We start from the raw sequence: 57,671 nt of genomic DNA, 5'->3' as shown, positions 1-57,671 counted from the left end.
GTCCCTTAAACCTAAAAGAGCCTGCAAAATGAAAACCCGACTGCCTCTCATCGTGCTGCTGAATGCTGCTGGCCTGGCGCTATTTTTCTCATGGTACCTGCCAGTAAATCATGGTTTCTGGTTCCCGCTGGATTCAGCGATTTTCCACTTCTTCAACCATGGCCTGGCGGAGAATCGCGCCTATTTATGGTTTGTAGCCCTGACCAATAACCGCGCCTTTGACGCCTGTTCGCTGCTGGCGATGGGCTGTCTGATGCTCTCTTTCTGGCTGCCGGCAGACCCGGCCGGGCGTCGGCGTGTGGTGATGATTGGCCTGACCATGCTGCTGCTGGCACTGGTGATCAATCAGCTTGCGCAGCATATTATGCCGGTGAAGCGCGCCAGTCCGTCGATCTCCTTTACCGACACCTATCGGGTCAGCGATCTGCTCAACTTCCCGACGAAAGATGCCTCCAAAGATAGCTTCCCGGGCGACCACGGTATGATGCTGATGATTTTTGCCTCGGTGATGCTGCGTTATTTCGGTAAAAAAGCGTTTGCCATCGGGATGGTTATATTTGTCATCTTTGCTTTCCCCCGCGTAATGATTGGCGCGCACTGGTTTACCGATATTGCCGTCGGTTCACTCTCTGCGGTGTTGATTGGCCTGCCCTGGTGCCTGATGACGCCGCTGAGCGATAAGATCGTGGCGTTATTTGATCGTCACCTGCCTGGAAAAAACAAAATTTAAACACTCAAATAACATTTATCGCCGCCGGGAAGAGACGATGATTAGCGTCCTTAATGTAAATTCCCGGCGGTTGCCTGAGTGTGTCATTTTTTAGCCAACTCAATCGCCTTTAAAAAGAGCATTTTGCCCGCTATTTCTCTTTATTTGTCCATTTATTGACCAAACGCATAAATTCACTTTCTGTATCACAATTTCTTATAAAAAAGTGATGAAAAGCACTCGCCTTGCATTAGATGTTCAGGTAACCTCGGTTCGTCTTGTTGCAAAGAGTGCTCTTTTACTCTCTGCACGGTAATTTGTGCGTCCAGCCACAAATTCTGGCTCGAGTATTTGTCTTGAAACATTCAGATAATTAATCTCGCTGCGTTTGGCATTTTTCATAACGATATTATCGTTAAGGACTTCAAGGGAAAATAAGCAACATGGTCAAGTCTCAGCCGATCTTGAGATATATCGTGCGGGCGATACCCGCGATCGCAGTAGCGGTTCTGCTTTCAGCTTGTTCAACAAATACCGCCAAGAATATGCATCCTGAGACGCATGCTGTGCCAGAAGATAGCTCTTCACTGCAAGCCTCTCAGGATGAATTTGAAAACCTGGTACGTAATCTGGATGTTAAAAACCGGCTTATGGATCAGTATGCAAGTTGGAAAGGCGTTCGCTACCGTCTCGGCGGCGACACCAAGAAAGGTATCGACTGTTCTGGCTTTGTGCAGCGCACCTTCCGCGAACAGTTTGGTTTAGAGCTGCCGCGTTCCACATGGGAACAGCAGGAGAGCGGTAAATCTATTTCGCGCACCAGTTTGCGCACCGGCGATCTGGTTCTCTTCCGCGCAGGCTCTACCGGACGTCATGTCGGCATCTACATTGGTAATAACCAGTTTGTTCATGCCTCCACCAGCAGTGGTGTGATGATTTCTAACCTTGATGAGCCATACTGGAAGAAGCGCTATAACGAAGCGCGACGTATCCTGACACGCAGCTAATCACTTCATGCCAGTTACCCTTGGCTGGCGTAAAGTTATAAAAAACACTGCTTCGGCGGTGTTTTTTTGTGCCTGTAATATGCTATACGAACTTTTCCGGGTTTTATTTCGCCTGGCTGCACCGCGCTATGCGAAATATGATGAACCGCTAACATAGGCTCAGCATCATGCTTACCCGTAACGTCACCGTTAATCGACGCGTTGTGCTCATCAGCCTGCTGACCGGCGTGCTCGTCGCCCTGCTGGTCGGCGGCATTCAGTTCTGGCTGGAGCAGCAAAAGCGTGAAGCTCGCTACGATACGCTACTGAGCAGTATTCAGGCTTCGTATGCCAGCTACTTCAGCACCATTCGCGCCGCGGCAGAAGCGCTGCACCCGCTTACGCTTAACAGCTGCGAAGAGGCGGCCAGTGAGCTCACTTCCAAAGCCGCCTTCAGCCAGAATGTGCGCGCCTTTCTGTTAATAAAAGATCAGCACGCCTACTGTTCGTCAGCCACCGGCGACATGGATGAGCCGATGAAACAGTTGTTTCCGGAAATTGATATTAATAAAACCACCGATATGGTGATTCTACCCGGCACGCCAATGATGCCGACACAGCCGGTAATAGCGCTCTGGTTCCGCAGCCCGCTGCTGGATAACCGTGGCGTGCTCGCTACGCTCAATATCAACCTCGCACCCTACATGCTTTATACCGCGCAGATCCCCGATCTTAACGGCATTGCGCTCGGCATCGGCGATCGCGCGCTCACCACCTTCTCAAGCCGCCCGCTACCGTTAAGTAACCTGCATCAAAAGCCCTACCTGAGCGCGGAGGTGGAAGGTTCGCCGGTAAGACTCTTTCTCTACGCGGATAAATGGCGGGCGCAAGATCTGCAGTTCGCGCTGCTGCTGGGTGGGATGATCGGCATGCTTGCCGGTCTGCTGACGGCGGCACTCTTAGTTGTCCATTTGCGCCCTGGGCGCGAGATCCTCACCGCGATCAAACGCGACCAGTTCTATGTTGTCTATCAGCCGGTGGTCAGCGGCGCGGAATTGAAAGTCACCGGCCTTGAAGTATTAATGCGCTGGAAGCATCCGACCGCGGGCGAAATCCCGCCCGATGCTTTTATTCATTTTGCTGAAGCACAGCAGTTAATTGTGCCGCTGACCCTGCATCTCTTTAAGCTTGTCGCACGCGATGCGCCGGTTTTAAAAACGCTGCTGCCCGCAGGGGCGAAGATGGGCATCAATATTGCCCCCGGTCATCTTCATGCGCCGAGCTTTAAACAGGATATGCAGCAGTTTGCCCACGCCCTGCCCCCCCACCACTTCAGCGTGGTGCTGGAGATCACCGAGCGCGATATGCTCAAGCATGAAGAGGTTAATGAGATCTTTCAGTGGCTGCGCGATGAGGGGTTTGAGATCGCCATTGATGATTTCGGCACCGGCCATAGCGCGCTGATCTACCTTGAGCGCTTCACCCTCGACTTCCTGAAGATCGATCGCGGTTTTATTAACGCCATCGGCACGGAAACCGTCACTTCACCGGTGCTTGACGCCGTGCTGACGCTGGCGAAGCGGCTCAATATGCTCATCGTGGCGGAAGGGGTGGAGACGCCGGAGCAGGTGCGCTGGCTACGTGAACGCGGCGTGCACTATTTGCAAGGCTACTTTTTTAGCCGCCCGATGACGCTACAGCAGTTTATCGACTGGCGACCGCCGACATTTACTGCCCGGCTGTAGGCGGAAAAAGTTCACAACCGCCGAGCCCTCCCCTATTATTCAAGCAGAAAAAATTCACGCCTCCGTCGCATTGCGGTAAAAGGGATCCAGCAAATGAAGTGTGTGCGCATTGTTGCTCTGTTACTGGCGTTTATCGCCCTCGGCTGCCAGGCGCAGACCATTAAAGAGAGTGACAGCTTTGCGATTATCGGCGAACCGAAATACGCTGTTAATTTTTCCCATTTTGATTATGTAAACCCCGCCGCGCCGAAAGGCGGTAACGTGACGCTCGCCAATATCGGCACCTTTGATAACTTCAACCGTTTCGCCCTGCGCGGCAACCCGGCGGTGCGCACCGATACGCTGTACGACGCCATGTTTACCACCTCCGATGATGAGCCTGGCAGCTACTATCCGCTGATTGCTGAAACCACCCGCTATGCCGATGACTTCTCCTGGATGGAGATCTCGCTCAATCCCCGCGCCCGCTTCCATGACGGCTCGCCGATCCGCGCCAGCGACGTCGCCTTCACCTTTCAGAAGTTTATGACCCAGGGAGTGCCGCAGTTTCGCATTGTCTACAAAGGCACAACGGTAAAAGCCATTTCGCCTTTAACCGTGCGCATTGAGCTGGCGAAGCCGGGCAAAGAGGACATGCTCAGCCTGCTGACGCTGCCGGTCATGCCGGAGAAGTTCTGGAAAGATCATAACCTCAGCGAGCCGCTTGCCCGCCCGTCATTGAGCAGCGGGCCTTATCGCATCAGCAGCTGGCGCATGGGGCAGTATATTGCCTATACCCGCGTACGCGATTACTGGGCCGCCGATCTGCCGGTTAACCGCGGCCGCTGGAACTTTAACAATATTCGCTATGACTACTATCTCGACGACAATGTCGCCTTTGAGGCGTTTAAAGCTGGCTCCTATGATCTGCGCAGCGAAGATAGCCCGAAAAACTGGGCCACGCGCTATATCGGCACCAATTTCGCGCGCGGCTATATCGTTAAAGATGAACAGCCCAACCATTCGGCGCAGGATGCGCGCTGGCTGGCGTTTAATACCCAGCGCCCGGTCTTCGCCGACCGGCGGGTACGTGAAGCAGTGTCGCTGGCCTTCGACTTCGAGTGGATGAACAAAGCCCTCTTCTATGGTGCCTACTCCCGGGCGGACAGCTACTTTATCAACACCGAATATGCCGCGCGCAGCTACCCTGATGCCGATGAGTTAACCCTTCTGGCACCGTTGAAAGATCAGATCCCGCCTGAAGTGTTTACGCAGATCTACTCCCCACCCACCTCCAGCGGTGACGGCTACGATCGCCAGAATCTGCTCAAAGCCGATAAGCTGCTGAACAGCGCCGGCTGGGTGCTGAAGAATCAGCAGCGGGTGAATGCCAAAACCGGCAAGCCGTTTGTGTTTGAACTGCTGCTTCCCTCCGGCGGGAATGTGCAGTGGGTGCTGCCCTTCCAGCACAACCTTGCCCGGCTCGGCATCACCATGGAGCTACGCCAGGTGGATAACTCGCAGGCGACCAACCGCATGCGCAGCCGCGATTACGACATGATGCCGCGTCTGTGGCGCGCGCAGCCGTGGCCGAGCGGCGACCTGCAAATCTCCTGGGGCTCTGCCTATATCGACTCCTCCTACAATGCGCCGGGGGTAAAAAACCCGGCTATCGACACCCTGCTCGCACAGATTGCCCGCTGGCAGGGAAATAAAGAGAAGCTGTTGCCGCTCGGGCGCGCGCTGGATCGCGTGCTGACGTGGAACTATTACATGCTGCCGATGTGGTATATGGCGGCCGATCGCCTTGCTTACTGGGACAAGTTCTCCATGCCCGGCATTCGCCCCGTCTACTCAATTGGGTTTGATACCTGGTGGTATGACGTAAACAAGGCGGCGAAACTCCCCGCCGCCAGACGTTAAGGAGTCGGGATGGGTGCCTATCTCATTCGCCGCTTATTGCTGCTGATCCCCACCCTGTGGGCGATTATTACCATCAACTTTTTTATTGTGCAGGTTGCGCCCGGCGGTCCTGTCGATCAGGCGATTGCCGCCATTGAGTTTGGCGATCAGGGGCGGTTGCCCGGCACCGGCGGAGGGGGAACGGGCGCAGGCCATGCGCGCACCGGCGTCGGCGATGTGCTGACCAACGACAGCCACTATCGCGGCGGGCGCGGCCTCGACCCGCAGGTGATTGAAGAGATAAAGAAGCGCTATGGCTTCGATAAACCGCTCTCCGAGCGCTACTTCAAAATGCTGTGGGATTATGCCCGCTTCGATTTCGGCGACAGCCTGTTTCGTAGCGCCTCGGTGCTGCAACTGATCAAAGAGAGCCTGCCGGTCTCCATCACCCTTGGTCTGTGGGGCACGCTGATTATCTATCTGGTGTCGATCCCGCTAGGGATCCGTAAAGCGGTCTACAGCGGCAGCCGGTTTGATATCTGGAGCAGCGCGCTGATTATTGTCGGCTACGCCATCCCGCCTTTTTTGTTTGCCATTTTGCTGATCATCTTCTTTGCGGGCGGCAGCTACTATGACTTCTTCCCGCTGCGCGGGCTGGTGTCGACAGATTTCGCCACGCTCCCCTGGTATAAACAGGCCGCCGACTATCTCTGGCACATTACCTTGCCGGTGCTGGCGACGGTGATTGGCGGCTTTGCCGCGCTGACGATGCTCACCAAAAACTCCTTTCTGGATGAGATCCGCAAGCAGTATGTGGTGACGGCGCGCGCTAAAGGGGTGAGCGAGCGCAATATCATGCGTAAGCACGTCTTTCGCAACGCCATGCTGCTGGTGATTGCCGGCTTCCCCGCGACTTTTGTCAGCATGTTTTTTACCGGTTCGCTGATGATTGAGGTGATCTTCTCCCTCAACGGTCTCGGCCTGCTGGGCTATGAAGCGACCGTCTCGCGCGATTACCCGGTGATGTTCGGCACGCTCTATATCTTCTCCCTTATCGGCCTGCTGCTGAATATTGTCAGCGATATCACCTATACGCTGGTCGATCCGCGTATCGATTTTGAGGGGCGCTGATGTTTACTCTCAGTTATGTTAACCAGGCGCGCTGGGCGCGTTTTCGCCAGAACCGCCGTGGATACTGGTCGTTATGGATCTTTGTGCTGATTTTTGTCCTGAGCCTCTGCTCGGAGCTGATCGCCAATGATAAGCCGCTGCTGGTGCGCTATCAGGACGAGTGGTTTGTGCCGCTGGTGAAAGAGTACAGCGAAAGCGACTTTGGCGGCCCGCTGGCGACAAGAGCGGATTACCAGGATCCGTGGCTGCAAAAGCAGCTTAACGAGCACGGCTGGGCGCTGTGGGCACCGGTGCGTTTCGGCGCGCGCAGCATTAACTACGCCACGACGCAGCCCTTCCCCTCTCCACCGTCGGCGCAAAACTGGCTCGGTACCGACGCCAACGGCGGCGATGTGCTGGCACGCATTCTCTATGGCACGCGCATCTCGCTGCTGTTTGGCCTGCTGCTGACGCTCAGCTCCAGCGTGATCGGCATCGTGGTCGGTGCCGTGCAGGGTTATTACGGCGGTAAGATCGATCTCTTCGGCCAGCGTTTTATTGAGGTGTGGTCCGGGTTGCCGACGCTGTTCCTGATTATTTTGCTCTCAAGCGTCATCCAGCCCGGCTTCTGGTGGCTGCTCGGTATTACCGTGCTATTCGGCTGGATGACGCTGGTGAGCGTGGTGCGCGCCGAGTTTCTGCGTACGCGCAATTTCGACTATATCCGCGCCGCGCAGGCGATGGGCGTAAGCGATGGCGCGATTATGCTGCGCCATATGCTGCCTAATGCGATGGTGGCGACGCTGACCTTCTTCCCCTTTATTCTGAGCGGCTCGGTCAGCACCCTCACCTCGCTCGATTTTCTCGGTTTCGGGCTGCCGCTCGGCTCCCCTTCGCTTGGCGAACTGCTATTGCAGGGTAAAAATAATTTGCAGGCACCCTGGCTCGGCATTGCGGCATTTATCTCAACGGCGCTGCTGCTGTCGGTGCTGATCTTTATCGGCGAAGCGGTGCGCGACGCGTTTGATCCCAATAAGGCGGTGTAAGATGGCCTCCCCTTTACTGACTATTGACGCCTTAACCATCGCCTTTCGCCAGCAGGCGACCACCCGCACGGTAGTGGAGGATCTCTCGCTGCGTATTGACGCGGGCGAAACGCTGGCGCTGGTGGGCGAGTCCGGCTCCGGCAAGAGCGTCAGCGCATTATCGATCCTGCGCCTGCTCCCCTCGCCGCCGGTGGTCTACCCCTCTGGCGATATTCTGTTTCATGGCAACTCGCTGCTGCATGCCAGTGAGCGCACCCTGCGCGGCGTGCGCGGCAACAAGATCGCCATGATTTTTCAGGAGCCGATGGTCTCGCTCAACCCCCTGCATACGCTGGAAAAGCAGCTCTATGAAGTGCTCTCCCTGCACCGGGGAATGCGCCGGGAAGCGGCGCGGGCAGAGATGCTTGACTGCCTCGACCGTGTCGGCATTCGCAATGCGCGCAGCCGCCTCGGCGATTTCCCCCATCAGCTCTCCGGCGGCGAGCGCCAGCGCGTGATGATCGCTATGGCGCTGTTGACGCGCCCCGAACTGCTGATTGCCGATGAGCCGACCACCGCGCTGGACGTTTCCGTGCAGGCGCAGATCCTCACCCTGCTGCGGGAGCTGCGCGACGAGCTCAACATGGGGCTGCTGTTTATCACCCATAACCTGAATATTGTGCGCAAGCTGGCAGATAACGTGGCGGTAATGCAAAACGGCCGCTGCGTGGAGCAGAACCGTGCGCAAACGCTGTTCAGCGCACCGAATCACCCCTATACGCAAAAGTTGATCAACAGCGAGCCGCACGGTGAACCGGTGCCGCTTCCGCCCACCGTTCGGCCACTGTTGCAGGTGGAAAAACTCGGCGTTAGCTTCCCGGTGCGTAAAGGTATTTTCCGCCGTGTTGTCGCGCAAAATGCGGTGGTGAAAGGGATCTCCTTTAGCCTGCGCGCGGGTGAAACGCTGGGTCTGGTGGGCGAATCCGGCTCCGGGAAAAGCACCACCGGCCTTGCACTGCTGCGGCTGGTCAAGGCCGAGGGCACGATTCTGTTCGACGGAAAGTCGCTCCATGAATGGAGCCGCAAGCAGATGCTGCCGGTGCGCCACCGTATTCAGGTAGTGTTTCAGGATCCCAATTCGGCGCTGAATCCGCGCCTGAATGTGCAGCAGATTATCGAAGAGGGTTTACGTGTGCATCAGCCTGAGCTGTCGCGCGAAGCCCGCGAACAGCGGGTGATCGCAGTGATGCAGGAGGTGGGGCTGGATGCGCAGACGCGCCAGCGCTATCCGGCGGAGTTTTCCGGCGGCCAGCGCCAGCGTATCGCCATTGCCCGGGCGCTTATTATGAAACCGGAGCTGATTATTCTTGATGAACCAACCTCATCGCTGGACCGCACCGTGCAGGCACAGATCCTTGCGCTCCTGAAGTCGCTTCAGCAGACGCACCAGCTGGCTTATATCTTTATCAGTCACGATCTGCATCTGGTGCGCACCCTTTGCCACCAGGTGATGGTGCTCAAACAGGGCGAAGTGGTGGAACAGGGCGAGTGTCGGCAGGTGTTTGACGAACCTCAGCAGGCGTATACACGCCAGCTGCTGTCGCTGAGCTGAGGTTCAGAACGGGTTGTAGTTGGAGAAGGGTTCCGCGATGGCAACGCCGAAGTTTTTCAGGCGGCAGGTCGCGGCAAACTCATCCTGGCTGTGGACAAACAGGCACGGCTCACCTTCGCATTCAACCACCGAGCAGTCTACTTCGATATCGCTGAGCGCCTGGCTGAGTTTATGCATCACCGGCCAGGCGTTATCGCCGTCCGGGCTGAGCAATTTTAGCGCCACCAGCGCGTCATCCGCCGCGTGACCGTTTTGCGGAATCGGTTCAACTTTGGCACCTGCAAAACCCTCTCGCCAGCGATAGCACTGGGGCAAACGGTGGATAATTGAGAGCTGTAATGTATTCACTTTCATTCCCCAGAAGCACTTTCACTTCACAAATATTTCACATCTAGATTAACACACTATTCACATTTCATCCTGCCAGCGGCAGAGAAAAGGTTGCACCCCGCGTAGTGTGTGGGTTTGCCGCGCTTTTATCAGCATGTTTAGACGCGTCGGCAAGCCAACTTTTCGGCTATATGTACCCGTTTATGAGATCTAACTCAACCTTTTTCACTACAAAGATGTGACTTTTTACACGACAGGTTTTTACATAAAAGAAACAAAAAACCCAAAAAGAGAGCGGCTTTTGCCTGAGCTGTCGCCATGCAGGGAGCGGGTTACGCTCCCTGTTGAGGGGGGTTATGCCGCTTTTTTTGTCCGGCTGGCATAGAGATAGAAGAGAACCGAACAGGTGGCGCAAAAGGTCATGGACCAGATCATCGGCCAGGCGGTGTTAAAGGTCGCCAGCGACAGTAACGCGCCGACAATCGCCCCGATGCCGAAACGAAAGGTGCCCGCCAGCGACGAGGCGGTGCCGGCCATATGCGGAAATTCGTCGAGGATCACCGCCATCGCGTTTGATGCCACCAGCGTTACGCAGCCGACGAACGCCGCCACGCCCACTACCAGCGCCCAGAAACCGACATCCAGCAGCGCGGTCACCACCATCCATAACGCCATTACGAACTGGATCCACAGCCCGCTGCGGAACATATTCAGCGCGCCAACCCGGCGCACAAAGCGGCCATTGATGATGGTCAGGATAAACAGGAAGACGATATTAAGCGCAAAGTAGTAGCCAAAATCCTGCGGCGAGACGTGATTGATTTCGATATAAACAAACGGCCCGGCGCTGAGGAAGGAGAACATCCCGGCAAAGCTGAAGCCGCTGGCGAGCATATAGCTGAGCACGCGTTTGTGGCGAAACAGCGAGGCAAAGTTGCCAAGGGTGGTGCGGAAATGGAACTTATGCCGCTTCTCCACCGGTAAGGTTTCACGGATGAAAAAGGCGATCATGCCGGAGGCCAGCAGCGCCGCCAGCGCGAGGATCCAGAAGATGGCGTGCCAGTTGAACCACATCAGCACCGCGCCGCCAATCATCGGCGCCAGCAGCGGCGCGATGGTGGTTACCAGCATGACAAACGACATCATGCGCGAGAACTCTTCGCGCGGGTAGATATCGCGCATCAGGGCGTTGATCACCACGCTGGCTGCCGCGGCGGCGAGGCCGTGCAAAAAGCGCATAAAGATAAGCTGCTCGATACTCTGCGCCAGCGCGCAGGCCACCGCCGCAACGGCGAACACCAGCGTGCCGCCGAGGATCACCGGCTTACGCCCGATGCTGTCTGCCATCGGACCATAAAAGAGCTGGCCGATGGCAAAGCCGAGAATGTAGCTGCTGAGGGTCATCTGCGCGCTACCCGCCGGTACGCCAAACTGCCCGGCAATCACCGGCAAGGCAGGCAGATACATATCAATCGACAGCGGCATAAGCATGGCCAACAGGCCAAGGATAAAGACAATACTCAGTGATGAGTGTGGCCTGCTGGTCACGGCAGCAATCTCCTGAAGTTAGCGGACGGGCATGCCAACGCTGGCAATTTCATCCTCGGTAAGCGCGCGGTACTCCCCCGGCGCGAGGTCGTCATCCAGCCGGATGCCGCCAATACGTTCGCGATGCAGCCCAACAACGTGGTTACCCACGGCAGCAAACATGCGCTTCACCTGGTGATAGCGCCCTTCGCTGATGGTCAGGCGCACCTGCGTCGGCGTAATCACCTCCAGCACGGCGGGCTTGGTGAGATCTTTTTCATTATGCAGCTGGACGCCGTGGGCGAACTGCGCGGCGGTATCCTCTGCAACTGGCGACTCCAGCGTCACCAGGTAGGTCTTTTCGCAGTGGTGGCGCGGGGAGGTAATGCGGTGCGACCACTGACCATCATCGGTCATCAGCACCAGACCGGTAGTGTCGATATCGAGACGCCCCGCGGCGTGAAGCTTGTGCGCGACCGGCTCGTCGAGGAAGTAGAGCACCGTCGGGTGATCGGGATCTTCCGTGGAACAGACATACCCTTCCGGTTTATGCAGCATAAAATAGCGCGGGCCGGTCTGCTGAACGAGGGTATTACCGTTGTACTCAACCTCGTGTTCCGGTTGCAGTTTAAAGGCGGCATCGCGAACGATATCGCCGTCGACCGTAACGCGGCTACCGCGGATTTCGCGCCCGGCAATGGCGCGGCTTACGCCAAGCTGCTGAGCGATAAACTTATCAAGTCGCATGAAATTTTCTGGCCTGTATGGTGCTGAATGGGGGCAATGCGCCCACAAAAGAGATGAACAGCCTGAAGTATAACGAGCATCATAAACCGCTTAAAGCAAAGTTTCGTGGCATACTGTCTGCCGTCAATCTGTAACGCCGTTGAGACAATGACTTTTACGCTACGCCCCTACCAACGTGAAGCGGTGGATGCCACCCTCGCCCATTTTCGTCAACACGCTGAACCTGCGGTGATTGTGCTGCCGACCGGTGCCGGCAAAAGCCTGGTGATTGCCGAACTGGCACGCCTCGCGCGCGGCCGCGTGCTGGTGCTGGCCCATGTGAAAGAGCTGGTTGCGCAGAACCATGCCAAATATATCGCCCTGGGACTGGAAGCCGATATTTTCGCCGCCGGCCTGAAGCGCAAGCAGAGCCACGGCAAAGTGGTGTTCGGCAGCGTGCAATCGGTGGCGCGCAACCTGGATCAGTTCCAGGGGGAGTTCTCCTTGTTGGTGGTAGATGAGTGCCACCGCATCAGCGATGACGACGATAGCCAGTATCAGCAAATTCTTTCCCATCTAAAGGAGGTGAACCCGCGCATTCGCCTGCTCGGCCTGACGGCAACCCCGTTTCGCCTCGGTAAAGGCTGGATTTATCGCTTTCATTATCACGGCATGGTGCGCGGGGATGAAAAGGCGCTGTTCCGCGACTGTATTTATGAACTGCCGCTGCGCTATATGATCAAGCACGGTTATCTGACCCCGCCGGAACGGCTGGATATGCCGGTGGTGCAGTACGACTTCAGCCGCTTACAGACGCAGAGCAACGGCCTGTTCAGTGAAGCAGAGCTGAACCGCGAACTGAAGAAGCAGAAGCGCATTACGCCACACATTGTCAGCCAGATTGTTGAGTTTGCGCAGACGCGCAAAGGGGCGATGATTTTTGCCGCCACGGTGGAGCACGCCCGCGAGATTACCGGCCTGCTGCCTGCGGACGACGCGGCGCTGATCACCGGTGAAACGCCCGGCCCGCAGCGCGATGAATTAATTGAAGCTTTTAAACAGCAGCGGTTCCGTTTTCTGGTCAACGTCGCGGTGCTGACCACCGGCTTTGATGCACCGCATGTCGATCTGATTGCCATTTTGCGCCCGACGGAATCCGTCAGCCTCTATCAGCAAATTGTGGGTCGAGGCCTGCGCCTGGCGCCGGGGAAAACCGACTGTCTGATCCTTGATTACGCGGGTAACCCGCACGACCTCTACGCCCCGGAGATTGGCGCACCAAAAGGTAAAAGCGATAACGTGCCGGTGCAGGTCTTCTGCCCGGGCTGCGGCTTTGCCAACACTTTCTGGGGCAAAACCACCGCTGACGGCACGCTGATTGAGCACTTTGGCCGCCGCTGCCAGGGCTGGTTTGAAGATGATGACGGGCATCGCGAACAGTGCGATTACCGCTTCCGCTTTAAAAACTGCCCGCACTGCAACGCAGAGAATGATATCGCCGCCCGCCGCTGCCGCAGCTGCGATGCCATCCTTGTCGACCCGGACGATATGCTGAAAGCAGCGCTGAAGCTGAAAGATGCGTTGGTGCTGCGCTGCAGCGGTATGACGCTCCAGCACGGCGCGGATGAGAAAGGTGAATGGCTGAAAATCACCTACTACGATGAAGATGGCGCGGATGTCAGCGAGCGCTTTCGTTTACAGACCCCGGCGCAGCGCACCGCCTTTGAGCAGCTCTTTATGCGCCCGCATACGCGCACGCCCGGCGTGCCGTTACGCTGGATTGTGGCGGCGGATATTGTCGCCCGCCAGGCGCTGCTGCGCCACCCCGATTTTGTCGTTGCGCGGCTCAAGGGCCAGTACTGGCAGGTGCGGGAAAAAGTGTTTGATTACGAAGGTCGTTTCCGCCGGGCGCATGAATTACGCGGCTAAGTGCACTTTTGATTGATGTATCAATCATTAGGGGATAGAATACCGCCCGCTTTTGCATCCGCAAAGCCGATCATCTGCCTGTTGCTGGGTCGCCTGTAACAGGATTTATTTAAGAGAGATTTAAATGTTTACTATCAACGCAGAAGTACGTAAAGAGCAGGGTAAGGGTGCGAGCCGCCGCCTGCGCACCGCGAACAAGTTCCCGGCTATCGTCTACGGTGGAACTGAAGCGCCGATCGCTATCGAACTGGATCACGACAAAGTGTGGAACATGCAGGCTAAGCCTGACTTCTACAGCGAAGTTCTGACCCTGGCTATCGATGGCAAAGAAGTTAAAGTCAAAATTCAGGCTGTTCAGCGTCACGCGTTCAAGCCTAAACTGACTCACATCGACTTCGTTCGCGCGTAATCGCTGACAAGTTGAAGAAAAAACCCCGCTCCGGCGGGGTTTTTTTATGGCCTATTTTCCGCCGCTCAGCCGACGCTGCAGCTGATCGCGCAGGTTCGGCGGCGTGCCTTTAATGGTCAGCGTATCGGTAGCCGGATCCCAGAAGATGCGCTCGCCAAGCAGCAGCGCATCAAAATTGATGGTCAGCCCGCCTCCGCTGCCGGCATATTTGGTTAGCTGCCGCAACGTGCTGCGATCCGCCGGGAAGCTCTCTTCCAGCTCGTAGCCCTGGCCTGCGGTAAACTCTTCAAAGCTCACTTCGCTTACGCCCGCCAGCTCTTTTGAGAGCGACGCCAGCTCAATCTCCTCGCCCGCCTGCAGCTGCTCGTTACAGTAGGTATAGACCTGCTGACGCACGGTTTGACGCTCGGATTTATCAAGCTCTGCCTGGGCGGTAAAATCGTCGACCGCCTGCAGCAGCCCACGGTTCTGCGCTTTTGCATTCAGCCCTTCGCTGGCGCCGAGGAAATCCATAAAGAAATCCGCAACCTTGCGTCCTACCCGCCCTTTCAGGAAGGTAAGGTAACGCGTTGACTCCGGGTTGGTCTCCCACTCGGTTAAGTCGACGCGCGCAACGATATCGGCGTGATTGATATCGAGATAGTGGGTCGAGCTGATATCGAGGTTTTCATTGACGCGCATGCTGCTTAAGTTGTTCAGCACCGCAACCAACAGATACTCCACCGCCAGATAACGGTAGTGGCAAAACAGCACAATACCGCCGTCGGCAAAGGGGTATTTCGCCAGTTCATCACGTAAGCGCCCGGTCGCTGCGCGGCTGAAGGCCAGAAATGCCTCTTCGCCCTGACGTTGCAGACGCAGCGCCTGTGCCAGCTCGCTCTCTTCATTAAACAGGCCATAGGCTTTACTTTTTGCGCTATAGACCCGGTGCAGTTCTGCCACCATCTCTTCGACGGGCGGGGTGGGTTCGAGCAAAGAATCGCGCAGCACCAGTTCAAGGGTTTGCTCATCGCGCTTGATAAGCTGGTGCAGGGCAATCTGGTTGATGTCCAGACTCATGATAAACTCTCCTTTTTGACCGGCGGTATTCAACCACCACCAACGCCGCGGTGCAACTGCTGATAAAAAAGCAGAAAAAAAGCTCTTGCTACGGTAAGATGTTGCCCTTTCATGAAGAGACTGATTTCGATTTATGCCACAAATCTCCCGCTACAGTGATGAACACGTTGAACAGCTGCTCAGTGAGCTGGCCAACGTACTGGAAAAACACAAAGCACCGGCCGACCTCTCGTTAATGGTGCTGGGCAATATGGTGACCAACCTGATTAACAGCAGCGTCGCCCCCGCGCAGCGTCAGGCCATCGCGACATCGTTCGCCAGGGCACTGCAATCGTCCATTGGCGACGACAAAGCGCACTAAGGGAAATCACAACAGTTTATGGTGACTAATCGTCAACGCTACCGTGAAAAAGTCTCCCAGATGGTAAGCTGGGGGCACTGGTTCGCGCTGTTCAACATTTTGTTGTCCATCGTGCTCGGTAGCCGTTACCTGTTTGTTGCCGACTGGCCGACCACGCTCTCCGGGCGTGTTTACTCCTGGCTGAGCCTGGTGGGCCACTTCAGCTTCGTGGTGTTCGCCACCTATCTGCTGATCCTCTTCCCGCTGACCTTTATTGTGATGTCGCAGCGGCTGATGCGCGTGCTCTCGGCGATCCTCGCCACCGCAGGCATGACGCTGCTGCTTATCGACAGCGAAGTCTTTACCCGTTTTCACCTGCACCTTAATCCGGTGGTCTGGGAGCTGGTCATTAACCCCGATCAGAACGAGATGGCCCGCGACTGGCAGCTGATGTTTATCAGCGTGCCGATCATTTTGTTGATTGAGATGCTGTTTGCCACCTGGAGCTGGCAGAAGCTGCGCAGCCTCACGCGCCGTCGCCACTTTGCCAAACCGGTGGCCGCCCTCTTTTTCGTCTCCTTTATTGCCACCCATGTGATGTATATCTGGGCAGATGCCAACTTCTATCGCCCGATCACCATGCAGCGCGCCAATCTGCCGCTCTCTTATCCGATGACTGCGCGCCGCTTCCTCGAAAAACATGGTCTGCTGGATGCGCAGGATTACCAGCGTCGGCTGGTGGAGCAAGGTAACCCGGAAGCGGTATCGGTACAGTATCCGTTAAGCGATCTGCGCTATCTCGATATGGGCTCCGGGCAGAATGTGCTGCTGATTACCGTTGATGGCCTGAACTACGCCCGTTACGAAAAACAGATGCCACAGCTGGCGAGCTTTGCCGGGCAGAATGTTAACTTTACCCAGCATATGAGCGCCGGGAATAGTGCCGATAACGGCTACTTCGGCCTCTTCTACGGCATTTCGCCGAGCTATATGGATGGCGTGATGTCGGCGCGCATTCCGGCTGCGCTGATCACCGCCCTGAATCAGCAGGGCTACCAGCTGGGCCTCTTCTCCTCCGATGGCTTCAGCAGCCCGCTCTATCGCCAGGCGCTGCTCTCTGATTTCTCGCTGCCGGCGGCGAAAAGCCAGAGTGATGCGCAGACCGCCGATCAGTGGATCAACTGGCTGTCCCATGACGCGCAGGAAGATACCCGCTGGTTCTCATGGGTCTCCCTCAACGGCACCGCCGCGCTTGAGACCGACACCCCAGGCTTTGCGCGTAAGTACAGCCGGGCTGCCGCCGATGTGGATGCGCAGATTGCCCGCGTGCTGGATGCGCTGCGCGCGTCCGGGAAAATGGACAACACGGTGGTGGTGATCACCGCCGGTCGCGGCATTCCGGCCGATCAGCAGGACTCGACCTTTGACTGGTCGCGCAGCCGCCTGCATGTTCCGCTGGTTGTGCACTGGCCTGGTACGCCTGCGCAGCGTATTACCCGACTGACGGATCATCAGGATGTGATGACCACCCTGATGCAGCGTCTGCTGCATGTCAGCACCCCGGCCAATGAGTATTCGCAGGGGCAGGATCTCTTTACCGCTACGCGCCGCCATAACTGGGTGACCGCCGCGAACAACAATACGCTGGCGATTACCACGCCGCAGATGACGCTGGTGCTCGATCAGAATGGTAACTACAAGTCCTGGGATGCGCAGGGTGAGAAGATCCACGATCAGAAACCGCAGCTCAGTTTACTGCTGCAGGTGCTGACCGATGAAAAACGGTTTATCGCTAACTGATTGATTATTTATGAATCACTCAGCCTGTCCCGCTCTTGCAATCGGGCAAGAAACGGGTAGTATTAGCGCCACATGTCGGCACGTAGCGCAGCCTGGTAGCGCACTGTCATGGGGTGTCAGGGGTCGGAGGTTCAAATCCTCTCGTGCCGACCAAAATTCCCCGCCGTGTTGCCTGCTTCACTCGGGCAAGACGAGAAAAAACAGCAAGTTATTTTAACTTGCTGTTTTTTTTGCCCGTGAAAAAGTCTTTCGATCGGCAAACGGGTAAGCAATTCGTAATCAGGATGTTAACATAGAGACAAATTCATGCCTGTTATGATGAGTGAAACCTATGTCCGACTTAAACCGTCCACAACTCCAGCTGCCCAACGGGGCCGATAAACTGCTGCTCCACTCCTGCTGCGCACCCTGCTCGGGTGAAGTGATGGAAGCGATCCAGGCTTCCGGTATCGACTACACCATCTTCTTCTATAACCCGAACATCCATCCGCAAAAAGAGTATGAACTGCGCAAAGAGGAGAATATCCGCTTTGCTGAGAAGCACGGCGTGCCCTTTGTCGACGCGGATTATGACACCGACAACTGGTTCGAGCGGGCGAAAGGGATGGAGTGGGAGCCTGAGCGCGGCGTGCGCTGCACAATGTGTTTTGATATGCGCTTTGAGCGTACGGCGCTCTATGCCCATGAGCACGGCTTCAAAGCTATCAGCAGTTCGCTGGGCATTTCTCGCTGGAAAAATATGCAGCAAATCAATGACTGCGGCCAGCGCGCGGCGGCGCACTATCCGGAAATGGTCTACTGGGACTACAACTGGCGCAAGCAGGGCGGCTCGGCAAGGATGATTGAGATCAGCAAACGGGAGCGCTTCTATCAGCAGGAGTACTGCGGCTGCGTCTACTCTTTGCGTGACAGCAATCTGCACCGTAAATCTCAGGGCCGACCACTGATTAAAATTGGCAAGCTCTATTACGGGGACGATCAGGAATAGAGATGAAAAATCCCGGCCATCTGGCCGGGATTTTCTGCGTTACAGCGCGATATCCGCAACCTGCTCATCATCGTGATGCGGCTGCGCCACCGGCTTCTGCACCGGCGGCGTAATGTCCGCAACCATCGATTCGTCACACTTCAGACCCAGGATTTCACTGGTGTAGCGCAGCTCGGCGTCGGCGGCTTCGATATTGCCATTCAGCTCGGTACCGAACGAGGGAATAATCTCCCGGAGCTTAGTTTGCCAGGCTTCTGAAGCGAAACGCTCAGTAAACACCTTCTCCATCAGTTCGAGCATGATCGGCGCTGCGGTTGACGCACCCGGTGATGCGCCAAGTAGTGCGGCAATGGTCCCCTCTTTGTCACTGACCACTTCTGTGCCCAGGCGTAGCACGCCGCCTTTACCGGCTTCACGCTTGATAATCTGCACCCGCTGCCCTGCCTGCCACAAACGCCAGTCCTCTTTTTGCGCCAGCGGATAGTATTCACGCAGGGCATCAAAACGGTCATCCTCATTCTGCAGCACCTGGTTCACCAGGTATTTCACCAGGCTGAAGTTGGTCATCCCGACCGTCAGCATCGGCAAAATATTGGATGAATTGGTTGAACGCAGCAGATCCCACAGCGATCCGTTTTTCAAAAAACGCGTGGAGAAGGTGGCGAATGGCCCGAAGAGCAGCACCCGTTTGCCATCAATAATGCGCGTATCGATATGCGGCACCGACATCGGCGGCGCACCAACGGTCGCCTGACCATACACTTTCGCCAGATGGTGATTCACCACCGCCGGATCTTCCGCCACCAGGAACTGTCCACCCACCGGGAAACCGGCATAATCGGCGGCTTCCGGAATACCGGATTGCTGTAACAGCTTCAGCGCCGCCCCGCCGGCACCGATAAAGATAAATTTTGCTTTGATTACCTGCTCAGCACCGCTGTTCAGGTTATGCAGGGTCACGCTCCAGCTCTGGTCAGCATTGCGCTTCAAACCGCGCACTTCGGTAGCGAGTTGCAGGGCAAAGTTTGCTTTCTTCTGCAGCGAGCCGATCATCTGGCGCGTCAGTTCACCAAAGTTAACATCGGTGCCAATCTCCGTGCGCGTGGCAGCAATTTTTTGCGTGGCATCGCGCCCTTCCATCACCAATGGTGCCCACTGTTTGATCTGCTCAGGATCTTCGGAGTAGCGCATGCCGCGAAACAGGGAGCACTGCTGCAGCGCTTTATAGCGCGCGCGCAGGAAGTTGACGTTATCGTCGCCCCAGACGAGGCTCATATGCGGCACAGTATTGATAAAGGAGCGCGGGTCGCGCAGCACACCGCTCTTCACCTGGTGCGCCCAGAACTGGCGAGAGATGCGAAACGCTTCGTTGATCTCAATCGCTTTTTTGATGCTGACAGAGCCGTCCGCGCTGCGGGGGGTGTAGTTGAGTTCCATCAGGGCGGCATGCCCTGTACCGGCGTTGTTCCAGCCGTTTGAACTCTCTTGCGCCAGGGCGTCGAGACGCTCCACCATCGTAATTGACCAGTCCGGTTCAAGATCCGAAAGCCAGGTTCCCAACGTGGCACTCATGATCCCACCACCGATTAAAAGCACATCTGTTTCCTGCTCTTTCGATGCGGACGCATCTGCTGCTTTTGAGACAGCATTAAGCCCGACAGCCATCGAAAACAGCCTGGCAGTCATTCTTTTCATGATGAAATTGCCTTACTTTTAGTGCTGCTTTATTCGCATTTATAGAGGGTTAAATCGTTAGCTCGTCTAACGTAGCACTTAAAAGTCGAGATTTAAATAATGTTTAAACATTAAATAATAATTATATAAATGTTACTAATAAGTTGCTTTTATGCATTAGTTTTAACACTAATTGTTGCCCGCGTACCGTCTGAATCTGCTATTATTCTGCGCTTTGCCAAACGCATGGATGCCGTTTGCCTCTACTTTTATGGCACTCTCCACTCGCGGAACGTTATGACCGACAAAACTCTCCCCTCCTCTTCTCAGGTAAGCGCCGTACTGCGCTCGCCGAAGCTGTTTACACGTGAAATTTTAGCCGGTGTCATTACTGCGCTGGCGCTGATCCCGGAAGTGATCTCCTTCTCGGTGATTGCCGGCGTTGACCCGAAAGTGAGCCTGATCGCCTCGGTTGTGCTCTGCTTCGCGATGTCCATTCTGGGCGGTCGTCCGGCGATGGTGACAGCAGCCGCCGGGTCAGTCGCACTGGTTATCGGTCCGATGGTTAATCAAAATGGGGTGGAATACATTTTGCCTGCGGTATTACTGGCGGGTGTGATCCAGATTATCTTCGGCGTGACCGGCATGGCACGGCTGATGCGATTTATCCCTCATGCGGTGATGACCGGGTTTGTTAACGCCCTCGGTATTCTGATCTTCTTTGCCCAGGTACCCCACTTCTGGAGTAAAAATCCGCTTATTCTGGCGCTCTTCGCCCTGACGCTGCTGATTGTGCTGTGGCTACCGCGCTGGCTGAAAAGTGTGCCTGCGCCGCTGGTCGCCATTGTCGTGCTCACCGCCTATACCATCTTTAGCGGCCAGCTGTTACCGACCGTGGGCGATGAAGGCCCGATGCAGGGCGGCCTGCCGGGGCTGACCGCCTGGCTGGTGCCGTTTAACTTGCATACGCTGAGCATTATCTGGCCCTGCGCGCTGAGCATTGCCTTTGTCGGGCTGATGGAGTCGCTGCTGACCGCCAAACTGGTCGACGATTTAACGCATACGCCATCGAATAAGGGGCGTGAAAGTGCCGGGCTTGGCATCGCCAATATTCTTGCCGGTTTCTATGGCGGCATCGCGGGTTGCGCAATGATTGGACAAACCATCGTTAACGTGGAGATGGGCAAAGGCCGCACGCGCCTCTCAACCGTTGCCGCCGCGCTGGTATTGCTGCTGCTGGTGACGGCGCTAAGTGAAGTGATGGCGAAAATCCCGATGGTGGTGCTGGCCGGGATTATGGTGATTGTCGCCTTCAAGACCTTTAACTGGGGAAGCCTCAAGCCAGACAACCTGAAGCAGGCGCCTTTCGTCGAGAGCGTGGTGATGGTGATAACGGTGATAGCGACCGTCAGCACCGGCAACCTGGCGATTGGCGTGGTTGCCGGGGTGATAGCGCTGGCGATTACACCGGCGAAGTGGCGGGAAAAGTCGCTGTTTACAGCAAGAAAAGCGTCGCCAGACCCAGAAAAATAAAGAAGCCACCGGTGTCGGTAATGGCGGTGATCATCACGCTGGAGCCGACCGCCGGGTCGCGCCCCAGCCGGATCATGAGCATCGGGATCAGCACCCCCATTAATGCCGCCATCAGCAGGTTTAGCACCATCGCCAGCATCATCACGCCACCCAGCGCCGGGTCGCCATACAGCCACCAGGTGATGCAGCCCATCAGGCCGCCCCACACCACGCCGTTGATTAACGCGACGCCCATTTCGCGCAGAATAAGAAACGAGAAGTTGCCCGGCTGAATGTTTTGCAACGCCAGGGCACGCACAATCATGGTGATGGTTTGATTGCCGGTGTTACCGCCAATACCGGCAACAATCGGCATCAACGAGGCCAGCGCCACCAGTTGCGAGATGGTGTGTTCAAAACCATCAATCACACGTGAGGCAATAAACGCGGTACAGAGGTTAAGCGCCAGCCATGCCCAGCGTGACTTAACCGCTTTGGTGACGGGCGCAAACACATCCTCTTCGGCACTCAGGCCACCCATCTGACGCATATCGTTATCGGTCTCTTCATAGACCACGTCGAGGATCTCATCGACGGTCAGGCGCCCCATCAGAGTGCCGTTCTCATCAACCACCGCTGCGCTAAGCAGGTTGTCACGCTCAAAGGTGCGCGCGACACGCTCCGCCTCCTCTTCCGGCAGGAAGGTGATGGGATCGCTCTCCATCACTTCGCCTACTTCACGATCGGTGGCGTTAATGAGCAGGGCTTGCAGCGTCAGCTCACCAGTAAGGCGGTTGTCGCGATCGACAACAAACAGCTTGTCGGTGTTCTCCGGCATCTTTCCCAGGCGGCGTAAGTAGCGCTGAACGGCTGCCAGCGTAACCTCCGCGCGGATGGTGATCACCTCAAACTCCATGATCGCGCCGACGCAGTTTTTGCCGTAACGCATCACCTGGCGCACCCGCGCGCGCTCTTTCGGCGGCAGCGTTGCCATCATGCGCCCGGTCAGGTTGCGCGGAAGATGCTGCACCAGGTAGATCTGCTCATCAATATTGAGGGTCTCCAGCGCATCCAGCAATGCGCGGTCACTCATCTCATCAATCAGATCGTCCCAGACATTTTCCGAGGCTTCGAGCAGCACCTTGCCGCGCTTGTCATCTTCAATCACCCGCCACAGCGCATGGCGTTCCATCACTGGCAGCGCTTCGAGGGTATCGGCCAGGTCCGGCGGCGGCAGATGGGAGGCGAGCGCGCGAACTTCAAGCAGATGCTGATCGAGCACCTCACTGTTCACCTGCTCCACCAGCGTGATTTCGCCCAACAGCGTGGCGGTCAGGGCTTTATGGGTAGTGAGCAACCAGATAAGACGCGCGCGCTCTTCTTCGCGCAGTTTGACACTGTTCTTTTTAATAACCGGCATGACAATCCTGAATCGAAAGCGCCCTCTTATCCGGGCGGAATAGCCTTAAGCATAGCGCCAGGCGCGAAAAAAAGGCTCAACGGTGGGGTTGTTTGGATAAAAAAACGGCATCGCTCCCCGGTTCAGCAGGGAGCGTGGTGATTACGCCGTGCGTGAAACAGCGTCACGGGAGGCGAGCTGACGCTCTTCACCCAGCAGCTCGCTTAAGTGGCCGCTGCGCATCTCCAGCAGGCGATCGGCGTGAATAAAGTAGTGATCGTCATGGCTGATGGCGAAGATGGTTTTGCCCATCTGCTGCATCAGCGGCAACAGCACCTGGTAGAAGTCACGCCGGAAGTGCGGGTCCTGATCCGCCGCCCACTCATCCAGCAGCAGGATATCGCGTTCTTCCGCCAGCGCCAGCAGCAACGCAACGCGCTTCTTCTGCCCTTTTGAGAGCTTCAGGTTGAGGATTTTGCCGTTTTCAAGCTCCAGCTTGTGCGACATTTTTAACTGCTCAAGCCACTTTGCCACCAGCGCCGGATCGGCCTGCTGCCCTTGTGGACCAAGCAATTCGTCAAACAGCCAGACATCGGTAAACACCGCGGAGAAGAGCTTGCGGTAATCTTCCGGTTTATCCTGCGCCATCGGTTTGCCATCCAGCAGGATCTCACCGGAAAGTGGCTGATAGAGGCCGGTCAGCAGCATCGCCAGGGTTGATTTTCCGCTGCCGTTACCGCCAATCAGAAACACCAGTTCGCCGCGCTTGAGGGTCATATTAATGGGCCCGATAGCAAAGTCGTTATCCTGGTATTTAAAGGTGACATCGCGCAGCTCAAGGGTTTGCCAGCCGGGGAAAGCCTGCGGGCGCGGGAACCCTGGCCGGTAAGGCGCCAGCGCAAACTGCTTGAGTTTGCGAAACGCCACCTGGGCGGTGAGCAGCGTCGGCAGCGCGCCGACGGCGGAGAGCAGCGGCGTGCGCAGAAAGAGCAGCGTTAAGGAGTAGGTAGCCGCGACATTGGTATTCGCCCAGCCCAGTCCGTTCGCCATCCAGAACACCAGGCCAATTGCGCCCAGCATCATGATATTCGACCAGTTTACCGCGCTCAGATGGAAGGTATCGGCGCGGATAATATGGTGGCGATATTCGCGCGCATCCGGCAGGTACATCTTTTCAAACACGTGCTCGGCGCGCTCGCGGTTGAGCGTGAGCTCTTTGCGCCCTTCAAGCACCGTCTGGAAATCGGCATAGAGTTTATCTTCCGTCTCGCGCAGGGTCGCCATATGTTTGTAAACGCGTGACACCAGCAAAAAACCGCCCCAGATGGTCAGCACCATCCAAATCGCGGTGATCAGTAACATCTTGCCGGAGAGCATGGCGAGATAGAGGCAGGAGCCGACGGTGAGGATAATCCCCTGCACCAGCTCCGGCAGGCGCACAAAAGCGATGGTGATGTTGCGCACATCGCTGGTCAGCCCGGCCAGCAGCGAGGCGCTGCCCAACTGCTCGATGCGCTCAATCGGCGTATCGAGGAGACGCTTGATAAACTCGCTGCGCAGGCGGTAGACAAAGTGGTGGCCAAGAGTGGTCAGCGCCAGCTGCGAGCCGAGGGTGACAGCCATCAACAGCAGCAGCAGGCCGAGGAACTCCGGCAGCACGGCAAGGGAGAGATCAACGGATTCAATCAGGCGCTGGTTAATAAAAGCAATCAGCCCGATGCCCATTGCCGCGCTGGCAAGCGTCAGCGCCAGTACCGCCACAAACGGCCAGCGATACTGCCGCCAGACAAGAAGGAGAAGTTCCATAAGCGTATCCGGTCAATAAAAACAGCCAGCAGTTTAAACGGCTGCCTGTTTTCATCAAGAATAATTCTTATTTTTGTTCGCTGTTGCCTGCCTGGCGGAAAGTGAGGTTATAGCGACACTCGCCGGTCAGCGGATGGTATCCCGGCTTCAGCGGCGCAATGCCGTGATAAAAGAGGCGCGATTCCCCGCCCCACACCACCACATCGCCATGCTCCAGCAGCAGACGCTGTAGCGGATCGCTGCGTTTCAACCCGCCGAACTGGAAGACCGCCGGCAGGCCGAGCGAAACGGAGACAATCGGCGCACGCAGATCCGGCTCATCCTTATCCTGATGCAGCGAGAGTTTCGCCCCCGGCGCATAGCGGTTGATAAGGCAAGCATCCGGGCGGAAATCGGGGTAGCCGGCAGCGGCACTTGCCGCATTGCAGAGCGTGATAAACGCCTGTGGCATCGCAGGCCACGGGCGCTGCGTCTGCGGATCGGCGGCATCATAGAGATAACCGCGCTTGTCCGTCGTCCAGCCAAGCTGCCCACAGTTAGTCATGGCAACGGACATGGTATACCCCCCGGGGGTGACCATATGGCGCAGTGGCGCAACGCTGACCACATCGGCGATACCGCGCATCAGCGCCTCGCTGTGCGCAAGGGCAAAACGGCGTAAAACCACGGCACCCGGTGCCAGCGGCTCCTGCCACGGTTGTTCATCGGCAAACAGATCGAGCATCAGGTCTCCTGTTGATTAGCTTCGCGCGCCAGCAGCTGCGCTTTGCGTTCGGCGCCCCAGCGGTAGCCGGAGAGCGCCCCGCTCTGGCGTACCACGCGGTGGCAGGGAACAATAACCGCCAGCTTATTCGCCGCACAGGCGCTGGCGACGGCTCTCACCGCGCCGGGCTTGCCGATAGTGCGCGCCAGTACCTGGTAACTGACCCTCTCCCCTGCCGGGATCTGGCGCAGGGCTTGCCAGACCTGCAGCTGAAACGCGGTGCCGCGTAAATCGAGCGGCAGATTAAAGGGCGAATCCGGCCTTTCGACATGCGCAATGACCTGCTCAACGCGCGCGGTAAATTCCGGGTCGTCCGCTACCTGGCGGGCATGGGGGAAAAGGTCATTGAGCTGCGCCAGTAACGCCTCATCACTCCCCGCCAGCAACACGGCGCAGATGCCACGTTCACTCTCCGCCACCAGGCAGCGCCCCAGCGTACACTCTGTCAGCGTAAACCAGACCGGGGAGCCTGAGCCGCCGCGGCGAAAGGCGCGGGCGGTCATGCCAAGCGCGGCGTCCGCCTTTCGATAGTAGCTGCTGCTGTCCGGGAACCCTGCGGCCAGCACCGCATCGGTAATGGTTCCGCGCTTCGCAAGCGTTGCGCGTAAACGCCGGGCGCGAAACGCTTGCTGCCAGGCTTTCGGCGTCACGCCGGTCACCGCTTTAAACAGACGGTGGAAATGGTAGGGGCTCATGGCAACCGCTGCGGCAAGCTCTGCCAGCGTCACCGGTAGATCCTGCTCCAGCAAACGACACGCGGCGGCAATCTTCTCCAGCCGCTGCTGCTGCGGATGGGTTTTATCCGGCTGGCAGCGTTTGCAGGGACGAAAGCCCGCTTCCAGCGCGCTGGGGACATCCCTATAGAAGCGGACATTCTGGCGCAGGGCGCGCCGCGCCGTGCAGGAGGGGCGGCAAAAAATCGCCGTGGTCAGCACGGCAAAAACAAACTGACCATCGGCCTGCGCGTCGCGCGCCAGCACAGCCTGCCAGCATTGATCATCGGTTAACGTCGCATCGTTCATCTCAGGCTCCTTATCTAAGCTTAGCCCTACTGTGGCGGTTAGCACGCGCGCAAACACCCGCAATCTTGCGCTTTAATTTTTATCCTTTACCAGGAAAGCGGAGAACTGCGGCGACATCCAGGTCGTGAAGCCGTCCCCCTCCTTCATGATCATCATCACCGCCAGCCCTTCCCGCTTCACCACCTCTTTTGCCCGCTCGGTGCCGAGCACCATCAGGCCGGTGTCCCACGCATCCGCCTCCAGCGCGGTTGGCGAAATCACCGTCACCGACACCAGCTTATGGTTGATTGGCCGACCGCTGCGCGGATCGATAACGTGGGAGATGCGTTTACCGTCCAGCTCATAGTAGTTGCGATAACTGCCGGAGGTGCTGATGCCGTGACCATTAATATCAACCACCGCCTCGACGGCATTTTCGCGATCCGTTGGCTTCTGCACCGCCACGCGCCACGGCAGCCCTTTACCATTCATTCCACGGCTAACCAGCGCCCCGCCAACGGAGACCAGGTAGCGGGTTATCCCCTCTCGCTCCATTAACTGAGAGAAATGATCGGCGGCGTAACCTTCGCCGACCGTGGAGAGATCGACATAGAGATCGGGCAGATCTTTTTGCAGGAACTGCTCACCGGCGCGATTGATTACCGTGAGATGTTGCAGCCCGGTACGCGCTTTTGCCGCATCGATTTGCGCCTGCGTCGGCGTCTTGACCGGCTGCTGGTCCGGGCCAAAGCCCCATAAGTTCACCAGCGGCCCAACGGTGATATCCATCACGCCATCGGTTTTTTTCCCGACGCGCAGCGAGGTGGTGACAATATCCGCCATCGCTTCGCTGACCGACCAGGGCGCGGTGCTGGTGCTGCGGTTAAAGCGCATCAGCGCCGAATCTTTTTTCCAGGTCGACATCAGCCAGTCGTCGCCATCAAGCTGCGCCTGGATTTTCTGTTGCAGTGCTGTCGCCTGCTGCGGGGTGATATCCACCACGCTGACGCGCCAGGAGGTGCCCATGGTTTTACCTTCGAGCACCGTCGGTGTGGCCTGGCTTGCCGTGTCGCAGCCGGCTAACAGAAAAAGTGCCGCCATCAGCGCGGCACGAAAAGAAGCGATCGCCATAGTTGTTATCTCCTTGCTGGCGCAAGCGTACACGAAAAAGGGATTTGCCCGAAACAGGCAATAAAAAAGGGGCCTTGCGGCCCCCCTTCAATACGCGTTGTTGCAGACTTAGAACTGGTAAACCAGACCCAGGCCAACAATGTCGTCGGTCGCAATACCGGCCGCGCGGGTAAAGGTGTTGTCATCCAGCAGGTTGATTTTGTAATCAACATAGGTAGACATGTTTTTGTTGAAGTAGTAAGTCGCGCCAACATCAACATATTTCACCAGATCCTGGTCGCCGAAGTTAGCAGTACCGGTGTTGTTGGTGATGTCCTTACCTTTGGACTGCAGGTAAGCGATGGACGGACGCAGACCGAAGTCGAACTGATATTGTGCAACCACTTCGAAGTTCTGCGCTTTGTTAGCAAAACCGAAGGCTGCGCTCGGCGAAGAGCCGTTAGAGGTACCGAAACGGGTTGCGTTATAGGTCTGGGAGTACTGCGCTGCCAGGTAAAGGTTGTTGGCATCGTATTTCAGGCCGCCGCTGTAGACTTCAGCGCGGTCGCCGTCACCGTACAGGTTCGCATTGATGCTGTTCTGATCGGCAGTACGTTTAGAGGAGGACATCGCGCCGCCGATGCTGAAGCCTTCGCCCAGATCGTAGGTCAGAGAGGCGCCGTAGCCGTCACCGTTCTGGTTCAGCAGGCTGCGGCCATTGCTGTTTTCACCGCTGACGCTGCCGTTTTTACCCTGGTACTGCAGGGCAAAGTTCAGACCATCAACCAGACCGAAGAAGTCGGTGTTACGGTAGGTTGCTACGCCGTTGGCGCGCTGCTGCATGAAGTTATCTGCACCGTAGGTGTCGCCGCCGAACTCCGGCAGAACGTCGGTCCAGGAGGTCACGTCATAAATGATGCCGTAGTTACGACCGTAGTCGAAAGAACCGGTGTCAGCTACGCGGATACCTGCGAAGGCCAGACGGGTCCATGCCTGGTCGCTCGCACCCTCTTCTTTGTTCGCCTGGATGTTGTATTCCCACTGACCATAGCCGGTTACCTGATCGTTAACCTGAGTTTCGCCCTTGAAGCCAAAACGCACATAGGTCTTATCCCCATCAGAACCGTTGTCGTCAGAAAAATAGTGCAGGCCGTCTACTTTGCCGTAGAGATCTAATTTATTGCCGTTTTTATTATAAACTTCAGCCGCATTTGCTGCGCCCGCTACCAGCAGAGCTGGTACCAGGAGGGACAGAACTTTAACTTTCATTTTATTAACCCTCTGTTATATGCATTTTTATTGCCACTGCATGCTGATTAACCCTCAAATCAGCTGGCGATTCATTGTGCGCAAAAATCAAAAATAATCCAACAGGAATATGATACGAAAACTTTGAAGATGTTTCATATCTAAGGCTAAATGTTTCTAATTGTAATTTTACGGGAACTTTTTGAAGGCACTAAAAGCTAATAAATAAGAAAAATGGCCGCTTCAATACAATTAATTACCCATTAAAACAGTAATTTACGTAAATTTAAAATGAGAGCACTGAATGCCAAACCGAAAGCAAAATTGGTGTCTAAAATAATCGACGCTATCATCATTAACTTTATTTATTACCGTCATTCGAATCTGAATGTCTGTTTACCCCTTTTCAAACCGGATGCTTCGCATTCGGTTTTTTTTTACCTTTCTTTACATCAGTTGATACTTAAGATTTATATAGTCACGATTTGTAATGACTATTAATTAATCAAATATCGTACCAGAGTGAATCCTTAAGACTTATTAAAAAGTTAATATCTTGTTATTTCGTGCGATATTTTTTTAGCCAAACGGTAAATAGGCGTGTTGCCATGCTCACCTGAGCATTTTTTCTCCGCTATGGGCAAAGTATGCATATTCATGCACGCCCCAGGCATTTCCTGAAAAGAGAGTCTGGAAATTCACCCATTTACCGATATACTGCCTGCTGAACATTACTCTGCAGCACACTACCTTTACGCCCGCGGCCCACCAAACGCGACGCTAACGGCATGGCAGCAACATTGTCTCAGCGCAGGCTGAAATTTAATCAGCCGTGTTGTCATAACGGGTTACACACACGAATGAGTCAATCGGACACAATGATTCCTGGCAAATTTTCCCTCATACCGGGCAACATTACCCGTTACTTCCTTTTATTGATTATTGTCCTGCTGGTCACCATGGGCGTGATGATCCAGAGCGCGGTTAACGCGTGGCTGAAGGATAAAAGTTATCAAATTGTTGATACTACCCACGCCATTCATAAGCGCATTGATATCTGGCGCTATGCGACCTGGCAGATTTACGACAACATCGCCGCTGCCCCCGCCTCCTCCGGCGAAGGCCTGCAGGAGACGCGTTTAAAGCAGGACGTCTACTACCTTGAGAAACCGCGCCGTAAGACGGAAGCGCTGATTTTTGGCTCCCATGACAGTTCGACGCTGGAGATGACCCAGCGCATTTCGACCTATCTCGATACGCTGTGGGGCGCGGAAACCGTGCCGTGGTCGATGTACTACCTTAACGGCCAGGACAACAGCATGATCCTCGTCTCGACGCTGCCGCTTAAGGATCTCACCTCCGGTTTTAAAGATTCGATGATCAGCAATATCGTCGATACCCGCCGTGCGGAGATGCTCCAGCAGGCGAACGCCCTTGATGAACGCGAAAGCTTCTCCTCGCTGCGCCATCTTGCCTGGCAGAATGGTCACTACTTTACGCTGCGCACCACCTTTAACCAGCCGGGCCATCTGGCAACGGTGGTCGCTTTCGATCTGCCGATCAACGATCTGATTCCACCCGGTATGACGCTGGATAGCTTCCGTCTTGATCCCGACACGACGCCGGGCAGCGCGCGTGCGCAGGACAAAGAGACCACTGACAGCGTCTCGGTAAATTTCAACAGCTCGCGTATTGAGATCTCTTCCGCGCTAAACGGCACCGGTTTACGCCTGGTGTGGCAGGTGCCATTCGGCACCCTGCTGCTTGATACCTTGCAAAACGTTCTGCTGCCGCTGCTGCTCAATATTGGTCTGCTGGCGCTGGCGCTGTTTGGTTACACCACCTTTCGCCAGCAGCCGGGGCGCAAGAGCGATACGCTTGCCACGCCAGGCGCGAATAATGAGCTGCGCGTGCTGCGTGCCTTTAATGAAGAGATTGTCTCTCTGCTGCCCCTCGGTCTGCTGGTTCATGACCAGGAGGCCAACCGTACGGTGCTAAGTAATAAGATTGCCGACCATCTGCTGCCGCACCTTAATTTGCAGAACATCACGGCGATGGCGGATCAGCACCAGGGCGTGATCCAGGCCACCATCAATAACGAGTTATATGAGATCCGCCAGTTCCGCAGCCAGGTGGCTTCGCGTACGCAGATCTTTATTATTCGCGACCAGGATCGCGAAGTGCTGGTCAACAAAAAGCTTAAGCAGGCGCAGCGGCTCTATGAGAAGAACCAGCAGGGCCGCGCGGCGTTTATGAATAATCTCGCCGAGGCGCTCAAACAGCCGGTGAAAGCGCTGGCCAGCGACGCTGCGGCAGTTGAAAGCCAAGAGGCTAACCGCCTTGCCGATCACGCTGACCGCCTGGTTCAGTTAGTGGATGAACTTCAGCTCGCGAATATGCTGGAGAACGATACCTGGAAAGGCACCTCCTCCCTCTTCTCTATTCAGGATCTGATTGATGAAGTGGTGCCGGAAGTATTGCCGGTCATCAAGCGTAAAGGGCTGCAACTGCTGATCAATAACCATCTTCCGGCTAATGAAGAGCGGCATGGCGATCGCGATGCGCTGCGACGGATCATGCTGCTGCTCATTCAGTATGCGGTGACCACTACCCAGATGGGCAAAATCACCCTCGAAGTGAGCATGGACGAATCGGCAGACGATCGGCTTACCTTCCGCATTCTTGATACCGGCGTCGGCGTCAACGCCAGCGAAATTGATAATCTGCATTTCCCGTTCCTTAATGAAACGCAGGGCGATCAGTTTGGCAAAGCAAATGCCCTCACCTTCTGGCTTTGCGATCAGTTGGCCCGTAAACTGGGCGGACATCTCAATATTAAGTCGCGCGAGGATCTCGGTACCCGCTATTCCCTGCATGTGAAAATGGCAGTCCGCGCGCAGCAGGGCGAGAGCGAAGAGAAATTGCTCGATGATGTGGTGGCGATGATTGATATTACGTCGAACGAGATTCGTAATATTGTTGTGCGTCAGCTGGAGAATTGGGGGGCGAGTTGCATTTCGCCCGACGAGCGATTATCAAATCAAGAATATGACCTCTTTTTAACAGATAATCCGTCAAATCTTACAGCTTCAGGATTGCTTTTAAGCGATGATGAGGTCGGCGTGCGGAAAATTGGTCCAGGCCAGTTGCGCGTCAATTTTAATATGAGCAACGCAATGCAAGGAGCAATATTGCAGCTCATCGAGGAGCAGCTGGCGCAGGAGGAAGTCACGGAGTCGCCTTTAGGCGGCGATGAGAATGCCGAACTCCATGCCAGTGGCTATTACGCGCTGTTTGTCGACACAGTTCCCGATGATGTTAAGAGGTTGTATACTGAATCGGCTTCGCGCGATTTCGCTGCGCTGGCACAGACGGCCCACCGCCTTAAAGGGGTGTTTGCCATGCTTAATCTGGTACCTGGTAAGCAGTTGTGTGAAACGCTGGAGCAATTAATTCGCGAGAGTGATGCTCCAGGCATAGAAAATTACATCAGCGACATTGACGCTTACGTCAAAAGCTTGCTGTAGCAAGGTAGCCTAATACATGAACAATATGAACGTAATTATTGCCGATGACCATCCGATTGTACTGTTCGGTATTCGCAAGTCACTTGAACAGATCGAATGGGTAAATGTAGTCGGTGAATTTGAAGACTCTACAGCGCTTATCAACAACCTGCCGAAACTTGAGGCCAATGTATTGATCACCGATCTGTCAATGCCGGGCGACAAATACGGCGATGGCATTACGCTGATCAAATACATCAAACGCCACTTCCCGGCGCTGTCGATTATCGTGCTTACCATGAATAATAACCCGGCAATTCTGAGCGCCGTTCTGGATCTCGATATCGAAGGTATCGTACTGAAACAGGGCGCGCCGACCGATCTGCCGAAAGCGTTGGCGGCACTGCAAAAGGGTAAGAAGTTCACCCCGGAGAGTGTCTCCCGCCTGCTGGAGAAGATCAGCGCCGGTGGCTATGGCGATAAACGCCTGTCACCGAAAGAGAGTGAAGTGCTGCGCCTGTTCGCAGAAGGTTTCCTGGTGACAGAGATTGCCAAGAAGCTGAACCGCAGCATTAAGACCATCAGCAGCCAGAAGAAATCAGCCATGATGAAACTGGGAGTCGATAACGATATCGCCCTGCTGAACTACCTCTCTTCCGTGACACTCACCCAGACGGAAAAAGAGTAATCCCCGTAACCCCGGCAACCGCCGGGGTTCGTTTTTCTGGCTCGTTACTTCCTGCTTTTTCTTACCCGCGCGGCATACGCAGCCAGCGTCTGCTTCAGCACATCCAGCGTTACCGGCTTCGACAGACAGCTATCCATTCCCGACTCCAGGCAGCGCTGCTTCTCTTCCGCCAGGGCGTTGGCCGTCACGCCGATCACCGGCAACGTCAGCCCAAGCTGACGAATGCGCTGCGTCAGGCGGTAACCATCCATATTCGGCATGTTCACGTCGCTGAGCACAATATCGATCGGGTTCTTACTCAACACATTGAGCGCATCGACGCCGTCATTGGCGGTTTTACACTGATAACCAAGCGATCCCAGCTGATCGGCCAGCAGACGGCGGTTGATGGGATGATCGTCCACCACGAGGATCATCATATCCTCATTATTCTCCATCTCGCCGGAATCAGATGTTAAGGCATTTGCCGCCTGCGGCTCGATCACCTGAACGCGATAGATGCGGCCCAGCAGCGCCAGCAGATCGTGCGGCGAGGCAACGCTGTGCAGCCACTCGCCCGGCGCGCGCTCAAGCGGAATGCCAATATGACGGCGGGAGAAGATGATTGCCGCCCGCCCGGTCCAGGGCTGCGGCAGCTCATCATCGGTGATCAGCGTATCCTGGTTCCCCAGTTCATGGCCGTCATACTGTTTCACCTGTATACCGTTCCACTTCAGCAGGCTATGCAGGTACTCCGACAGCCAGGCATTGCGCACCGCCAGCCAGCAGCAGGTTTCCGCCAGCCCATCCACATCGGCCTGAACCGTTGGCACCGCGCTGTAGAGCGGAATGCGAATGGTGAACTGGCTACCCATGCCCGGTTCGGTATCGACAGCGATATCACCATCCATCATATTGACCAGCTTTTCACAGATCGCCAGCCCCAGCCCGGTGCCCTGGAAGTTGCGCTGTACGCCGGTGCCGACCTGGAAGAAGGGATCGAATAAGCGCACCACCTCTTTGCCGGGAATACCCACCCCGGTATCACGCACGCGAATGCTGAGATACTCCATGTCACACTGCACATGCAGCACAATGCATCCCATATCAGTGAACTTAATCGCGTTGCTTAACAGGTTGGAAATCACCTGTTGCAGGCGCATCGGATCGCCATTAATCGCCAGCGGCACATCCGGCTCGATAAAGCAGTAGAGCCCGAGCTGCTTACGCACCACCAGCGGCAGATAGTTGGCGGTGATATGGCTCATCACTTCGCGCGGCGAGAACTCGCGCGGCTCGATTTTCAGCTGTTCGGACTCAATTTTCGAGAAGTCGAGAATGTCGCTGATGATCTTAAGCAGCAGGCTCGAGGAGTTGTTCATCGCGGTAACCAGCCGGTCAACGCCTTTCGGCAACTCTTTGGTCTGCAACAGATCGAGGTTACCGATAATGCCGTACAGCGGCGTGCGCAATTCATGGCTGACAGTCGCGAGGAACATCGACTTGGACTGGCTCGCCTGCTCCGCCGCCTGCGCCATCTCCTGCAGCGACTCCTCCATTTTGACGCGGGCGGAGACATCCACCAGCACGCAGATCGCCACGTTTTCATTGCGATAGCGCGAATGCACAAAGCTGATTTGCAGGTTGGTGTTGTTGCTGGTTAACACATCAACGAAGTTAACCTGCTGCCCGCAGATAATTTGCGTCAGCCGCTGTCGGTCTTCATGCGTCAGCATATTGAGATAGTTATGCGCCAGCTCGTTACTCAGTATATTGGTGCCATCCTGGGTACGCAGAATACAGATCCCTACCGGCGCGGAGGCGACAATCTTGCGGTTGAACTGCTCATGCTCTTCGAGCCGCTGCGCATCGTTCTCTGCCGGGATAAAGATACGCCGCTCATACATGCGCGCGAGGGTAAATAGCGCCACCCCAACCAGCACATTAAGCAGCACGGCATTGAGGATCAGCATGCGGATGCGCTCCAGCACCACATCCACCGGCACCGAGTAGACCACGCTCAGGGAGGATGGCGGCAGCGTTTTCTTAAGGATCAGCTCGCGGAAACCGGAGGTGTAACCAAACCAGGAACGCTCCTGCAGCCAGCGTGGATCGGCAGTAATACTGTTCTCCTGACCGGTCAGCGAGAGCAACGTATGACCATTCTCATCAAGAATCGTGACGCCCATCGGCAGCGTACCCGGCGTGAAGAAGTTCTCCATCCGGATCGACTGTTCGGTACCGAGCAGCGCCTGCAGGCGATTGCCGAGATAGACCGGCGTCAGCGCATAGAAATAGCCGATGCCCGGGCGCGGCCCCTGGCTCATCCAGTAGACGTTGTTGCTGCGCTCATCCTGCGGCGCATTACGGTATTTGATGATCCGCTCGTGCAGGCTCTTTAGTGTGTCATCACGCTCTACCGGCATATCGCGCAGGCCGAAGTCGGCCATGCAGAGGTTATCGCTGCCAATCAAAAAGACGCGGTTCAGATCGTATGCCGCGGAGAAATTATCGCGCCAGTAGCGCATAAACCACGCCAGCGACTCCAGCGAGCCGCGCCAGGCGCTGCCCATTGCCGAGCAGTCAGAATCGGGAAAGAGCGGCAGGAATGCCGGCACGTCGGTTTTATCGCCGCGGGTACGCGACGTCAGGATGCCGTTGTCCGCCGTCAGGCGATTTTCAGCAATATACTTCAGCTCCTTCATCACATCAGAGGTGCGCTGGATATAGCGCTGCGCCTGGTCGGAACTGAGGTTAAACTCCTGGCGGATCTCCGACTCTTTATCATGCAGCGCATTAACGATGTAAAAGACGGAAAAAAAGGCAATCAGCAGCCAGAGCAATAGTGCCAGCGCCCTGAACAGATAGCGGGAAACTTTCAGGGTACTGCGAAAAGAGACGAGGTATTTCAACCTGGGGAAACTCCGCCACAAGGAAGTTAAAAAAGAGTGTGCTTAAAGTAGCGATAAATCGCAGATGCCGCAAGGCAATGAAAAAGGGCCGGAAACCCGGCCCTTTGTAACGCGTTACTCGGCGTCTTCGTCGTCCGCCGCGTCGTCGTCACTGTCGACTTCCGGCGCGATGTCCTCATCGCCTTCCGCAACGCTGCCGTCGATGGAGTCAAGCTCTTCATCATCCACCGGCTCAGCGACACGCTGCAGACCCACCACGTTTTCATCCTCTGCGGTGCGGATCAGGATCACGCCCTGGGTGTTACGACCCACAACGCTGATCTCCGACACGCGCGTACGCACCAGCGTACCCGCATCGGTGATCATCATGATCTGATCGCAATCATCCACCTGCACTGCGCCCACCACTGAACCGTTACGTTCGGTCACCTTGATAGAGATAACGCCCTGCGTACCACGGGATTTGGTCGGGTACTCGGTCTCCGCGGTACGTTTACCGTAACCGTTCTGCGTCACCGTCAGGATTGCGCCTTCACCGCGCGGCACGATCAGCGATACCACGCTGTCGTTTTCCGCCAGGCGAATACCGCGCACACCAGTCGCGGTACGGCCCATCGCACGCACGGCGCTCTCTTTAAAGCGCACCACTTTCCCGGCGGCGGAGAAGAGCATCACGTCGTCGCTACCGTCGGTGAGGTTAACGCCAATCAGCTCATCGCCTTCGTTCAGGTTGACGGCAATAATACCGGCAGAGCGCGGACGGCTGAACTCGGTGAGCGCGGTTTTCTTCACGGTACCGCTGGCGGTCGCCATAAAGACGTTCACGCCCTCTTCATATTCACGTACCGGCAGAATGGCGGTAATGCGCTCATTCGGCTCAAGCGGCAGCAGGTTAACGATCGGACGACCGCGCGCGCCACGGCTCGCTTCCGGCAGCTGGTAAACCTTCATCCAGTAGAGACGGCCACGGCTGGAGAAGCAGAGGATCGTGTCGTGGGTGTTGGCCACCAGCAGACGGTCAATAAAGTCCTCTTCTTTAATACGCGCGGCAGATTTCCCTTTCCCGCCGCGACGCTGCGCTTCGTAATCGGTCAGCGGCTGATACTTCACATAGCCCTGATGCGACAGCGTCACCACAACATCTTCCTGGTTGATCAGGTCTTCGATGTTGATATCTGCGCTGTTAGCGGTAATTTCGGTGCGGCGTTCGTCGCCAAACTGCTCGCGAACCAGCTCAAGCTCTTCGCGAATCACTTCCATCAGGCGCTCAGCGCTGCCGAGGATGTGCAGCAATTCGGCGATCTGCTCCAGCAGCTCTTTATACTCTTCGAGCAGTTTTTCATGCTCAAGGCCGGTCAGTTTCTGCAGACGCAGATCCAGGATCGCCTGTGCCTGCTGTTCGGTCAGGTAATATTTACCGTCACGAATGCCGAACTCCGGCTCCAGCCACTCAGGACGCGCGGCGTCATCGCCGGCACGCTCCAGCATCGCAGAAACGTTGCCCAGATCCCACGGCTGCGCGACGAGGCCCGCTTTCGCTTCGGCCGGCGTCGGCGCGCGGCGGATCAGTTCAATGATCGGGTCGATGTTCGCCAGCGCAACGGCCAGCGCTTCAAGGATATGCGCACGGTCACGGGCTTTACGCAGTTCAAAAATCGTACGGCGCGTCACCACTTCACGGCGGTGGCGCACAAACGCGGCCAGAATATCTTTCAGCGGCATGATCTTCGGCTGGCCATGGTGCAGCGCAACCATGTTGATACCGAAGGAGACCTGCAGCTGCGTCTGGGAGTAGAGGTTGTTCAGCACCACTTCGCCGACGGCATCGCGCTTCACTTCAATCACGATGCGCATACCGTCTTTATCAGACTCGTCGCGCAGCGCGCTAATACCTTCAACGCGTTTCTCTTTCACCAGCTCGGCAATCTTCTCGATCAGACGCGCTTTGTTCACCTGATACGGAATTTCATGCACGATGATGGTTTCGCGGCCGTTTTTAGCGTCGGTTTCCACTTCCGCGCGGGCGCGAATATAGATTTTGCCGCGACCAGTGCGGTAGGCTTCTTCGATCCCACGACGACCATTGATGATCGCGGCGGTCGGGAAGTCCGGCCCCGGAATATGGGTCATCAGCTCTTCAACGCTGATCTCTTCATTATCGATATAGGCCAGGCAGCCGTTGATCACTTCCGTCAGGTTGTGCGGCGGAATGTTGGTCGCCATACCGACGGCGATCCCGGAAGCGCCGTTAACCAGCAGGTTCGGGATCTTGGTTGGCATCACATCTGGGATTCGCTCAGTGCCGTCGTAGTTATCAACGTAATCGACGGTCTCTTTTTCCAGATCGGCCATCAGCTCATGGGCGATTTTCGCCAGGCGGATTTCCGTATAACGCATTGCCGCGGCGGAGTCGCCATCGATGGAACCGAAGTTCCCCTGGCCGTCGACCAGCATATAACGCAGCGAAAACGGCTGTGCCATACGAACAATGGTGTCATACACCGCGGAATCACCATGGGGATGGTACTTACCGATTACGTCACCAACGACACGGGCAGATTTTTTGTAGGCTTTATTCCAGTCATTGCCCAATACGTTCATGGCGTAAAGTACGCGACGGTGAACCGGTTTCAGGCCATCTCGGACATCCGGAAGCGCACGGCCAACAATGACCGACATCGCATAGTCCAGATAGGAGCTCTTCAGCTCTTCCTCAATGTTAACCGGTGTAATTTCTCTCGCAAGGTCGCTCATCTAACCGCTATCCCTCTACTGTATCCCGGATTCAAAGGTCGCAAATTATAACACAACCGGTTTGATACAGGTAAACCTATAACACCCCGGCAAAGGTTTATTCATGCCGTCGGCCTGATATACTCACAGGTCTTATTGAGAGAGGAGTAAATGCGCCCATGAATGCCGAAAAATCGTCGGTGACTCAGAACGTTGATCATGCAGAAATCGCCAAGTTTGAAGCCGTCGCTTCACGCTGGTGGGACACAGAAGGCGAATTTAAACCTTTACACCGTATTAACCCACTGCGCCTGGGCTATATCGCCGAACACGCCGGCGGCCTGTTTGGCAAACGCGTGCTGGATGTTGGCTGCGGCGGCGGCATTCTCGCCGAGAGCATGGCAAAAGAGGGGGCGCAGGTTACCGGGCTGGATATGGGCGCGGAGCCGCTGCAGGTTGCGCGTCTGCACGCGCTGGAGTCGGGCGTGCAGGTGGACTACGTCCAGGAGACGGTTGAAGAGCATGCCGGGAAGCATGCGCAGGGTTATGACGTTGTGACCTGTATGGAGATGCTGGAGCACGTGCCGGACCCGCAATCGGTGGTCAACGCCTGCGCTAAGCTTGTGAAACCCGGCGGCCACGTCTTTTTCTCGACCATTAACCGCAACGGTAAAGCGTGGCTGATGGCGGTGATTGGCGCAGAGTATGTGCTGCGCATGGTGCCGAAAGGCACGCATGATGCGAAGAAGTTTATCAAGCCTGCCGAGCTGTTAACCTGGATCGACGACACGGTGTTACAGGAGCGTCACATTACCGGGTTACACTTTAATCCGCTGCTCAATAAGTTCACCCTTGGGCCAGGGGTTGATGTTAACTACATGTTGCATACAACGGCAAAAAATCGCTAACGTCATGCTTTAATGTTATGAAGATTGCGCAGTCGCAAACCGCGCAATCTTCCCCGCCGATGAAGAAATCAGCACTCGATCAAAATTTGATTTTTTTTTTCAGATTATTGACAACCTCTGCAAGCCTTATGCGGCGAGGACTTAGCGTTTATTACGCTTTCGCAACCTCAACTTAACCTCAAAATCAACTCTTGTACTCAAAAGAATCCTTACTAGAATACTCACCATATAGCGTTTCTCTTATCGCAAACCCCCTATATATAGTATTTATCCACAGAGTTAGTCACAGCGCTGATTTGTGGATAATACGGGGGATACTTTTATTTCACGGACAGGTAAGCAAATGAATCAGAGTCTGCTGGTGACAAAGCGTGATGGTGGCACTGAGCGCATCAATCTCGACAAAATTCATCGAGTACTGGATTGGGCCGCAGAAGGGTTGAGCAACGTTTCCATCTCTCAGGTGGAGCTGCGTTCACATATTCAGTTTTACGACGGTATCAAAACCTCAGATATCCACGAGACCATTATCAAAGCCGCAGCGGATCTCATCTCCCGCGATGCGCCGGACTATCAATATCTTGCCGCACGCCTGGCGATTTTCCACCTGCGTAAGAAAGCCTATGGCCAGTTCGAACCGCCTGCGCTGTTCGATCATGTGAAGAAGATGGTTGCGCTGGGTAAATACGATCATCATCTGCTGGAAGACTACAGCGAAGAAGAGTTCCAGCAGATGGACGGCTTTATTGATCACTGGCGTGATATGAACTTCTCCTACGCGGCCGTTAAGCAGCTGGAAGGGAAGTACCTTGTACAGAACCGCGTGACCGGCGAGATCTACGAGAGTGCACAGTTCCTCTATATTCTGGTTGCCGCGTGCCTCTTCTCTAACTACCCGCGCGAAACCCGTCTGGACTACGTGAAGCGTTTCTATGACGCGGTCTCAACCTTCAAAATTTCGCTGCCGACGCCGATCATGTCCGGCGTGCGTACCCCGACGCGTCAGTTCAGCTCCTGCGTACTGATCGAGTGCGGCGACAGCCTGGACTCGATTAACGCCACCTCCAGCGCGATTGTGAAGTACGTTTCCCAGCGTGCTGGTATTGGCATCAACGCCGGTCGCATCCGTGCGCTGGGCAGCCCGATCCGCGGCGGCGAAGCATTCCACACCGGCTGTGTACCGTTCTACAAACACTTCCAGACGGCGGTGAAATCCTGCTCGCAGGGCGGCGTTCGCGGCGGCGCGGCGACCCTCTTCTACCCGATGTGGCATCTGGAAGTCGAAAGCCTGCTGGTACTGAAAAACAACCGCGGCGTAGAAGGCAACCGCGTCCGTCATATGGACTACGGCGTACAGATCAACAAACTGATGTATACCCGTCTGCTGAAGGGCGAAGATATCACCCTGTTCAGCCCGTCCGACGTGCCGGGCCTGTATGACGCCTTCTTCGCCGATCAGGATGAGTTCGAGCGTCTGTACACGCAGTACGAGAGAGATGACTCTATCCGCAAACAGCGTATTAAAGCGGTCGACCTCTTCTCACTGATGATGCAGGAACGCGCCTCTACCGGCCGTATCTACATTCAGAACGTCGACCACTGCAACACCCACAGCCCGTTTGACCCGGCTGTTGCGCCAGTCCGTCAATCCAACCTGTGCCTTGAGATCGCTCTGCCGACCAAGCCGCTGGAAGACGTTAACGATGAAAACGGCGAGATCGCGCTCTGCACGCTCTCCGCGTTTAACCTCGGCGCCATTAAGAACCTCGACGAGCTGGAAGAGCTGGCAACGCTCGCCGTGCGCGCACTCGACGCCCTGCTTGATTACCAGGACTACCCGATCCCGGCCGCGAAACGTGGCGCGATGGGCCGTCGTACCCTCGGTATTGGCGTGATCAACTTCGCGTACTGGCTGGCGAAAAATGGCAAGCGCTACTCTGACGGCAGCGCCAACAACCTGACGCATCAGACCTTCGAAGCGATTCAGTACTGGCTGCTGAAAGCATCTAACGAGCTGGCGAAAGAGCAAGGTGCCTGCCCGTGGTTCAACGAAACCACCTACGCTAAAGGCATTCTGCCGATCGACACCTATAAAAAGGATCTCGATGGCATTACCAGCGAGCCGCTGCACTACAACTGGGAAGCGCTGCGTGACGATATCACCACGCACGGCCTGCGTAACTCGACGCTCTCTGCCCTGATGCCGTCTGAAACCTCGTCGCAGATCTCTAACGCCACCAACGGCATTGAGCCGCCGCGCGGCCACGTGAGCATCAAAGCATCGAAAGATGGCATCCTGCGCCAGGTCGTGCCGGATTATGAAGAGCTGAAAGATGCCTACGAGCTGCTGTGGGAGATGCCGAACAACGATGGCTACCTGCAACTGGTCGGCATTATGCAGAAGTTCATCGACCAGTCGATTTCAGCAAACACCAACTACGATCCGACTCGCTTCCCGTCGGGCAAGGTGCCGATGCAGCAGCTGCTGAAAGACCTGCTGACCGCCTACAAGTTTGGTGTGAAGACGCTCTACTATCAAAACACCCGCGACGGCGCGGAAGATGCGCAGGATGACCTGGTCCCTTCTATCCAGGACGATGGCTGCGAAAGCGGCGCATGTAAGATCTAACTAAGGGGCGGGGAAACCCGCCCTTTTTTTCGCAAGACAGGACTCACATTCATGGCATACACCACCTTTTCTCAGAAGAAAAACGATCAGCTGCTCGAGCCGATGTTCTTTGGCCAGCCGGTGAACGTGGCGCGCTACGACCAGCAAAAATATGACATCTTCGAAAAGCTGATCGAAAAGCAACTCTCCTTCTTCTGGCGTCCGGAAGAAGTTGATGTTTCCCGCGATCGCATCGACTTCCAGGCTCTGCCGGAACATGAAAAGCATATCTTTATCAGCAACCTGAAGTACCAGACGCTGCTGGACTCGATTCAGGGTCGTAGCCCGAACGTCGCGTTGCTGCCGCTGATCTCCATTCCGGAGCTGGAGACGTGGATAGAAACCTGGGCGTTTTCAGAAACTATTCACTCGCGCTCTTACACCCATATCATCCGCAATATCGTTAACGATCCGGCGGTGGTGTTTGACGATATCGTCACCAATGAGCAGATTCTCAAGCGCGCGGAGGGGATCTCCTCCTTCTATGACGAGCTGATTGAGATGACCAACTACTGGCATCTGCTGGGTGAAGGCACCCATAGCGTGAACGGTAAAACCATCACCATCAGCCTGCGCGAGCTGAAGAAGAAGCTCTATCTCTGCCTGATGAGCGTGAACGCGCTGGAAGCGATTCGCTTCTATGTCAGCTTCGCCTGCTCCTTCGCCTTCGCCGAGCGCGAACTGATGGAAGGCAATGCCAAAATCATCCGTCTGATCGCTCGCGATGAAGCCCTACACCTGACCGGCACCCAGCATATGCTGAACCTGCTGCGTTCCGGCGCTGACGATCCGGAGATGGCAGAGATTGCCGAAGAGTGCAAAAAAGAGTGCTACGACCTCTTTGTCCAGGCCGCGCAGCAGGAGAAAGAGTGGGCCGAGTATCTCTTCTCCGGCGGCTCGATGATTGGCCTGAACAAAGATATCCTCTGCCAGTATGTTGAGTACATCACTAACATCCGTATGCAGGCAGTGGGCCTCGATCTGCCGTTCCAGACCCGCTCCAACCCGATCCCGTGGATCAACACCTGGCTGGTCTCCGATAACGTGCAGGTGGCGCCACAGGAGGTGGAAGTGAGCTCCTATCTCGTCGGTCAGATCGACTCACAGGTCGATACCGACGATCTGAGCAACTTCCAGCTGTGATGAGCCGGGTTACGCTCCGCCTTTCCGGCACGCATGTGCATTGCCAGGAAGAGCACCCTTCCCTGCTGGTGGCGCTGGAGTCCCAGCAGGTGGAAGTTGAATACCAGTGCCGCGAAGGCTACTGCGGCTCCTGCCGCTGTCGGCTGGTAGCAGGCCAGGTGGACTGGATTAGCGAGCCGCTGGCCTTTATCAACGAAGGGGAAATTTTGCCCTGCTGCTGCCGGGCGAAAGGCGATATTGAGATCGAGATGTAAAAAATGCCGGGTGGCACAGCGTTTACCCGGCCTACAATTACTGCATACTCACCCGTAGGCCTGATAAGCGAAGCGCCATCAGGCAAAATATCCACCCAGACTGCACACTCATCCTTCCCCCAGGAGTGATAAGCGAAGCGCCATCAGGCAAAATTCCACCCTGACTGCACACTCATCCTTTCCCCAGGAGTGATAAGCGAAGCGCCATCAGGCCACTTCGCTTATCGGGTTCCGCTCTTATTTCCGCTTTAAAAACTGCACCGCTTTATCGGGGAAATCGGTAAACAATCCGTCGACCCCGGCCTGGTCATACAACACCTCATAGAGTTGATTCACATCGGCGGCATACGGCGGCAACTGATCGGCGCGCACCGTAAACGGATGCACCTGCAAATGGCTGGCATGCGCCTCTTTCACCATCGCGGTTAACTTCACGTCGCCCGGCTTCGAGCCGTCCGCCACCAGCATATGGTAATCGGGGCCAATACCCTCCGCGTACTGCGCAATCTGCTTCATCGCGCCAGGTTTCAGCATCCAGTCATAGTCGTAATTGACCCATTTACCGTCCGGCTGCTTCTGCTGGGTCTCGTTCCATTTGGTGTAGGCAATCAGCTGCACCAGATTGAGATCCATCCCCATCTGCGGCTCCAGCTCACGCTTAATGCGCTTAAGCTCATCGGCATCGAAACACTGCAGATAGACCTTATCCTTCTTGCTGCTGTAGCCGTACTTCTTCAGCACCTCAAGGGTCGCCTTTGCAATATCCTTCCCTTCCTGATGGTGGAACCAGGGCGCTTTGATCTCCGGGTAGATACCGATATCGTTGCCGGTGGAGTGGTTCAGCCCCTGCACAAACTCAATCTCCTCTTCAAAGGTATGAATACGGAAATCGGATTTGCCCATCGGAAAACGGCCAGGGAAAACCTGCTCTTTCTTACCGTTCTTTAACTCAAACCCTTCGGTAAACTTCAGCGAGCGGATCTCATCCAGTGTGAAATCGATGGCGTAGTAGCGGCCATCTTTGCGGGCGCGATCGGGAAAGCGCTCGGCAACATCGGTGACGCGATCGAGATAGTGGTCATGCAGCACCACTAAACGATCGTCTTTGGTCATCACCAGATCCTGCTCCAGATAGTCCGCGCCCTGGGCATAGGCCATCGCTTTAGCAGGCAGCGTGTGCTCCGGCAGATAACCGCTGGCGCCGCGATGGGCAATCACCAGCTTTTCCGCAGCCAGCGCCTGGCCTGCCATCAGGCCCGCCAGCAGCAGGCCTGTGGTAATGCGGCTAAAGGTCAATTTCATAACATCTCCTGTTATTGACGACGCGCAAGCACGTCAGCGTGATGGCGCTTTTCGCCAATCATCACCACGATCAGCAGCAGTACCGCCAACACGCTGCCCCCGATCATCACCATAAAACCGCCGTCCCAGCCGAAGAAATCGACGGTGTAACCCACAATGGCGCTGGCCGCCACCGAGCCGCCGAGGTAGCCAAACAGGCCGGTAAAGCCCGCTGCGGTGCCTGCTGCTTTCTTCGGTGCCAATTCCAGCGCGTGCAGACCAATCAGCATCACCGGGCCATAAATCAGAAAGCCAATGACGATCATACAGGCCATATCCACGCCCGGGTTGCCCGCCGGGTTGAGCCAGTAAATGATGGTGGCGATAGTCACCAGCGTCATAAAGAAGACGCCGGTCGCGCCGCGGTTACCCTTAAAGACTTTGTCCGACATCCAGCCGCAGATCAGCGTGCCGGGAATGCCCGCGTACTCATAAAGGAAGTAGGCCCAGGAGGATTTATCCAGCGCGAAGTGCTTCACCTCTTTCAGGTAGGTCGGCGACCAGTCGAGGATGCCGTAGCGCAGCAGGTAGACAAAAACGTTGGCGATAGCGATATACCACAGCAGCTTGTTCGGCAGCACGTACTGCATGAAGATCTGCTTCGCCGTCAGCTCCTCTTCATGTTTGTCGCTGTAATCATCCGGGTAGTCGTTTTTGTACTCTTCAATCGGCGGCAGACCGCAGGATTGCGGCGTATCGCGCATCAGTGCGAAAGCGATAATCGCCACCAGAATGGCACCAAAGGCGGGCATATAGAGCGCCGCATGCCAGTCGTTAAACCATGCCATCCCCAGCAGGAAGAGCAGCGGAGGCAGACCGCCGCCGACGTTATGGGCGCAGTTCCACACCGACACAATGCTTCCGCGCTCCTTCTGCGACCACCAGTGCACCATGGTTCGCCCGCACGGCGGCCAGCCCATCCCCTGGAACCAGCCACAGAGAAACAGCAGTACAAACATAATCGCGATGCTGGAGGTCGCCCACGGCACAAAGCCCATAAATAGCATCACTGCCGCCGCGAGGATCAAACCGGCAGGCAGAAAAACGCGCGGGTTCGAGCGATCTGACACCGACCCCATGATGAATTTTGAGAAGCCGTAGGCAATCGAAATCCCCGACAGCGCAAAGCCCAGATCGCCGCGCGAGAAGCCCTGCTCCACCAGATAGGGCATCGCCAGCGCAAAGTTCTTACGCACCAGGTAATAGGCGGCGTAGCCAAAGAAGATGCCCAGAAAGATTTGCCAGCGTAAGCGGCGGTAAAGAGGATCAACCTGCGCGTCGGGCAGACGCGATTGATGGGGGGCGGGTTTGAAAATGCTCAACATAAACTGCCTCCGTGGCACGGTAAAAGTCATGACATCAGGGGTCATGAGTGAAAACGAAAATCGCTTGAGTGGTTCGCGGCGGATTGTAGAGAAAGTTTTGACGAGAAAGAATGAAATGCCACACATAATGTTACAGAAATATGACAAAGCTCTAACTTCGTGCGGAAAAGTGCATTCCGCTTTCGTTTCTTGTTCGTATATGCGCGATATCAAACAAACCACAGTAAGGGTATGGCTAAATGGTCGGTAAAGAACGTCGACCAGCCAGGAGACGACCGTGCCCTACTCAAACGACTACGATGTGATCATTATTGGCGGTGGCGCAACAGGTGCTGGCATCGCCCGCGACTGCGCCCTGCGCGGCCTGCGCGCTGTCCTGCTCGAACGCCACGACATTGCCACCGGTGCTACCGGCTGCAACCACGGCCTGCTACACAGCGGCGCGCGGTACGCGGTGACCGACAACGAATCGGCGCGCGAATGCATCGCCGAAAACCAGATCCTCAAACGCATTGCCCGCCACTGTATTGAAGCCACCGCAGGGTTGTTTATCACCCTGCCGGAAGACGATCTGAGTTATCAATCACGCTTTATTGATGCATGTACCCGCGCCGGGATTACCGCGCAGGCCATTACGCCGCAGGAGGCCAGGCGCATGGAGCCGAGCGTCAACCCGCAGCTTATCGGCGCGGTGCGCGTGCCGGACGGCACAGTCGACCCCTTCCGTCTGACCGCCAGTAATATGCTTGATGCCCGCGAGCACGGCGCAAAAATCCTCACCGGCCACGACGTGTGCGGCCTGCTGCGGACGGGCGACAGAGTGTATGGCGTGCGCCTGCGCCATGTCGCCAGCGGTGAGACCCGCGACCTGCATGCTCCGGTGGTGGTGAATGCCGCCGGGATTTGGGGCCAGCGCATCGCAGAGTATGCCGATCTGCGCATTCGCATGTTCCCGGCAAAAGGGGCGCTGCTGATCCTCGATCACCGCATTAATCAGCATGTCATCAACCGCTGCCGTAAGCCTGCCGACGCCGATATCCTCGTGCCCGGCGACACCATTTCGCTGATTGGTACCACCTCAACACAGATTGATTATGCCGATATCGATAACGTGCGCGTCACGCCTGATGAGGTCGATATTCTGCTGCGCGAAGGGGAGAAGCTGGCACCGGTGATGGGGCAGACGCGCATCCTGCGCGCTTACGCTGGCGTGCGTCCGCTGGTGGCGAGCGATGACGATCCCAGCGGGCGCAATGTCAGCCGCGGCATTGTGCTGCTCGACCACGCCACGCGCGACGGGCTGGAGGGTTTTATCACCATCACCGGGGGCAAGCTGATGACCTACCGTCTGATGGCCGAGTGGGCAACGGATGCTGTCTGCCGCAAGCTGAACCATCACGTAGCCTGCACCACCGCGACAGAAGCACTGCCGGGTTCGCTCAGTTCACCCGACGAGGCGCTGAAGAAAATCATCTCCCTGCCGACGCCGCTGCGCGGCTCAGCGGTCTACCGCCACGGCGATCGCGCCCCGGCGTGGCTCGCCAGCGACCGGCACAGCCGCAGCCTGGTGTGCGAGTGCGAAGCCGTTACCGCAGGCGAAGTGCAGTACGCGGTGGAAAACCTCAATGTGACTTCACTGCTTGATCTGCGCCGCCGCACCCGCGTGGGTATGGGCACCTGCCAGGGCGAGCTCTGCGCCTGCCGCGCCGCCGGGCAGCTTACCCGGCTGCACGTCACGCATGACAATGAGGCGCGCAGGCAGCTGACGGAGTTTCTGAATGAGCGCTGGAAGGGGATCAAACCCGTCGCCTGGGGCGATGCGCTGCGTGAGAGCGAGTTTACCCGCTGGGTTTACCAGGGGCTGTGCGGGCTGGAGAAGGAGCAGGATGATGAGATTTGATACGGTGATTATCGGCGGCGGGCTGGCGGGGTTGCTGTGCGGCATTCGTCTGAGCGAGAGCGGACAGCGCTGCGCGATTGTCAGCCGCGGGCAGAGCGCGCTGAGCTTCTCCTCCGGCTCTCTTGATCTGCTCTCCCGCCTGCCGGACGGCGAACCGGTCGGCACACTGACAGAAGCCATTGCGCACCTGCAACGCCATCACCCCGGCCACCCTTATGCGCGGCTCGGCGCTGAACGCGTGTGCCGCTATGCGCGGCAGACGCAAACTCTGCTCGCCGACTGCGGGCTAAAGATGCAGGGCGATGTTGATACGCCGCACCTGCGCGTCACGCCGCTGGGCACCTGGCGCCGGGCGTGGCTTAGCCCGCAAGAGATCGCGTTAAAACCGCAGGAGGGGCTGCGCGTCGGTGTGGTCGGCATCAGCGGCTTTCTCGACTTTCAGCCCCAGCTGGCGGTGGAAGCGCTGCGCCAGCGCGGTATTGCTGCCGGGGCTGACGAGATTACGCTACCGCTTCTCGATACGCTTCGCGAGAACCCCAGCGAGTTTCGCGCCGTGACCATCGCGCGCCAGCTCGATCGCCCTGAGCACTATGCCGACCTCTGTGCTGCCCTGTACCCGCTGAGTGAGCGTTATGAGATGCTGTGGCTCCCCGCCTGTTTTGGTCTGACAGACAGCAATGTTTTTACCCGCCTCAGCGAGGCGCTCGCTTGCCCGCTGCGGCTAATCGCCACACTGCCCCCTTCAGTGATGGGTATGCGGTTACAGCACGCCTTGCAGCAGAGGTTTCTGCGCAGCGGCGGTAGCTGGATGCCGGGCGACGAAGTCCTGCGTGCCGATATAAGCCACGATCGGGTGACGCAGCTCTGGACGCGCAAACATGACGATCTGCCGCTGCGCGCACGCCATATAGTGCTGGCCAGCGGCAGTTTTTTCAGTAACGGGCTGGTTGCCGGGCGCGATCGCGTGCGCGAAGCGGTGTTCAATCTTGATGTATTGCAAAGCGCCTCGCGCCGGGAGTGGTATGGCGACGATCTCTTTTCCCCGCAGGCGTGGCACCAGTTTGGCGTACGCACCGATGAACAGCTGCACGGCCTGCGCGACGGGCAACCGCTGGAGAATCTCTATGCGATCGGCTCGCTACTTGGTGGCTATGACGCCATCGCTCAGGGCTGCGGTGGCGGTGTTTGCGCCGTGACAGCGCTGCATGCGGCGCAGCAGATCCTCGATCAGGGAGGAAAATCCTAATGCACACCGCTTTCGAAAGCTGTATCAAATGTACCGCCTGCACCACCGCCTGCCCGGTGAGCCGGGTTAACCCCGCCTATCCCGGGCCGAAACAGGCCGGGCCGGATGGCGAGCGGCTGCGGCTGAAAGATGCCGCGCTGTATGACGATGCGCTGAAATATTGCACCAACTGCAAGCGCTGCGAAACCGCCTGCCCGTCCGGGGTGAAAATTGGCGATCTGATTCAGCGCGCCCGCGCGCAGCATGCGGCAAAACCGCTCTCGGTGCGTAATGCCATTCTCAGCCATACGGATCTGATGGGCACCCTGTCGACGCCCCTTGCGCCACTGGTCAATGCCGCGACATCTCTGAAGCCGGTTCGCCAGTTGCTGGATAAAGCGCTAAAAATCGATCATCACCGCACGCTGCCAAAATATGCCAGCGGCGGCACATTTCGCCACTGGTATCGCAGCGTGGCGGCGCAGCAGCGCGCCTACAGCGAACAGGTGGCCTTTTTTCATGGCTGCTATGTCAACTACAACCAGCCGCAGCTGGGTAAAGATCTCATCCGCGTGCTGAATCAGATGGGCGTTGGCGTGCAGTTATTACAGCGTGAGAAGTGCTGCGGTGTCCCGCTGATTGCGAACGGCTACTTTGCCAGGGCAAAAAAACAGGCGCAGTTCAACCTCAGCGCATTAGAGCAGGCCATTGGCATGGATGGGCTGCAGGTGCTCGCCACCTCCTCCACCTGCGCCTTCACCCTGCGCGATGAGTATCCACACCTGCTGGATGTTGATAACCACCACCTGCGCACGCATATCGATTTAGCGACCCGCTGGATCTGGCGTCAGCTTGATGAGGGGCACGCTTTGCGGCTGAGAGAGATGCCGCTGAAAGTGGTCTATCACACCCCGTGCCATATGGAGAAGATGGGCTGGACGCACTACACGCTGGATCTGCTGCGGCGCATTCCGGGGCTGGAATTGAGTGTGCTGGACTCCGCCTGCTGCGGCATCGCGGGCACCTACGGCTTTAAGCGAGAGAACTACGCCACCTCGCAGGCCATTGGTGCACCGCTGTTTGCGCAAATTGACGCCAGCGGCGCAGATCTGGTGGTGACGGATTGTGAGACCTGCAAATGGCAGATCGAGATGTCTACCGGCAAACCCTGCGAACATCCCATTACGCTGCTGGCGCGGGCATTAGGCTAATTAGGCTAATTAGCCTAACGCCAGCGCCTCTCCTGCAGGCTTACTCCACTGCAAGGGTTTCAACCACCGCAATCCAGCCGTGGTCGCTGGCGATATCTTTGCCCGCCAGCCAGCGGCGCAGGATATTGAGCGCCATCATCGCGCAAACTTCCTGACGCACCGCCAGGCTGTGGCGGCTGCTGTTGAACTTCACCCGCAGGGCGCGGGTGCCTTCCGGCGTCGCCAGCGCAAAGTTGAGATGATCCTCCTCCAGACCGGTGACGGTCAACGCCAGCCCGGCGAGGTGCCGGTTACGTGATTCCGTTGTCCAGCGCGCGGTTTGTGCCAGCGCTTCCGCCTGCGATGGCAGCACTTCGCTGGCGAGCAGCGGCGCACCGGCGCGGGAGAGTTGCAACGCGATAAGCCCGCTGGTGAACTGTTCGCTCAGGGTCAGGCTCAGCTGGCGCTCGCGCAGCGCGGCGGCAATTGCGGCCGATAGACCCTCAGTACCTTCAAAAATCAGGCTTTCACCCGCCACTTTTTTCACTTCCGGCCACAGCGCTTCCATCGCTGCGCGCTGCTCCGCCGGACCGGTCAGCTTCAGTTCGATGATTGGCATGGATGAGCGGTAGCCCATCACAACGCCGGGCGGCAGATCGAGATGCTGGAGTTTCTCTGCCAGATCGCTCTCGGAGCGACCAAAAGTCGTCAAACGCAGGCAGACCGGCGGCTGCGGCAGAGCGAAACGCTGATGCAGACGCGGCAGGATCTCCTGCTCGACCATCACTTTAAATTCAGAGGGGACGCCGGGGGTAAAGAACATCAGGCAGCGGTTGAACTGCAGCGCAAACCCGCAGGCGGTGCCAACCGGGTTGTTTACCAGCTCGGCGCTGGCAGGGATCTCTGCCTGCTTGCGGTTGCTGGGAGCCATTATGCGGCCGCGATCGGTAAAAAAGCGCTCCATCTGCTTAAGCCACGCCTCGTGCAGCACCAGCGTTTCGCCTTTGGCGGTGGCCGCTGCCAGCGCGCTTAAATCATCACTGGTCGGCCCGAGACCGCCGTTGACGATCAGCACATCCGCCTGCTCGCTGCGCTCGCGCAAAATCGCAATTAAGTCGTCGAGGTTATCGCCAACGGTATGGCGGCGCGTTAACGGCAACCCCTGGTTAAAAAATACGTCGGCCAGCCAGGCCGCATTGGTATCGACAATCTGGCCATGCAGCACTTCATCGCCGGTCGATAACATCTCCACATTTAACATCGTTCGCTCCTGCAATCGGGGTTGAAACACTATAGCGCATGCGCAGAGTAAAGAGGGGAAAACGGGCGCGGCGGCCGCCGCGCCGGGGGATCAGAAGCTGGCGCTGGCACCGAGATAAGGACCATCCGCAACGACGTTGTCGCGGCGACCATCTTTGCCAGCCATCTCAATGTAACGATAACCGGCTTCGACGGTGAACGGGCGCATAATGGTATAACGCGCACCGGCTTTCGCTTCCTGGTACTCTTTGACACCGCTTGAGAGCGAGTCCGGAGAGTAGTAATACTCGCCGAAAACGTTGAAACTGCGGGCGATCTCCCACTGTAAACCGCCACCGACAGCAATGGCGTAACCTTCGCTGCCCTCATCCGGGTTCAGGTAGATGCCTTTACCGCCAACGGTTGCCAGGAACGGCCCGAGCGGCAGGTTGTAACCGAGTCCGAGACTGGCGGTATCACCATCATCTTCGCTATGCGCCCAGTTACCGCTGACTGCGATACCGCTGGTTTCGGTTCCCAGACCGAAGCCGAGGCTGCTGTAATCTTTACCAATCTGGCCATTGAGATTAATGGCCTGCGCACCGGCGGAGGCCAGCAACACGCCAGCACATCCTAATAGAGCTAACTTTTTCATTCTCACGTTCCGCACGAAACGGGGCAGTGCCCCAAAGCGTCTGATTGTACGCTTATTTTCCCGGCAGCAGAACGTCTAATAGCGTGCGCGACCTGAGGCAAACTCGCTTTCACGCCTGACGGCTAAAAGCCTTGCTCTTGCGCGAGTCAGTGCCGGTTTTTATCCGGACGAGGCAGCCCGCAAAAAGAGGCGCAGTACTAGCACTGCTGGTTCACCCACGTCTGCAGGGCGCGGCGGGAAATTTTGATGCCGCCGTTTTTCAGCGCCTCTGGCAAAGGCAGCCAGCGCACCGGCTGTTGAAAACGCGCCAGCTTATCTGCTGCCCAGTTGCTGAGGGCCGCCGCAGTGATCCCGCTCTCGCACTCAATCACCGCCACCGGACGCTGTCCAAACTCCGCATCGTCAACCGGTACCACAAACACCTGCCGCACCTGCGGATGACCGGCGATGGCGCGCTCCACCTCTTCAGGCTGAATCCCTTCGCCGCCGCTGAAAAAGAGGTTATCCAGCCGACCGTGCAGCGTCAGCCGCCCTTTATCCAGCGTGCCGCGATCGCGGGTGGCAAACCAGCCTGCATCGTTCACTAACGGTAGCAATGCACCGTTGCGCCAGTAGCCCGCGGCGAGGCTCTCTGCACGCAGCCACACCTCTTCGCCAACAATTTTTACCTCACGTCCCGGCAACGCATAACCGACATCCGGCGCGCCGTCGGCCTCTTTCGCACAGACCGTTGAGGCAAACTCCGTTAAACCATATCCGCACCAGCAGCGGATACCGCGCAAGCGTGCCTGCCCGGTCAACTCAACGGGGATCGCTGCGCCACCGAGCAGCACTGCTTTCAGCGACAGCGGGGCACTATCATTGAGCAGGCGCCACAGCTGCGTCGGCACCAGCGAGGCATGGCTGCAGCCGCGCAGGGCCTGACCCAGCGGCAGCTTGTCGTGCACCGTCATGCGCGCGCCCGCCAACAGCCAGCGCCATAAAATGCCCTGCCCGGAGACATGAAACAGCGGCAGTGAGAGCAGCCAGTCATCTTCCGCATCAAAGGGGATCAATGCCAGCACCCCCTGGGCGCTTGCCAGATGGGCAGCGCAGGTGTGAACCGCCGCCTTCGGCAAGCCGGTTGAGCCAGAGGTGAGCGTCATTGACGCCAGCCGCTGCGGCTGCCATTCAACCGAATGCTCACCCGGCACGTGCGCGCAACGCAGAGGGATAAAATCTTGCGCCAGCGGCGCGGGGGTCAGATCGAGGGCGAAGCGCAGGGTCATGGCGGGCAGTAGCGCATCCAGCAAGGCGATGGGGAGCTGCGGATTGATCGGTAGCACCCGCGCTCCGCACTGCAGCAGTGCCAGCCAGGCGAGCACCGTCTGCGGCTGGTTACGTGCGCGCAGCATCACACCATCGCCTGCGCGCACCCCCTGACGGGCAAAGCCGCTTGCCAGCGCATCTATCTCAGCGCAGAGCTGCCGCCAGGTCAGAGTGCGCTGGCCTGAGCGCAGCGCTGGGCAATCGCTGCGCTGCTCACGCCAGTATCGCCAGGGCCAGTCGGGAAAATTCATAGTAACGCGTCCAGCTCCGCCGCCGTGATGCAGGGAAGTTCACTGCCGGGCCAGCGGCGAACCAGCTGCGACGTCATCAACTGTAAGGTATCAAGACCTGGCACGGTGCCCGGCGTCAGCCAGGCGGCAATCCGCGCCAGCTGCGTTAGCCCAAGGCTCGACTCCAGAGAGGAACTGATCACCGCCGTCAAGCCGAGAGCATGTGCCGCTGCCACCTGCTGCGCCACTTTTTGCAGGCTACCAGTGAGGGTTGGCTTGATCACCACCGCGCTGACGCCCGGCTGAGGCGTAAAAGCGAAATCCGCCTCGCGCAGGCTCTCATCCCAGGCGATGGTAATGCCGGTCTCTTCCGCAAAGGCCAGCGACGCATCGCGGCTCTGGCACGGCTCCTCCAGAAAAGCGATGCGTGGGCGGTTGGCAGGCGCAACATACTTAGCGAACTGGCGGGCTTTCAGCGGTGTCCAGGCGCGGTTGGCATCCAGACGCAGGCGCAGCCCGGGTATCGACTCCAGCAGCAGATTAACGACCATGCCGTCGCGCACCGCTTCGTACAGCCCGACTTTCACCTTCGCCAGCTTCTCACCGGGCAGCGCGGCGAGGGCGGCAAACAGCTCATCCGGATCGCCGGTGCAGAGCATCGCCGCACGGTAGTCGGCAGGCTGCGGTAACTCACCCGCCAGCTCGGCCAGCGCACAGCTCAGGCCAAACGCCGCGCTGGGTTGCGATGGCAGCGCTGGCGACGCTCCGTTACGCCACGCTTGCACCCATGCCATCACCGCAGGCTGCACCTCATCCAGCGTTTCCTGGCTGAACCCCGGCAGTGGAGTGATCTCGCCCCACCCTTCGCCGCCCTTTTCCTGCAACTGGATAAAGAGCCCGTCACGGGTTTTCAGCCGACGCTCGCGCAGCACCACGCCTGCATCCAGCGGGATCTGCCAGCGGTAGATCTGCGCCTGGCGCATTACGGGTTCCGTTTAAATTTGCTGAAATCAGGCTGGCGCTTCTGGTTGAAGGCGTTGCGACCCTCCTGCCCCTCTTCAGTCATATAGAAGAGCATGGTGGCGTTGCCCGCCAGCTCCTGCAGCCCCGCCTGGCCATCGCAGTCTGCGTTCAGCGCCGCCTTCAGGCAACGCAGCGCCATCGGGCTGTTCTGCAACATTTCACGGCACCAGCGCACGGTCTCTTTTTCCAGATCCGCTAACGGCACCACGGTGTTGACCAGCCCCATATCCAGCGCCTGCTGCGCATCGTACTGGCGGCAGAGGAACCAGATTTCACGCGCTCTCTTCTGACCAACAATGCGCGCCATGTAGGATGCGCCCCAGCCGCCGTCAAAGGAGCCGACTTTTGGCCCGGTCTGGCCGAAAATCGCGTTTTCCGCCGCGATGGTCAGATCGCACATCATGTGCAGCACATGACCGCCTCCGATGGAGTAGCCCGCCACCATCGCCACTACCGGTTTCGGGCAGGTGCGGATCTGGCGCTGAAAATCGAGGACGTTAAGGTGATGCACGCCCGAGTCATCCTGATAGCCGCCGTAATCGCCACGCACCTTCTGATCGCCACCGGCGCAGAAAGCTTTATCACCTTCACCGGTCAGGATGATCGCTCCGATAGTGTCGTCATAACGCGCATCAGCCAGCGCCTGAATCATCTCTTTCACCGTGACAGGACGAAAGGCGTTGCGCACTTCCGGGCGGTTGATAGTGATTTTGGCGATGCCGTCAGCGGATTTTTGATAGCGGATATCGCTGAAGCCTTCGGAGCAGTCGTGCCACTCAACCGGTGCGTAAAGTTCATTTTCATCAGGGTAGATCATGGTCGGTCCTTAATCTCAAGAGGCAGAATTCGCGCCAGCAGGGCAGCAACGGCTGCGGGATTCTCCCGGTGCGCGTTGTGCCCGGCGGCAGGGATGGCATAAAAGTGGCGCGCGACCTCGCTCGCCAGCGCCCGAAACTTAGGGTCATGTTCGCCAAACAGATAGTGAACGGGAAAAGGGGCATCACGCAGCGCAGCGCGCAGATCGGGCTGGCAGCCGAGCGACGTCGCCGACAGCATATGCGCCAGAGCGTTGCCATCGTTGTGGCTGCGCAGCGCAACCAGCGCCGCACGCTCCTTCTCCGTCAGCGCAGCAAAGACCGGCTGGCGATACCAGGCGTCGAAAACTTCGCTTAGCGGCTGGTGACGCAGGCGCTGACACCATGCTTCATCAGCCTCCCGCCGCGCGCTACGGGCAAGCTCATCGGTAAGGCCCGGGTGACCGCCTTCGATAATGATGCCCTGCAGCCCCGTCGGCTGCTGGCAAGCGTGGAACATCGCAATGCGGCCGCCGAGGGAGTACCCCACCAGCCAGTAACTTAGTATGTTGTAACGACTGAGCGTCGCTCGCAGCAGCGCATCCATCTCTGGAAAGGCGTCGACGGAGGTGGTGGCTGACGCACCATGACCCGGCAGATCGAGATAGAGTCGCGGGAAATCCGCAAGCGCTGCGCCGACTGGCTGCCATTCGCGGCTATCACCGGCAAAACCGTGCAGAAAGAGCAGCCACGGCAGCGGCTGCCGACCGGAATGGAGCTCTGCATGCAGGCTCATAACTGGCTGACCTGCGCTAAAAGCGTTTGCAGGGTTTGCGCGCCGTCGGTCTCGTTTACCACCACTTCAATGACCGTCGCCCCCGGCTTCAGCCAGGCTTCGCTCAGCGCCTGCTCCAGTTGCCCCCAGCTCTCCGGGCGGTGATAGGGAAGCTCAAACATCGCGGCGGCGTGCCCGAAATGGACATTTTGCGGCATCAGATAGAAGCGCTCACGCTCGGCGGGCGGCGTGGGTAACAGAGAGAAGATCTGCCCGCCATTGTTATTGACTACCAGCAGGACAAAGGGCGCCGAGGCCTGGCGCAGAAGTGCGAGGGCGTTGAGATCGTAGAGCGCGGAGAGATCGCCGACGATGGCCAGCGTCGGGCGCGCGGTGGCCCGCTGTACGCCGGCCGCCGTGGAGAGCAGGCCATCAATGCCGCTCGCGCCACGGTTGCTGTAGACCGGATACCCTGCCGGCAGCTGCGCCAGCGCGTCCACCAGCCGGACCACCAGGCTGTTGCCGAGAAAAAGCTGCCCCTGGGGAGGGAGGTAGTCGGTAATGCGGTGTGCCAGCTGCGCTTCGCCGAAATCCTCACGCTGTCGTTGAACGCGCTGCCATGCAAGCGCTGAGAGCGAGACAAGCTTTTCGCACCACGGCGCGCGGGATTCAGCCGGATGCAGCGCCAGCCAGCCCTCCACCTCAGCCACCAAACGACGGCCACGATGATGCGCCGGATCGAGCCTGCCGGGAAGGTTATCAATCAGCCAGTACTCTTGCGGCGCGCAGGTCGCCTGCCACTGTAACAGACGTTTTCCGGTCAGGCTGCTGCCAAATTGCAGCACAATTTGCGCCTCGCTGAGCGCCTCGACCGCCTGGCTATTACCGAGCCAGAGATCGGCGCAGGGCAGCGGCTGACCGGTTTGAGATAACACATCGCCAATCAGCGGCCAGCCGAGGGTTTTCGCCCACTCTGCCAGCTTGCGCCCTTCAGCGGCGCTCATACGCCCGGCAATGACGACGCCGCGTTTCTGCCGCCAGGAGAACCAGTCCCGCTGGATATCAATACCGCACGCCGCAGGTGCCTGTAACCAGGGTTTCCCATCCTGCCACCAGTCGCCCAATGCCTGCTGCCAGCCAAGCCCGGTCTCATCCATTTCGCCATACAGCGGTTCGGCGAACGGGC

General features: G+C 57.2%; 44 protein-coding genes and 1 tRNA gene (1 of these 45 only partly in view). 23 read left to right on the top strand and 22 right to left on the bottom strand.

The window, feature by feature from the left end; all coding sequences use genetic code 11:
- Positions 1–28 precede the first annotated feature (28 nt).
- The 7 genes from PU683_RS10270 to yejF all read left to right on the top strand — a co-directional run bounded on the left by PU683_RS10270 (position 29) and on the right by yejF (position 9,068).
- Entirely contained in the window at positions 29–730 is a 702-nt protein-coding gene (locus tag PU683_RS10270) for a phosphatase PAP2 family protein (protein WP_277171372.1), read from the top strand.
- Between the two features lie 422 nt (positions 731–1,152).
- The gene (gene mepS, locus PU683_RS10265; RefSeq protein WP_277171371.1) at positions 1,153–1,716 is read left to right on the top strand and encodes a bifunctional murein DD-endopeptidase/murein LD-carboxypeptidase; all 564 of its coding nucleotides are present in this window, start codon (positions 1,153–1,155) and stop codon (positions 1,714–1,716) included.
- 167 nt (positions 1,717–1,883) lie between these two features.
- Complete coding sequence (locus PU683_RS10260) at positions 1,884–3,440, top strand: cyclic di-GMP phosphodiesterase (RefSeq protein WP_277171370.1); 1,557 nt, start codon at positions 1,884–1,886, stop codon at positions 3,438–3,440.
- A 93-nt stretch (positions 3,441–3,533) separates the two neighbouring features.
- On the top strand, positions 3,534–5,342 hold the full coding sequence (locus PU683_RS10255; RefSeq protein WP_277171369.1) for an extracellular solute-binding protein: 1,809 nt from the start codon (positions 3,534–3,536) through the stop codon (positions 5,340–5,342).
- Between the two features lie 9 nt (positions 5,343–5,351).
- Entirely contained in the window at positions 5,352–6,452 is a 1,101-nt protein-coding gene (yejB, locus tag PU683_RS10250; RefSeq protein WP_277171368.1) for a microcin C ABC transporter permease YejB, read from the top strand.
- A complete protein-coding gene (locus PU683_RS10245; RefSeq protein ID WP_277171367.1) occupies positions 6,452–7,477 on the top strand; it encodes a microcin C ABC transporter permease in 1,026 nt (341 codons plus the stop codon). Before yejB ends, PU683_RS10245 begins: the two co-directional genes overlap by 1 nt.
- A 1-nt stretch (position 7,478) precedes the next feature.
- The gene (gene yejF, locus PU683_RS10240) at positions 7,479–9,068 is read left to right on the top strand and encodes a microcin C ABC transporter ATP-binding protein YejF (protein ID WP_277171366.1); all 1,590 of its coding nucleotides are present in this window, start codon (positions 7,479–7,481) and stop codon (positions 9,066–9,068) included.
- Positions 9,069–9,071: 3 nt separating this feature from the next.
- On the opposite strand, the gene PU683_RS10235 is transcribed toward yejF, so the two are convergent.
- From PU683_RS10235 to rsuA, 3 genes are all read right to left on the bottom strand, one after another.
- Positions 9,072–9,416 carry a YejG family protein gene (locus tag PU683_RS10235; RefSeq protein ID WP_023479706.1) on the bottom strand — a complete coding sequence of 115 codons (345 nt, stop codon included), beginning with the start codon at positions 9,414–9,416 and terminating at the stop codon, positions 9,072–9,074.
- 336 nt (positions 9,417–9,752) lie between these two features.
- Complete coding sequence (locus tag PU683_RS10230) at positions 9,753–10,946, bottom strand: Bcr/CflA family multidrug efflux MFS transporter (RefSeq protein WP_277171365.1); 1,194 nt, start codon at positions 10,944–10,946, stop codon at positions 9,753–9,755.
- A gap of 18 nt (positions 10,947–10,964) precedes the next feature.
- Entirely contained in the window at positions 10,965–11,672 is a 708-nt protein-coding gene (gene rsuA, locus PU683_RS10225; RefSeq protein WP_277171364.1) for a 16S rRNA pseudouridine(516) synthase RsuA, read from the bottom strand.
- 147 nt (positions 11,673–11,819) lie between these two features.
- Here rsuA and radD point away from each other — a divergent pair, with 147 nt between their 5' ends.
- Positions 11,820–13,580, top strand: a complete 1,761-nt coding sequence (radD, locus tag PU683_RS10220) for a DNA repair helicase RadD (RefSeq protein WP_277174261.1) — start codon at positions 11,820–11,822, stop codon at positions 13,578–13,580.
- 124 nt (positions 13,581–13,704) lie between these two features.
- The gene (gene rplY / locus PU683_RS10215) at positions 13,705–13,989 is read left to right on the top strand and encodes a 50S ribosomal protein L25 (RefSeq protein ID WP_277171363.1); all 285 of its coding nucleotides are present in this window, start codon (positions 13,705–13,707) and stop codon (positions 13,987–13,989) included.
- A gap of 51 nt (positions 13,990–14,040) precedes the next feature.
- Here rplY and yejK read toward each other — a convergent pair whose 3' ends face one another.
- A complete protein-coding gene (gene yejK, locus PU683_RS10210; RefSeq protein WP_277171362.1) occupies positions 14,041–15,048 on the bottom strand; it encodes a nucleoid-associated protein YejK in 1,008 nt (335 codons plus the stop codon).
- A 133-nt stretch (positions 15,049–15,181) separates the two neighbouring features.
- Between yejK and PU683_RS10205 the strand changes: the two genes are divergently transcribed.
- The 4 genes from PU683_RS10205 to PU683_RS10190 all read left to right on the top strand — a co-directional run bounded on the left by PU683_RS10205 (position 15,182) and on the right by PU683_RS10190 (position 18,176).
- Positions 15,182–15,409, top strand: a complete 228-nt coding sequence (locus tag PU683_RS10205) for a YejL family protein (RefSeq protein ID WP_277171361.1) — start codon at positions 15,182–15,184, stop codon at positions 15,407–15,409.
- A gap of 18 nt (positions 15,410–15,427) precedes the next feature.
- Positions 15,428–17,188, top strand: coding sequence for an LPS biosynthesis-modulating metalloenzyme YejM (gene yejM, locus PU683_RS10200; protein ID WP_277171360.1), 1,761 nt, complete (start codon positions 15,428–15,430; stop codon positions 17,186–17,188).
- Between the two features lie 76 nt (positions 17,189–17,264).
- Positions 17,265–17,341: transfer RNA gene (locus PU683_RS10195), tRNA-Pro, on the top strand.
- 178 nt (positions 17,342–17,519) lie between these two features.
- Complete coding sequence (locus tag PU683_RS10190) at positions 17,520–18,176, top strand: epoxyqueuosine reductase QueH (protein WP_187799460.1); 657 nt, start codon at positions 17,520–17,522, stop codon at positions 18,174–18,176.
- Between the two features lie 39 nt (positions 18,177–18,215).
- Here the strand turns inward: PU683_RS10190 and mqo are convergent, their stop codons facing one another.
- On the bottom strand, positions 18,216–19,871 hold the full coding sequence (gene mqo / locus PU683_RS10185; RefSeq protein ID WP_034812965.1) for a malate dehydrogenase (quinone): 1,656 nt from the start codon (positions 19,869–19,871) through the stop codon (positions 18,216–18,218).
- 276 nt (positions 19,872–20,147) lie between these two features.
- Here mqo and PU683_RS10180 point away from each other — a divergent pair, with 276 nt between their 5' ends.
- Entirely contained in the window at positions 20,148–21,383 is a 1,236-nt protein-coding gene (locus PU683_RS10180) for a SulP family inorganic anion transporter (protein ID WP_277171359.1), read from the top strand.
- Here PU683_RS10180 and mgtE read toward each other — a convergent pair.
- From mgtE to PU683_RS10150, 6 genes are all read right to left on the bottom strand, one after another.
- The gene (mgtE, locus tag PU683_RS10175; protein ID WP_277171358.1) at positions 21,346–22,782 is read right to left on the bottom strand and encodes a magnesium transporter; all 1,437 of its coding nucleotides are present in this window, start codon (positions 22,780–22,782) and stop codon (positions 21,346–21,348) included. The two genes, PU683_RS10180 and mgtE, sit on opposite strands and share 38 nt — an antisense overlap.
- Positions 22,783–22,923: 141 nt before the next feature.
- On the bottom strand, positions 22,924–24,567 hold the full coding sequence (locus PU683_RS10170; RefSeq protein ID WP_277171357.1) for a multidrug ABC transporter permease/ATP-binding protein: 1,644 nt from the start codon (positions 24,565–24,567) through the stop codon (positions 22,924–22,926).
- Between the two features lie 67 nt (positions 24,568–24,634).
- Positions 24,635–25,291 carry a DNA oxidative demethylase AlkB gene (gene alkB / locus PU683_RS10165; RefSeq protein WP_277171356.1) on the bottom strand — a complete coding sequence of 219 codons (657 nt, stop codon included), beginning with the start codon at positions 25,289–25,291 and terminating at the stop codon, positions 24,635–24,637.
- On the bottom strand, positions 25,291–26,352 hold the full coding sequence (ada, locus tag PU683_RS10160) for a bifunctional DNA-binding transcriptional regulator/O6-methylguanine-DNA methyltransferase Ada (RefSeq protein ID WP_277171355.1): 1,062 nt from the start codon (positions 26,350–26,352) through the stop codon (positions 25,291–25,293). Before ada ends, alkB begins: the two co-directional genes overlap by 1 nt.
- Positions 26,353–26,424: 72 nt before the next feature.
- Entirely contained in the window at positions 26,425–27,462 is a 1,038-nt protein-coding gene (apbE, locus tag PU683_RS10155) for an FAD:protein FMN transferase ApbE (RefSeq protein WP_277171354.1), read from the bottom strand.
- Between the two features lie 108 nt (positions 27,463–27,570).
- Positions 27,571–28,710, bottom strand: a complete 1,140-nt coding sequence (locus PU683_RS10150) for a porin OmpC (protein ID WP_277171353.1) — start codon at positions 28,708–28,710, stop codon at positions 27,571–27,573.
- An 839-nt stretch (positions 28,711–29,549) separates the two neighbouring features.
- On the opposite strand from PU683_RS10150, the gene rcsD reads away from it, so the two are divergent.
- Positions 29,550–32,216, top strand: a complete 2,667-nt coding sequence (rcsD, locus tag PU683_RS10145; protein ID WP_277171352.1) for a phosphotransferase RcsD — start codon at positions 29,550–29,552, stop codon at positions 32,214–32,216.
- A gap of 16 nt (positions 32,217–32,232) precedes the next feature.
- Positions 32,233–32,883, top strand: a complete 651-nt coding sequence (gene rcsB, locus PU683_RS10140; RefSeq protein WP_007371125.1) for a response regulator transcription factor RcsB — start codon at positions 32,233–32,235, stop codon at positions 32,881–32,883.
- A gap of 44 nt (positions 32,884–32,927) precedes the next feature.
- On the opposite strand, the gene rcsC is transcribed toward rcsB, so the two are convergent.
- A complete protein-coding gene (gene rcsC, locus PU683_RS10135) occupies positions 32,928–35,774 on the bottom strand; it encodes a two-component system sensor histidine kinase RcsC (RefSeq protein ID WP_277171351.1) in 2,847 nt (948 codons plus the stop codon).
- A 114-nt stretch (positions 35,775–35,888) separates the two neighbouring features.
- On the bottom strand, positions 35,889–38,528 hold the full coding sequence (gene gyrA, locus PU683_RS10130; protein WP_277171350.1) for a DNA topoisomerase (ATP-hydrolyzing) subunit A: 2,640 nt from the start codon (positions 38,526–38,528) through the stop codon (positions 35,889–35,891).
- Between the two features lie 158 nt (positions 38,529–38,686).
- Between gyrA and ubiG the strand changes: the two genes are divergently transcribed.
- The 4 genes from ubiG (at position 38,687) to yfaE (ending at position 43,480) form a co-directional block, all read left to right on the top strand.
- Entirely contained in the window at positions 38,687–39,415 is a 729-nt protein-coding gene (gene ubiG / locus PU683_RS10125) for a bifunctional 2-polyprenyl-6-hydroxyphenol methylase/3-demethylubiquinol 3-O-methyltransferase UbiG (protein WP_277171349.1), read from the top strand.
- A 343-nt stretch (positions 39,416–39,758) separates the two neighbouring features.
- A complete protein-coding gene (gene nrdA / locus PU683_RS10120; protein WP_277171348.1) occupies positions 39,759–42,044 on the top strand; it encodes a class 1a ribonucleoside-diphosphate reductase subunit alpha in 2,286 nt (761 codons plus the stop codon).
- 51 nt (positions 42,045–42,095) lie between these two features.
- On the top strand, positions 42,096–43,226 hold the full coding sequence (gene nrdB / locus PU683_RS10115; RefSeq protein ID WP_277171347.1) for a class Ia ribonucleoside-diphosphate reductase subunit beta: 1,131 nt from the start codon (positions 42,096–42,098) through the stop codon (positions 43,224–43,226).
- Positions 43,226–43,480: a class I ribonucleotide reductase maintenance protein YfaE gene (yfaE, locus tag PU683_RS10110; RefSeq protein WP_023479621.1), complete on the top strand. Its 255-nt coding sequence runs from the start codon at positions 43,226–43,228 to the stop codon at positions 43,478–43,480. Before nrdB ends, yfaE begins: the two co-directional genes overlap by 1 nt.
- A gap of 237 nt (positions 43,481–43,717) precedes the next feature.
- Here the strand turns inward: yfaE and glpQ are convergent, their stop codons facing one another.
- Both glpQ and glpT read right to left on the bottom strand, forming a co-directional pair.
- Complete coding sequence (glpQ, locus tag PU683_RS10105; RefSeq protein WP_277171346.1) at positions 43,718–44,782, bottom strand: glycerophosphodiester phosphodiesterase; 1,065 nt, start codon at positions 44,780–44,782, stop codon at positions 43,718–43,720.
- A gap of 11 nt (positions 44,783–44,793) precedes the next feature.
- On the bottom strand, positions 44,794–46,146 hold the full coding sequence (glpT, locus tag PU683_RS10100; RefSeq protein ID WP_277171345.1) for a glycerol-3-phosphate transporter: 1,353 nt from the start codon (positions 46,144–46,146) through the stop codon (positions 44,794–44,796).
- A gap of 277 nt (positions 46,147–46,423) precedes the next feature.
- Here glpT and glpA point away from each other — a divergent pair, with 277 nt between their 5' ends.
- Genes glpA through glpC form a run of 3 tightly spaced genes read left to right on the top strand, consistent with a single transcriptional unit; the run spans position 46,424 to position 50,482 of the window.
- Positions 46,424–48,046: an anaerobic glycerol-3-phosphate dehydrogenase subunit A gene (gene glpA / locus PU683_RS10095; RefSeq protein WP_277171344.1), complete on the top strand. Its 1,623-nt coding sequence runs from the start codon at positions 46,424–46,426 to the stop codon at positions 48,044–48,046.
- A complete protein-coding gene (gene glpB / locus PU683_RS10090; protein WP_277174260.1) occupies positions 48,036–49,292 on the top strand; it encodes a glycerol-3-phosphate dehydrogenase subunit GlpB in 1,257 nt (418 codons plus the stop codon). The genes glpA and glpB overlap by 11 nt, the downstream gene beginning before the upstream one ends.
- Positions 49,292–50,482: an anaerobic glycerol-3-phosphate dehydrogenase subunit GlpC gene (gene glpC, locus PU683_RS10085; RefSeq protein ID WP_277171343.1), complete on the top strand. Its 1,191-nt coding sequence runs from the start codon at positions 49,292–49,294 to the stop codon at positions 50,480–50,482. The genes glpB and glpC overlap by 1 nt, the downstream gene beginning before the upstream one ends.
- Before the next feature lie 40 nt (positions 50,483–50,522).
- Here the strand turns inward: glpC and PU683_RS10080 are convergent, their stop codons facing one another.
- The 7 genes from PU683_RS10080 to menD all read right to left on the bottom strand — a co-directional run.
- Complete coding sequence (locus PU683_RS10080) at positions 50,523–51,722, bottom strand: nicotinamide mononucleotide deamidase-related protein YfaY (RefSeq protein WP_277171342.1); 1,200 nt, start codon at positions 51,720–51,722, stop codon at positions 50,523–50,525.
- Positions 51,723–51,812: 90 nt separating this feature from the next.
- Positions 51,813–52,355, bottom strand: a complete 543-nt coding sequence (locus tag PU683_RS10075) for a YfaZ family outer membrane protein (protein ID WP_277171341.1) — start codon at positions 52,353–52,355, stop codon at positions 51,813–51,815.
- Positions 52,356–52,552: 197 nt separating this feature from the next.
- Positions 52,553–53,914, bottom strand: coding sequence for an o-succinylbenzoate--CoA ligase (gene menE, locus PU683_RS10070; RefSeq protein WP_277171340.1), 1,362 nt, complete (start codon positions 53,912–53,914; stop codon positions 52,553–52,555).
- Complete coding sequence (menC, locus tag PU683_RS10065) at positions 53,911–54,876, bottom strand: o-succinylbenzoate synthase (protein ID WP_277171339.1); 966 nt, start codon at positions 54,874–54,876, stop codon at positions 53,911–53,913. The genes menE and menC overlap by 4 nt, the downstream gene beginning before the upstream one ends.
- Positions 54,876–55,733: a 1,4-dihydroxy-2-naphthoyl-CoA synthase gene (gene menB / locus PU683_RS10060; protein ID WP_277171338.1), complete on the bottom strand. Its 858-nt coding sequence runs from the start codon at positions 55,731–55,733 to the stop codon at positions 54,876–54,878. The genes menC and menB overlap by 1 nt, the downstream gene beginning before the upstream one ends.
- Positions 55,730–56,506, bottom strand: a complete 777-nt coding sequence (gene menH, locus PU683_RS10055; RefSeq protein WP_277171337.1) for a 2-succinyl-6-hydroxy-2,4-cyclohexadiene-1-carboxylate synthase — start codon at positions 56,504–56,506, stop codon at positions 55,730–55,732. The genes menB and menH overlap by 4 nt, the downstream gene beginning before the upstream one ends.
- A protein-coding gene (menD, locus tag PU683_RS10050) for a 2-succinyl-5-enolpyruvyl-6-hydroxy-3-cyclohexene-1-carboxylic-acid synthase (RefSeq protein WP_277171336.1) crosses the window boundary here: on the bottom strand, positions 56,503–57,671 show its 3' portion. 502 nt of this gene lie beyond the right edge of the window; 1,169 of the gene's 1,671 nt are visible here — the last part of the coding sequence; the start codon falls outside the window, past its right edge; the stop codon is at positions 56,503–56,505. Before menD ends, menH begins: the two co-directional genes overlap by 4 nt.

Source organism: Candidatus Kosakonia sp. 282A-S69 (genome assembly GCF_029433855.1).
Classification (GTDB): Bacteria; Pseudomonadota; Gammaproteobacteria; order Enterobacterales; family Enterobacteriaceae; genus Kosakonia; species Kosakonia cowanii_A.
The sequence above is the reverse complement of the archived record's forward strand: the minus strand, read 5'-3'. Positions and strand labels throughout refer to the sequence as shown.

Excerpts from the sequence above, each read along its gene's own strand:
- glpT (WP_277171345.1), bottom strand. The coding sequence starts at position 46,146 with ATGTTGAGCATTTTCAAACCCGCCCCCCATCAATCGCGTCTGCCCGAC.
- PU683_RS10075 (WP_277171341.1), bottom strand. The coding sequence starts at position 52,355 with ATGAAAAAGTTAGCTCTATTAGGATGTGCTGGCGTGTTGCTGGCCTCC.
- ubiG (WP_277171349.1), top strand. The coding sequence starts at position 38,687 with ATGAATGCCGAAAAATCGTCGGTGACTCAGAACGTTGATCATGCAGAA.
- nrdA (WP_277171348.1), top strand. The coding sequence starts at position 39,759 with ATGAATCAGAGTCTGCTGGTGACAAAGCGTGATGGTGGCACTGAGCGC.
- mqo (WP_034812965.1), bottom strand. The coding sequence starts at position 19,871 with ATGAAAAGAATGACTGCCAGGCTGTTTTCGATGGCTGTCGGGCTTAAT.
- PU683_RS10170 (WP_277171357.1), bottom strand. The coding sequence starts at position 24,567 with ATGGAACTTCTCCTTCTTGTCTGGCGGCAGTATCGCTGGCCGTTTGTG.
- rcsD (WP_277171352.1), top strand. The coding sequence starts at position 29,550 with ATGAGTCAATCGGACACAATGATTCCTGGCAAATTTTCCCTCATACCG.
- yejM (WP_277171360.1), top strand. The coding sequence starts at position 15,428 with ATGGTGACTAATCGTCAACGCTACCGTGAAAAAGTCTCCCAGATGGTA.
- rcsB (WP_007371125.1), top strand. The coding sequence starts at position 32,233 with ATGAACAATATGAACGTAATTATTGCCGATGACCATCCGATTGTACTG.
- yejB (WP_277171368.1), top strand. The coding sequence starts at position 5,352 with ATGGGTGCCTATCTCATTCGCCGCTTATTGCTGCTGATCCCCACCCTG.
- PU683_RS10190 (WP_187799460.1), top strand. The coding sequence starts at position 17,520 with ATGTCCGACTTAAACCGTCCACAACTCCAGCTGCCCAACGGGGCCGAT.
- glpB (WP_277174260.1), top strand. The coding sequence starts at position 48,036 with ATGAGATTTGATACGGTGATTATCGGCGGCGGGCTGGCGGGGTTGCTG.
- menC (WP_277171339.1), bottom strand. The coding sequence starts at position 54,876 with ATGCGCCAGGCGCAGATCTACCGCTGGCAGATCCCGCTGGATGCAGGC.
- nrdB (WP_277171347.1), top strand. The coding sequence starts at position 42,096 with ATGGCATACACCACCTTTTCTCAGAAGAAAAACGATCAGCTGCTCGAG.
- PU683_RS10205 (WP_277171361.1), top strand. The coding sequence starts at position 15,182 with ATGCCACAAATCTCCCGCTACAGTGATGAACACGTTGAACAGCTGCTC.
- PU683_RS10150 (WP_277171353.1), bottom strand. The coding sequence starts at position 28,710 with ATGAAAGTTAAAGTTCTGTCCCTCCTGGTACCAGCTCTGCTGGTAGCG.
- apbE (WP_277171354.1), bottom strand. The coding sequence starts at position 27,462 with ATGGCGATCGCTTCTTTTCGTGCCGCGCTGATGGCGGCACTTTTTCTG.
- PU683_RS10180 (WP_277171359.1), top strand. The coding sequence starts at position 20,148 with ATGACCGACAAAACTCTCCCCTCCTCTTCTCAGGTAAGCGCCGTACTG.
- PU683_RS10245 (WP_277171367.1), top strand. The coding sequence starts at position 6,452 with ATGTTTACTCTCAGTTATGTTAACCAGGCGCGCTGGGCGCGTTTTCGC.
- glpC (WP_277171343.1), top strand. The coding sequence starts at position 49,292 with ATGCACACCGCTTTCGAAAGCTGTATCAAATGTACCGCCTGCACCACC.
- menH (WP_277171337.1), bottom strand. The coding sequence starts at position 56,506 with ATGAGCCTGCATGCAGAGCTCCATTCCGGTCGGCAGCCGCTGCCGTGG.
- yejK (WP_277171362.1), bottom strand. The coding sequence starts at position 15,048 with ATGAGTCTGGACATCAACCAGATTGCCCTGCACCAGCTTATCAAGCGC.
- mepS (WP_277171371.1), top strand. The coding sequence starts at position 1,153 with ATGGTCAAGTCTCAGCCGATCTTGAGATATATCGTGCGGGCGATACCC.
- menB (WP_277171338.1), bottom strand. The coding sequence starts at position 55,733 with ATGATCTACCCTGATGAAAATGAACTTTACGCACCGGTTGAGTGGCAC.
- PU683_RS10260 (WP_277171370.1), top strand. The coding sequence starts at position 1,884 with ATGCTTACCCGTAACGTCACCGTTAATCGACGCGTTGTGCTCATCAGC.
- menE (WP_277171340.1), bottom strand. The coding sequence starts at position 53,914 with ATGAATTTTCCCGACTGGCCCTGGCGATACTGGCGTGAGCAGCGCAGC.
- yejF (WP_277171366.1), top strand. The coding sequence starts at position 7,479 with ATGGCCTCCCCTTTACTGACTATTGACGCCTTAACCATCGCCTTTCGC.
- gyrA (WP_277171350.1), bottom strand. The coding sequence starts at position 38,528 with ATGAGCGACCTTGCGAGAGAAATTACACCGGTTAACATTGAGGAAGAG.
- radD (WP_277174261.1), top strand. The coding sequence starts at position 11,820 with ATGACTTTTACGCTACGCCCCTACCAACGTGAAGCGGTGGATGCCACC.
- glpQ (WP_277171346.1), bottom strand. The coding sequence starts at position 44,782 with ATGAAATTGACCTTTAGCCGCATTACCACAGGCCTGCTGCTGGCGGGC.
- alkB (WP_277171356.1), bottom strand. The coding sequence starts at position 25,291 with ATGCTCGATCTGTTTGCCGATGAACAACCGTGGCAGGAGCCGCTGGCA.
- PU683_RS10255 (WP_277171369.1), top strand. The coding sequence starts at position 3,534 with ATGAAGTGTGTGCGCATTGTTGCTCTGTTACTGGCGTTTATCGCCCTC.
- ada (WP_277171355.1), bottom strand. The coding sequence starts at position 26,352 with ATGAACGATGCGACGTTAACCGATGATCAATGCTGGCAGGCTGTGCTG.
- PU683_RS10270 (WP_277171372.1), top strand. The coding sequence starts at position 29 with ATGAAAACCCGACTGCCTCTCATCGTGCTGCTGAATGCTGCTGGCCTG.
- yfaE (WP_023479621.1), top strand. The coding sequence starts at position 43,226 with ATGAGCCGGGTTACGCTCCGCCTTTCCGGCACGCATGTGCATTGCCAG.
- mgtE (WP_277171358.1), bottom strand. The coding sequence starts at position 22,782 with ATGCCGGTTATTAAAAAGAACAGTGTCAAACTGCGCGAAGAAGAGCGC.
- rsuA (WP_277171364.1), bottom strand. The coding sequence starts at position 11,672 with ATGCGACTTGATAAGTTTATCGCTCAGCAGCTTGGCGTAAGCCGCGCC.
- PU683_RS10080 (WP_277171342.1), bottom strand. The coding sequence starts at position 51,722 with ATGTTAAATGTGGAGATGTTATCGACCGGCGATGAAGTGCTGCATGGC.
- rplY (WP_277171363.1), top strand. The coding sequence starts at position 13,705 with ATGTTTACTATCAACGCAGAAGTACGTAAAGAGCAGGGTAAGGGTGCG.